Source organism: Amycolatopsis decaplanina DSM 44594 (assembly GCF_000342005.1).
Classification (GTDB): Bacteria; Actinomycetota; Actinomycetes; order Mycobacteriales; family Pseudonocardiaceae; genus Amycolatopsis; species Amycolatopsis decaplanina.
This window is the reverse complement of record NZ_AOHO01000078.1, coordinates 171,998-229,668: the sequence shown is the minus strand read 5'-3', so window position 1 is coordinate 229,668 and position 57,671 is coordinate 171,998. Positions and strand designations below refer to the sequence as shown.

The 57,671-nt window shown below is 65.6% G+C and carries 50 protein-coding genes and 1 pseudogene (2 of these 51 running past the window's edge); 28 read left to right on the top strand and 23 right to left on the bottom strand.

The genetic code is table 11. The features are described from left to right. The 13 genes from H074_RS36160 to H074_RS36100 all read left to right on the top strand — a co-directional run. On the top strand, nt 1-7,145 hold the final stretch of the coding sequence (locus H074_RS36160) for a scabin-related ADP-ribosyltransferase (protein WP_007035060.1). 23,341 nt of this gene lie to the left of the window's left edge; the window shows 7,145 of its 30,486 coding nt (coding positions 23,342-30,486); its start codon lies off the left edge, out of view; it ends in the stop codon at nt 7,143-7,145. Continuing rightward, nucleotides 7,138-7,815, top strand: a complete 678-nt coding sequence (locus tag H074_RS36155) for a type VII secretion system-associated protein (RefSeq protein ID WP_338022570.1) — start codon at nt 7,138-7,140, stop codon at nt 7,813-7,815. The genes H074_RS36160 and H074_RS36155 overlap by 8 nt, the downstream gene beginning before the upstream one ends. A 383-nt stretch (nt 7,816-8,198) precedes the next feature. Then, nucleotides 8,199-8,465, top strand: coding sequence for a hypothetical protein (locus H074_RS36150; protein ID WP_039924302.1), 267 nt, complete (start codon nt 8,199-8,201; stop codon nt 8,463-8,465). A gap of 350 nt (nt 8,466-8,815) precedes the next feature. Then, nucleotides 8,816-9,364 (top strand): hypothetical protein, encoded by a 549-nt coding sequence (locus tag H074_RS36145; protein WP_007035057.1) that lies wholly within the window; start codon nt 8,816-8,818, stop codon nt 9,362-9,364. Between the two features lie 126 nt (nt 9,365-9,490). Continuing rightward, entirely contained in the window at nt 9,491-10,108 is a 618-nt protein-coding gene (locus H074_RS36140) for a hypothetical protein (RefSeq protein WP_007035056.1), read from the top strand. Beyond that, the gene (locus tag H074_RS42200) at nt 10,108-11,226 is read left to right on the top strand and encodes a C40 family peptidase (RefSeq protein WP_007035055.1); all 1,119 of its coding nucleotides are present in this window, start codon (nt 10,108-10,110) and stop codon (nt 11,224-11,226) included. The genes H074_RS36140 and H074_RS42200 overlap by 1 nt, the downstream gene beginning before the upstream one ends. Beyond that, entirely contained in the window at nt 11,219-11,974 is a 756-nt protein-coding gene (locus tag H074_RS36130) for a hypothetical protein (protein ID WP_007035054.1), read from the top strand. Before H074_RS42200 ends, H074_RS36130 begins: the two co-directional genes overlap by 8 nt. Then, entirely contained in the window at nt 11,971-12,273 is a 303-nt protein-coding gene (locus tag H074_RS36125; protein WP_007035053.1) for a hypothetical protein, read from the top strand. Before H074_RS36130 ends, H074_RS36125 begins: the two co-directional genes overlap by 4 nt. A gap of 10 nt (nt 12,274-12,283) precedes the next feature. Continuing rightward, on the top strand, nt 12,284-13,408 hold the full coding sequence (locus H074_RS36120; RefSeq protein ID WP_007035052.1) for a hypothetical protein: 1,125 nt from the start codon (nt 12,284-12,286) through the stop codon (nt 13,406-13,408). Continuing rightward, complete coding sequence (locus tag H074_RS36115; RefSeq protein WP_007035051.1) at nt 13,408-14,880, top strand: SCO6880 family protein; 1,473 nt, start codon at nt 13,408-13,410, stop codon at nt 14,878-14,880. The genes H074_RS36120 and H074_RS36115 overlap by 1 nt, the downstream gene beginning before the upstream one ends. Further along, a complete protein-coding gene (locus H074_RS36110) occupies nt 14,877-16,310 on the top strand; it encodes a hypothetical protein (RefSeq protein ID WP_007035050.1) in 1,434 nt (477 codons plus the stop codon). The genes H074_RS36115 and H074_RS36110 overlap by 4 nt, the downstream gene beginning before the upstream one ends. A gap of 740 nt (nt 16,311-17,050) precedes the next feature. Then, nucleotides 17,051-17,734, top strand: a complete 684-nt coding sequence (locus H074_RS36105) for a helix-turn-helix domain-containing protein (protein WP_161630726.1) — start codon at nt 17,051-17,053, stop codon at nt 17,732-17,734. A 244-nt stretch (nt 17,735-17,978) separates the two neighbouring features. Further along, nucleotides 17,979-18,881 (top strand): LysR substrate-binding domain-containing protein, encoded by a 903-nt coding sequence (locus H074_RS36100; RefSeq protein WP_039924300.1) that lies wholly within the window; start codon nt 17,979-17,981, stop codon nt 18,879-18,881. Here the strand turns inward: H074_RS36100 and H074_RS36095 are convergent. Continuing rightward, entirely contained in the window at nt 18,847-19,497 is a 651-nt protein-coding gene (locus H074_RS36095) for a PQ-loop domain-containing transporter (protein WP_007035047.1), read from the bottom strand. The two genes, H074_RS36100 and H074_RS36095, sit on opposite strands and share 35 nt — an antisense overlap. 207 nt (nt 19,498-19,704) lie before the next feature. On the opposite strand from H074_RS36095, the gene H074_RS36090 reads away from it, so the two are divergent. Genes H074_RS36090 through H074_RS36080 form a run of 3 tightly spaced genes read left to right on the top strand, consistent with a single transcriptional unit; the run spans nt 19,705 to nt 23,828 of the window. Beyond that, entirely contained in the window at nt 19,705-20,460 is a 756-nt protein-coding gene (locus H074_RS36090; protein ID WP_039924298.1) for an SDR family NAD(P)-dependent oxidoreductase, read from the top strand. Between the two features lie 2 nt (nt 20,461-20,462). Beyond that, nucleotides 20,463-22,562 (top strand): transketolase, encoded by a 2,100-nt coding sequence (gene tkt / locus H074_RS36085; protein ID WP_051072082.1) that lies wholly within the window; start codon nt 20,463-20,465, stop codon nt 22,560-22,562. A gap of 24 nt (nt 22,563-22,586) precedes the next feature. Continuing rightward, complete coding sequence (locus H074_RS36080) at nt 22,587-23,828, top strand: aminotransferase class III-fold pyridoxal phosphate-dependent enzyme (RefSeq protein WP_039924236.1); 1,242 nt, start codon at nt 22,587-22,589, stop codon at nt 23,826-23,828. A gap of 231 nt (nt 23,829-24,059) precedes the next feature. Here H074_RS36080 and H074_RS36075 read toward each other — a convergent pair whose 3' ends face one another. The 14 genes from H074_RS36075 to H074_RS39805 form a co-directional block, all read right to left on the bottom strand. Next, the gene (locus H074_RS36075) at nt 24,060-25,268 is read right to left on the bottom strand and encodes a cytochrome P450 family protein (protein WP_007035043.1); all 1,209 of its coding nucleotides are present in this window, start codon (nt 25,266-25,268) and stop codon (nt 24,060-24,062) included. 20 nt (nt 25,269-25,288) lie between these two features. Further along, the gene (locus H074_RS36070; RefSeq protein WP_007035042.1) at nt 25,289-26,260 is read right to left on the bottom strand and encodes an aldo/keto reductase; all 972 of its coding nucleotides are present in this window, start codon (nt 26,258-26,260) and stop codon (nt 25,289-25,291) included. After that, nucleotides 26,257-27,057 carry an SDR family NAD(P)-dependent oxidoreductase gene (locus tag H074_RS36065; RefSeq protein WP_007035041.1) on the bottom strand — a complete coding sequence of 267 codons (801 nt, stop codon included), beginning with the start codon at nt 27,055-27,057 and terminating at the stop codon, nt 26,257-26,259. The genes H074_RS36070 and H074_RS36065 overlap by 4 nt, the downstream gene beginning before the upstream one ends. A 73-nt stretch (nt 27,058-27,130) precedes the next feature. Continuing rightward, nucleotides 27,131-28,324 carry a phthiocerol/phthiodiolone dimycocerosyl transferase family protein gene (locus tag H074_RS36060; RefSeq protein ID WP_007035040.1) on the bottom strand — a complete coding sequence of 398 codons (1,194 nt, stop codon included), beginning with the start codon at nt 28,322-28,324 and terminating at the stop codon, nt 27,131-27,133. Between the two features lie 379 nt (nt 28,325-28,703). Beyond that, nucleotides 28,704-29,318: an LOG family protein gene (locus tag H074_RS36055; RefSeq protein ID WP_007035039.1), complete on the bottom strand. Its 615-nt coding sequence runs from the start codon at nt 29,316-29,318 to the stop codon at nt 28,704-28,706. Nucleotides 29,319-30,021: 703 nt separating this feature from the next. Beyond that, a complete protein-coding gene (locus H074_RS36050) occupies nt 30,022-31,047 on the bottom strand; it encodes an alcohol dehydrogenase catalytic domain-containing protein (RefSeq protein ID WP_039924234.1) in 1,026 nt (341 codons plus the stop codon). Continuing rightward, nucleotides 31,044-31,700: an O-methyltransferase gene (locus H074_RS36045; RefSeq protein ID WP_007035037.1), complete on the bottom strand. Its 657-nt coding sequence runs from the start codon at nt 31,698-31,700 to the stop codon at nt 31,044-31,046. The genes H074_RS36050 and H074_RS36045 overlap by 4 nt, the downstream gene beginning before the upstream one ends. 8 nt (nt 31,701-31,708) lie before the next feature. Beyond that, nucleotides 31,709-33,328 carry a CocE/NonD family hydrolase gene (locus tag H074_RS36040; RefSeq protein ID WP_007035036.1) on the bottom strand — a complete coding sequence of 540 codons (1,620 nt, stop codon included), beginning with the start codon at nt 33,326-33,328 and terminating at the stop codon, nt 31,709-31,711. Continuing rightward, entirely contained in the window at nt 33,325-34,674 is a 1,350-nt protein-coding gene (locus tag H074_RS36035; protein WP_007035035.1) for a cytochrome P450, read from the bottom strand. The genes H074_RS36040 and H074_RS36035 overlap by 4 nt, the downstream gene beginning before the upstream one ends. Further along, nucleotides 34,671-35,216, bottom strand: coding sequence for a hypothetical protein (locus H074_RS36030; RefSeq protein ID WP_007035034.1), 546 nt, complete (start codon nt 35,214-35,216; stop codon nt 34,671-34,673). Before H074_RS36030 ends, H074_RS36035 begins: the two co-directional genes overlap by 4 nt. Next, the gene (locus tag H074_RS36025; protein WP_007035033.1) at nt 35,213-36,583 is read right to left on the bottom strand and encodes a class I adenylate-forming enzyme family protein; all 1,371 of its coding nucleotides are present in this window, start codon (nt 36,581-36,583) and stop codon (nt 35,213-35,215) included. The genes H074_RS36030 and H074_RS36025 overlap by 4 nt, the downstream gene beginning before the upstream one ends. 23 nt (nt 36,584-36,606) lie before the next feature. Then, nucleotides 36,607-37,473, bottom strand: coding sequence for a patatin-like phospholipase family protein (locus H074_RS36020; RefSeq protein WP_007035032.1), 867 nt, complete (start codon nt 37,471-37,473; stop codon nt 36,607-36,609). Nucleotides 37,474-38,491: 1,018 nt separating this feature from the next. Continuing rightward, the gene (locus tag H074_RS36015) at nt 38,492-38,701 is read right to left on the bottom strand and encodes an acyl carrier protein (RefSeq protein ID WP_007035031.1); all 210 of its coding nucleotides are present in this window, start codon (nt 38,699-38,701) and stop codon (nt 38,492-38,494) included. 112 nt (nt 38,702-38,813) lie between these two features. Then, complete coding sequence (locus H074_RS39805; protein WP_161630725.1) at nt 38,814-39,344, bottom strand: thiolase family protein; 531 nt, start codon at nt 39,342-39,344, stop codon at nt 38,814-38,816. Between the two features lie 130 nt (nt 39,345-39,474). On the opposite strand from H074_RS39805, the pseudogene H074_RS41340 reads away from it, so the two are divergent. Both H074_RS41340 and H074_RS36005 read left to right on the top strand, forming a co-directional pair. Next, a pseudogene (locus H074_RS41340) lies at nt 39,475-39,671 on the top strand (transposase); the annotation flags it as partial. 988 nt (nt 39,672-40,659) lie between these two features. Further along, nucleotides 40,660-41,373, top strand: coding sequence for a sigma-70 family RNA polymerase sigma factor (locus H074_RS36005; RefSeq protein WP_083920559.1), 714 nt, complete (start codon nt 40,660-40,662; stop codon nt 41,371-41,373). A gap of 199 nt (nt 41,374-41,572) precedes the next feature. On the opposite strand, the gene H074_RS36000 is transcribed toward H074_RS36005, so the two are convergent. Further along, the gene (locus tag H074_RS36000; protein WP_200865850.1) at nt 41,573-42,235 is read right to left on the bottom strand and encodes a DUF2637 domain-containing protein; all 663 of its coding nucleotides are present in this window, start codon (nt 42,233-42,235) and stop codon (nt 41,573-41,575) included. Between the two features lie 319 nt (nt 42,236-42,554). Between H074_RS36000 and H074_RS35995 the strand changes: the two genes are divergently transcribed. The 4 genes from H074_RS35995 to H074_RS41855 all read left to right on the top strand — a co-directional run bounded on the left by H074_RS35995 (nt 42,555) and on the right by H074_RS41855 (nt 45,794). Beyond that, entirely contained in the window at nt 42,555-43,946 is a 1,392-nt protein-coding gene (locus H074_RS35995) for a hypothetical protein (RefSeq protein WP_007035027.1), read from the top strand. Between the two features lie 15 nt (nt 43,947-43,961). Further along, nucleotides 43,962-44,405, top strand: coding sequence for a hypothetical protein (locus H074_RS35990; protein ID WP_007035026.1), 444 nt, complete (start codon nt 43,962-43,964; stop codon nt 44,403-44,405). Between the two features lie 457 nt (nt 44,406-44,862). After that, nucleotides 44,863-45,489 carry a prepilin peptidase gene (locus H074_RS35985; protein ID WP_007035025.1) on the top strand — a complete coding sequence of 209 codons (627 nt, stop codon included), beginning with the start codon at nt 44,863-44,865 and terminating at the stop codon, nt 45,487-45,489. Between the two features lie 164 nt (nt 45,490-45,653). Continuing rightward, the gene (locus tag H074_RS41855) at nt 45,654-45,794 is read left to right on the top strand and encodes a hypothetical protein (protein WP_235096964.1); all 141 of its coding nucleotides are present in this window, start codon (nt 45,654-45,656) and stop codon (nt 45,792-45,794) included. Nucleotides 45,795-45,804: 10 nt separating this feature from the next. Here the strand turns inward: H074_RS41855 and H074_RS38920 are convergent, their stop codons facing one another. The 6 genes from H074_RS38920 to H074_RS35945 all read right to left on the bottom strand — a co-directional run bounded on the left by H074_RS38920 (nt 45,805) and on the right by H074_RS35945 (nt 50,396). After that, entirely contained in the window at nt 45,805-46,212 is a 408-nt protein-coding gene (locus H074_RS38920; RefSeq protein ID WP_007035023.1) for a hypothetical protein, read from the bottom strand. Continuing rightward, entirely contained in the window at nt 46,209-47,264 is a 1,056-nt protein-coding gene (locus H074_RS35970; protein WP_007035022.1) for a hypothetical protein, read from the bottom strand. The genes H074_RS38920 and H074_RS35970 overlap by 4 nt, the downstream gene beginning before the upstream one ends. Before the next feature lie 723 nt (nt 47,265-47,987). Further along, nucleotides 47,988-48,704 (bottom strand): DUF3800 domain-containing protein, encoded by a 717-nt coding sequence (locus tag H074_RS35960; RefSeq protein ID WP_007035021.1) that lies wholly within the window; start codon nt 48,702-48,704, stop codon nt 47,988-47,990. A 148-nt stretch (nt 48,705-48,852) separates the two neighbouring features. After that, nucleotides 48,853-49,725: a helix-turn-helix domain-containing protein gene (locus tag H074_RS39785; RefSeq protein WP_161630724.1), complete on the bottom strand. Its 873-nt coding sequence runs from the start codon at nt 49,723-49,725 to the stop codon at nt 48,853-48,855. Continuing rightward, complete coding sequence (locus H074_RS40530; protein WP_007035019.1) at nt 49,706-49,993, bottom strand: hypothetical protein; 288 nt, start codon at nt 49,991-49,993, stop codon at nt 49,706-49,708. Before H074_RS40530 ends, H074_RS39785 begins: the two co-directional genes overlap by 20 nt. A 106-nt stretch (nt 49,994-50,099) precedes the next feature. Further along, nucleotides 50,100-50,396: a hypothetical protein gene (locus tag H074_RS35945; RefSeq protein ID WP_007035018.1), complete on the bottom strand. Its 297-nt coding sequence runs from the start codon at nt 50,394-50,396 to the stop codon at nt 50,100-50,102. A 411-nt stretch (nt 50,397-50,807) separates the two neighbouring features. Between H074_RS35945 and H074_RS35935 the strand changes: the two genes are divergently transcribed. The 3 genes from H074_RS35935 to H074_RS35925 all read left to right on the top strand — a co-directional run bounded on the left by H074_RS35935 (nt 50,808) and on the right by H074_RS35925 (nt 55,851). Continuing rightward, on the top strand, nt 50,808-52,157 hold the full coding sequence (locus H074_RS35935; protein ID WP_007035016.1) for a helix-turn-helix domain-containing protein: 1,350 nt from the start codon (nt 50,808-50,810) through the stop codon (nt 52,155-52,157). After that, the gene (locus H074_RS35930) at nt 52,154-52,972 is read left to right on the top strand and encodes a class I SAM-dependent methyltransferase (RefSeq protein WP_039924230.1); all 819 of its coding nucleotides are present in this window, start codon (nt 52,154-52,156) and stop codon (nt 52,970-52,972) included. Before H074_RS35935 ends, H074_RS35930 begins: the two co-directional genes overlap by 4 nt. A gap of 281 nt (nt 52,973-53,253) precedes the next feature. Then, complete coding sequence (locus H074_RS35925; protein ID WP_007035014.1) at nt 53,254-55,851, top strand: MFS transporter; 2,598 nt, start codon at nt 53,254-53,256, stop codon at nt 55,849-55,851. Here H074_RS35925 and H074_RS35920 read toward each other — a convergent pair. Continuing rightward, nucleotides 55,848-56,231, bottom strand: coding sequence for a winged helix-turn-helix transcriptional regulator (locus H074_RS35920; RefSeq protein ID WP_007035013.1), 384 nt, complete (start codon nt 56,229-56,231; stop codon nt 55,848-55,850). The two genes, H074_RS35925 and H074_RS35920, sit on opposite strands and share 4 nt — an antisense overlap. Nucleotides 56,232-56,521: 290 nt before the next feature. On the opposite strand from H074_RS35920, the gene H074_RS40870 reads away from it, so the two are divergent. The 3 genes from H074_RS40870 to H074_RS35910 form a co-directional block, all read left to right on the top strand. After that, the gene (locus tag H074_RS40870) at nt 56,522-56,689 is read left to right on the top strand and encodes a hypothetical protein (RefSeq protein WP_161630723.1); all 168 of its coding nucleotides are present in this window, start codon (nt 56,522-56,524) and stop codon (nt 56,687-56,689) included. Then, nucleotides 56,686-57,345: a hypothetical protein gene (locus H074_RS35915; RefSeq protein WP_152521563.1), complete on the top strand. Its 660-nt coding sequence runs from the start codon at nt 56,686-56,688 to the stop codon at nt 57,343-57,345. Before H074_RS40870 ends, H074_RS35915 begins: the two co-directional genes overlap by 4 nt. A gap of 139 nt (nt 57,346-57,484) precedes the next feature. Next, nucleotides 57,485-57,671: the 5' end (the start) of a hypothetical protein gene (locus tag H074_RS35910; protein WP_235096963.1), read on the top strand. The gene runs 248 nt beyond the window's last position; the window shows 187 of its 435 coding nt (coding positions 1-187); the start codon lies at nt 57,485-57,487; its stop codon lies beyond the right edge, outside the window.

Sequence of the window (57,671 nt, the reverse complement as noted above, 5' to 3'; positions counted from 1 at the left end):
GCGACCTGGGGGAACAGCTGCTGTCGGATCAGGCTTTCGTGCGCTTCCTGCGCGACGAGCCCGACCGGCCGATCGTGCTGGTCTCTTCGTACGGCGCGGTCCGGAAGAACTTCGGCGGGTTGGGCTTCGACCTCGCGGGTGCCCTGCGCGCGGCCGGGTACTTCCCGGACGTCTACGCGCCGACCGGAGGCGCCTGGATCGAAGCACACGGCATCACCCGGCAGACCGGTTCCACGTTCGAACTCGTCTCAGGCTGGCGCGCCGGCGATCTCTTGACCACCACGCTGAGGACTGACGACGGCTCCATCGTGGTCAAGGTGATGCGTTCCCCCGATGACGGAGACCTTCTCGAGCAACTGACGACCTGGATCCGCGAGGTGAGCCGCTACTCCCTGCATGTCTTCCTCGGCCAGCACGGTCGGAAGCAGAAGGCGCCGTGGAACCTAGACGCGCCGCCGGTACTCATCGTCGGTCGTCGGGGCCCTGGCGACAGCTACTCGGTGACCCGCAGCGACGGGGCCGCCGTCACCGTCTCGCAGAAATCGCTCGGTGAGGTGCTGAGCGACGACGAGGGGTTGCGGACGGACATGGGCGACCGCGGCTCGCCCCCGTTCCTGTTGGTCGGTGTCGGGGGCAAGCCGCTTCCGCTCGGGGACTTCGCCGCCGCGATGGCGAAGGGTGGCTACTCGCGCACCATGTACCGCCCGCTCGGTGATATTTCGTTCGCGGAGCCAGGAAAGCTCACCGTCGCCAGGAAGGGCTTCGAGACACTCGCCGCCATCCAGCCCGGGCCCGGACAGCTGCTCAGCTACCCGGTGGTGCGATCCGACGGCGTGGTGCACGGACAGATCTTCCCCGCTGAGTCCATGGACTCACCCTGGTACGCGTTGCACGGCCTGAACTACGCCAGTGAGAAGCAGAGGACGTATTTCCGGAGAATGCAAGGTCCAGGGCCGAACCCGCTCGACGAGGAGGTGGAAGCGCCTTGGGCTGGACAGGACCCGTGGCTGATCCACGGCCACGGCACCCGCAAGGGGCTGGCCTTCGCGATGACCACCGGACGGCCGCACGTGCGCGGTGACGTGCTCGTGCTGAAGGGGCGGGAAGCGGCGCGGGCTTTCTACGCCAGCGAAATCTTCGTGACGGCGGGAGTCGGGCCGGAGCGATCGATACTGCTGGGCCACTGCCAGAGCAACGCCACCTCGGACGGTGCAGCGTCGGTGGCCTACCGGATCAAGCAGTCGTGGGAGGAGGACTACCGGCCGGTGACGATGTTCGGCTCCGACACGGATGTGCTGACGGACACGACAGGGAAGAGCATGGCGGACGGCGGTCGGTTCTCCGAAATCGGCGCCGATCCCGACGCGGCGCAGCCGGTCGTCGGTTCGGGGCCGGGCGGTACTGGGCCGACTTACCGCATGAGCGGCCCCGAGCGCGGTCGCGAATCCGAGCCGGACGGGGACTCCGAGTCGGCGGACACGGTGCCCGAGGTGGGGCTTGCCGACGTTCCGGAACTGATCGGGCGGTTGTCCGGCCAGTTCGCTCAGATAAGGCGACATCTGGCGGTGTTCCCGCCGGACTTCGCACCGGAGATCCGAGCGAGGGTTGAGTGGTGGACTCAGAACCTGGCCGGAATGGAGATCTCCGAACAGGACATATCCGAGCTGATGAACCGGTTGGCCGATGCCCGGAGACTGAGAACCGAGCTGCGAGACATCAGGCTGATGGGCCTGGTCCAGATCTACGAGGCCGCCGCAGTGAAGATCGAGGACGATGCCAGCCCGTTGACCTTCTATCCCGAAGGTATTCCGGGTGGAGTGAGCAGCAGACCGGACGCGAGGTTCGGCTTCGAGGTCGAGTTCCAGCTGCTGAAGGGCGATTTCGACGAACTGGTCCAGAGCCTCGGCCGGAAATTGGAGGAAGCCGGCTATCTCGAGTGGAATGACGGCGCGCTCTTCAGTGACAAGTACGCCACCACGCTGGACAAATGGGCGTTGAAGGCGGAACCGGCCCACGATAGGGGTGCGGAGGTCGTCTCGCGGATCCTGCCTGGCGTGCCGGGCAGCTGGTCGGAGCTGCACGACGTGCTGGGGATCATCCGTTCTCACGGGGACGGCGACGCGCCGGACGCCTCCCACACCGGCGGGCACGTCAACTTCAGCTTCGAGCAGCAACTCGACCCGGTCGTGTACGGGCGGCTGGCGCAACTGAACAAGGCCTTCGAGAGCATTCTCTACCGGCTGGGGAATCACCACGGCACGGGCGCTCACCAGCGGCAATTGTGGGCGGTCGGGCCCAACCCGATGCCGCCGGACATAGACCTGATCACCACGATCGGGGAGGTCCAGGGGCTGAGCAACAACAAGCAGGACGCGCTCAGCTTCGCGACTGTCCTCGGTGAGGCCGACGACCGGTTGGAGTTCCGCTTCTGGGCGGGAAGTCTCGATCCGGCGGTGTGGCAGATCCGCGCGGAGATCTCGGCGGCGATGGTGGTGGCCGCACAGGATCCGTCGATTTACCGTCGCCTCGACGAGCTGATGACCGACCCGAGGCTGCTCGGTCAGGATCCGGATTTCGGCACCAGGGAGGAGCGACTCGGTTTTCTGCTGGACTTCCTGGAATTGCTGCCGTTGAGCCCGGCTGCGCAGCAGCTGACTGTGGGACTGTTCGCCTGGACGGCGCCGTGGGGTCCCGAGGGCGACAATGACCACCAGCTTCGCGCGCAGATGGTCGCGGGTCATGGTGGGATGGGGTGGTTGTACCCGACGCGGGGCGAGAGTGTTAGCGAGGTGAGGCACACTCTCGGCGAGTTCCCGGCCTACCTCGGCGCGCAGATCGTTGCCGCCACGATCACGCCTGGACAGGCCACGGTGGAAATGTGGCGGGGCGACCCGGTGTCGTTCGAAGGCTTCGCCAAAGCCCTTTCGGCCCGAGGTGTGCTGGACCCGGTTTCCGATTTCGTCCCGGACGAGATGGACCTCGACAGCCACCTGGTGCTGGCTGTCCAGGACGGAGCCCGGCTGGGCGCGGCGGTCGTTCAGGAGCTGGAGGTACCGGTTCTGGTGACCAACGGCCGGGCACGGATCACTGAGGACGGCCGTCTCGAAGCCGACTCCGGATGGATCCAGCTCAGTCCGGAAGAACCGACCATGGTGCACACCGGCGTCACCGATCTCCAGCAGGCGCTGGACCTCGTGCGGGCGCTCGCGGCGGAGCACCGGCCGGTTCGGACCACCGCCCAGCCGGGGAGGCACCCGGACGTGAGTCCGTCCTTCTCGCTGTCGGCCGACACCAGCACAGTCCCGGCCGAGGTGACGGCACCGATGAACGAGCCGCCCACGACCGCGGCGCCGGCGCCCGCGGACGAAGTGACCCCGGAGGACATCGAATGGTCCACGCTGAAGAACGCGCACGGCCAGGAGAACGTGATCGCGAGCATCGGTGGTGAGACAGCCAAAGAGCTGATTCAGCTGATCCACTTGAACACCGAGCACACCGAGCGGCTCCTCGGCCTGTACGTCGATGACGGGAAGGGGGGCAAGCGGATCATCGAGTCCACAGTGGACTGGCCAGGTGATGTCAGTCCGCTGCGGCTGATGCTCTGTGCGAGTGACGGCCGGTTCTGGGTACCGTTGCGCGACGGGCGTCACTCGCTGCTGCCCCCGGAGCAAATGGCGGAGTACGTGGCAGCGAGCGGGCAGTTCCAGCGACTGACCGCCGGCGCGATGCGGCCGCCGTTGGCTGTGATCACCAGGGACATCTCAGAGAGGCCGGGAGACCGTTCGGTCAACGAGGCGTTCCTGGCGAAGCTGATCGAGCTGACCGGCCCGTGGCAGTCCCGTCATTACCTCGGCGAGTACGGGGTTGACGACTTCGGTGTGATGATCTTCGACAAGCCTTTCACCGCCGGTCCGCCGCTGACGCTGGCCGACGTGCGGTACTCCACGTCCGGCCTCGCCTTCGGGTTCGGTGATCTTCCCGCTTACACCGACGAGCGGGACCCGCTGGTGGTGAGACTGCGCGGGAATGAGTCCTCGGCGCGACTGGAGCTGTCGAACGGCAAGTTCACCCATGTGGATGGCACCGAGCTGGGTCGCATGCTGTTGGCGGACAAGGTCTTCCGACGGCATCTGGAGGAGGGCCGCCCGGTGGTGCTGGACACCGACGCCCCCGACGTCCGGGTGAACTTCGGTGGGGTGGGCTTTGATTTCGCCGGCGCCTTGCGTGAAGCGAACTTCTTCAACGACGTTCAGGTGCGGGCCGCGGACGGCACGGTGACCTTGGTGTCCGTTCCGCGCGCGGGAGACTTGAAGACGGTGCCGATCATCGGCCCGAAGGGCACGCCGATCGGGGAATTCGTGCGTTTCCCCGGTGACCGGGAGACCTTGGCCCGGGTGCGTCGCTGGGCGAAGAAGAACTCCGGTCCTTTCACTGTTTTCCATTACGACGAAATGAAGTATGTGCCGTGGCAGAAGCGCCCCGTGCTGCTGTTCGCGCAGCGCGGCGAGACCGGCTATCGGGCGCTCCGCAGGGATGGCGCGGAACTGGAGCTCACCTCGAGTGTGCTGGCCCAGTCGCTGCGTGACGGACAGGGCCTGCGCGAGCTACTGGGCACCCCGAGCGGGGCGCAGCACCAGGCAGGGAAGGCAATCCCGGTCATGCTGGCGAGCCTGGGTGGCCCGGCGGTCGGCTTGGCGGAGTTTGCCGAAGGTTTCGTTCCAGCCGGTTACTCACGCTCGTTCTACGGCCCGGAGGGTCAGCTCAAGTTCGGGCAGGACGGTGTGCTCAAGCTGGCCGGTACCGGATTCAGGCGGATCGCGCCGATCGTGCCCGGCCCGCAGTACTTGGTCAGCTACGAACGAGCGAACGCGAAGCTGGGCACGCATGGCCAGTTCTTCCCGTCGCAAAAGTTCGACCGCGCCAAGCTGTCGGCGAACGCCGCCTACGAGGATCCGGTTCACCAGCACTTCTACTACTCCGCCGCCGAGACATCGGACAGTCAAGGCGTCCACCGGCAGAACTATGTCCCGTACCTGGCACCACTCAGGCCGGACACCGGTCGGCCGTGGACCAATGCGGTGCACGGCCACCCTGGCACCGGTTTCACCTTCTCGATGCACACAGGGCGCCGTGACGGCTCCGGCGACCGGGTCCGGCTCGTCGGGGAGCCGAGCGCCGCCGCTATCCACGGCAGCGCTGTGTTCCGCCGGGCACAGCCGGGCGTGGGCACCCAGCAGGTGATGCTCAGTTGCTGGGCTGCCGCGACCCCGGGGGAGAGCGGGGACAGCTCGGCGGTCCAGCTCAAGAAGGCTTGGGGTCAGGGACAGTCGCTGACGTCGCTGATGGCCGCGGACAACGTCGTCCAGTTCGATTTGAGCGGGAGGCGAATTGTCGCGAAGGGCGGGCATTTCCGTGAAGTCGGAGTTCGGGCCGAGCCGATCCCGTTGAGCGATCTGGCAGCCGGCCGGATCACGGAGGCGGCCGTGTTCGGCGACGGGGACAATCCGGACCTGCGGCGGGTGGCTCGCCAGGTAGCGAGGGCGGCCGCGTGGCGGGCGCGCAACGCCGCCGCACTTCCCGTCGTCGAGATCGTCGGTTACGGCTATGACATCGAGGAGGGGCAGGAGCGGGCGGACGGCATCCTGCGGGTGTTCCGCGACGAGTACCGCCTCGAGCAGACACGGCTGGCGGGGCTGGGCTTGCCTGCCCCGGACGTGGAGGTCCGGCTCGTAGGCGCCGCGTACGGGGATCTGATGAACGACCTGCCGGACTCCGAGGGCGTGATCATGGTCGAGCTGCCTGCTCACGAACTGGGTGAACAGGCGTTGGCCACCGGCGACCACGCGGCGATCTCCGCGGCGTTCGCCGCGCTGGTCCCTGACCACCGACAGGATGACCCGATCTCGGCGAAGACCGCGCCCACGCCGGTCATCACCATGGGACCGCCGGCTGAGCGGGCGGTCGAACTGGTGCGCCGTCTCGACCTGACCGGGTCCATGCGCGCCGTCGGTATAGAACGTGACGAACCGTCCGCGGAGCGCCGCCACAACTGGGCCGGGCGTGATCGGATGCCTGCGGTTCCGCCGTTGCCCGAACTGCTGGCGCTGCCTCGGCTGGTGCACTCTGTGTGGTTGCGCGGCGGCCTGCGCACGGCCGAGGCGACGGCGAGGTTCCGGAACAACCTCGAACACTCCGTACGGGTGGCCGCCGATCGGTGGCATGTCGTGCTTTGGACCGATGTCACCCGCGAGAAGCTTGTTCGCGCGCTGCGGCCGCTGACCTCCGTCCGCCACGACGTCGAAGACGCGGACGAACTGGCCGAGGTCGCCGACCTCTACGGCTGGGCACGGCGCGCGGGCATCGCGTTGGTGAACATCCAGCAGGGGCTCGAAGCGGCGGAGCTCGCCCGCGACACCTCGTGGTCGACCCCATCCGTGTCGGACGAGGACACCGCCGGCGAGGTCCTGTCCCGCTTCGGTGGCGTGTACCTGCCTCCGGACTACCGCGTCGACGACCTGGAACCCGCCGAGAACGTGGTGCGCACGCCCACCGGATGGGCGGGGGACGGCCAGGTCCTGGCGATACCCCAGAGGCACCCTGCTGCCCAGCTCTACCGGCGGCCTCTGCCGGGAATGGAAGTACCTCCGTTGCGCGGCTTCACGCCCGTCGTGCCGTCGACACAGGCCGGCACCGTCCCGGAGACCGACCCGCCGGGCGTGGAGACACCGGCCACCCCCGGCTCGGGTTTGCCGGCGGACCTGAGCGAGCAGGTGCTGCAGGCGCTCCTCGACGGGCTCCGCGACCACCCGGGTCATCTGGACCTGGCCGCTGTGGCCGCGCTGGTGGAGGGCTCCCCGGAAGCCGACGAGGTATGGACCACGGTGCTCGCCTTCCTCGCGGCGGATCCGGGACTGGTCACGCAGGTGCGCACCGTGACCCTGCAGTCGGTCGACGAGTCGGGAGTGCCTCGTCGCGTCGTCCTCCCGCCTCTGGCGGCCGAGCTTCTCCACCTCGCCGAGGAACCGCCCGTCTCGCCGACTCCCGGCGAATTCACCTACCGGGCGGAATTGACCCGCCCGGCGTGGTTGCCTATCAGCCGGAAAGCACACCCGACAACGAAGGAGGATCATGGTCGCCATGACTGAGACCACGGACAGCGCACAGGCGGAAGGTCCGCTGGAGAACTGGTTCCTGCTGATGGACCCCGCCTGGCGCCCGGCCTCGGAGAACGACCCGCCGCCGATCGAGGCGGTCGTCGGCCTGTGGCCGGTGGAAGAGGAAGGGAAACTCGGCAAGTTCCGCGCCAACCCGGACTACACGCCGACCGACGAGAACTCGCCGTCGGATCCGCTGGACGCGGTACTGCGCCTGGTCCTGCAGGGCCGGGCCGAGTCCGAGCACATCCAGCTGATGCTGCGTGACACGTTGTTCGACATCGCGATGAACGGCGACGGCAACCCGCTGATCACCAAGTCCCCGGACGACCTCCTCTGCGTCATCGTGGCCACCGGTGAACCGCACCGCCAGCGGCTCGCGTCGCCGGACTGGCGCCGGATCGACCTCGGCGAGCTGGTCGAACTGCTGGCTGACGAAATCGACGTGCTGTTCAACCCGGCAGGCCCGGCCGCGGTGCGCTTGAGCGGTGAATTCATCCGCGAGACGCTGGAGCTGGACGACGACCAGGTCGCCGCGCTCTACGCGAAGAGCAACCAGGACGCTTCGGGGCTGCGCGTCGTCATGTGGGAGCCCACAGCGGAAGGAGCGGATGTCCCGAAGGCACCCGAGCCGCGTCCGGACGCGCCCAAGGCCGAATAGGACACTCGACGACATATTCGTCTTTCTTGATAAGTTGCTGTGGCATTAGTCCTCTGGTTGCGGTACATGCACGCGCAAGTATCGCAACCAGAGGACTAAATGCTTCCCTGCTTGAAACGGCACCTTTCCTGGTGTGGCGGTCGCACTGAGTATTCCCCGGATAACTGATCGGGTGTGGAAATACGTCTGAATGGCGGTGGCTCATGCGCGCCCGTTGCGAAAGCATGCAACGGGCGTCGGAAACGAGGGTTTCCTCAGGCTGGCCAGTACGTAACGACAACAAAAGGCGGGGCATCGTGCGATCAGAGGGGCATGGCCATCGAACCGCGGAAAGCGTGTGGCCGGAACTGGCGGCCGGAAACGGCAAAGGGGGCGCCCCGCCCATGCCGCTGGGTGTGCTGATGCCGAGCCTGGAACTGGCGAGCTGGCTGGACCGCTACGTGGACCGGATCGTACGGGCCGACCCCAAGGGCGACGACGCGCTCGCCAGTGAGCAACGGGTGGACCTCATGGTCGGCCTCGCGAAAGCCGCGGAGGCCCTCCGTGCTTCGGCGCGGTGTGATCCCGAATCCGCCGAGTACGAGCTGCGTTCGGCACTCGAACTCATGCGGGGGATCGACTTGGATCGATTTGCGCTTTTCGCCCACTAGGGCCCGGGTAGGCCTTCTCTTAGTACCTGCGGCGCTTCTTGCGTGATGCCAGGTTTGAAGTACATGAAGGCCCCTTCCTGTACCTAGGCGCAAGGATGGGGTCCTTCATGTACTGGGGAAGGCGTGAGGGCCCCCTCCCGAATCGCCACTCACGACCCTCCTGCGGAAACGTACATATAGACATCAACCGGATGTCTGGCCGCAGAGTAGAGTCCCTTATGGACAGTCGAGAGCTGAGGGGCCTTCACGTACTGTCAGCACCCGCTCACTCGGGCAGTATTCGCCGACGGAAGTCCCGAATCGTTTCCGGTGCGCTGCGTGAAATAGCGACACGCACTATACAGGGAACCATGTCAGCCGGCGACGTCACAGCAGCGTATCCCGATCGGGTCGACTGCGTTCTCGATGCGCAGTACCCGTACTTCTATCTCAGCGAGAACACCGCGCTGATCAACCCCGGGGTCTCCACCTGGACCGGCATGGTCACCGCGTCGAGTGGAAAGCTGAAGCTGCAGGTGCCGTGGACCGCGAAGCGGGTGCGGGTCGTCACCGAGGTTCACTCCGGCAGGCCGGAAGACGTGATCGAACTCTACGACGATGTCATCGAGTTCGGATACTGGTCCGCGACCGGACTCGCCGCGGTGCTGGACTGGTCGCGGACACTGGCCAGTCCGCTGAACCTGCTGCAGGACGGAGCGGGCGACTACCGCCTTCGCTATCACGTGCGGGACTCGTCCCACGGAGTCGCGGATCTCGGAAGCGGACGAGGTGCGGTAGCGGAAGCGTTGATTCAGCTCTGGCCCGCGAAACTCGGCGGCAAGGAAGAGCTGCGGATCACCGGCGCGCTCGGAAACTTCTGGCACCCCGGGGCGCGGCTGAAGAGCGTCTGGAACAGCTGAGAAACGCCCTTCACTGCCCGAGCACACCCCTGCTGTACGCAGTTCGGACATAAATAGCGGACTTCGCTGGTCTTCGTCCGGCTCGGCTCCACAGACTGCGATTACTCGCTCAAGTGGACTCCGGAGGTGAACGTGAACCGTGCCCCGCTGTCTGCGTCCTTGCTGGTCGCCCTTGGCTGCGCGGCCTGCGGGACCACGGCTCCCTCCGACGTCCGCCCGCCCGAACCCCGGTCCTCCGCCGAGACTCCGCGGATTCCTATCGGTTCCGTCGCTCCCCGGCCGCCGCTCCAGACCGTTCCCGCCACGGTGATTCCGCTGCCAACCGTCGAAAGCCCCCGTCCGGACGACGCCGGGATCTTCGCGGATCCCGCGACGGTGAGCGCCGAATGGCTGCGGCAGTGGTGCACGCTCGACTGGCGTGAGCCGATGAACGCGAACCTCGATCGCGCGGCGCGTTACCAGACTTCGTCCTCGGCCAAGGACGACCGCCGCGAAGGCGACACCGACGACACCTACCGGAGCATGCGGGAACAACAGCTAAGCAGCGGTTGTGACGAAGTGACCGCGATGTCGAGCCCGGAAGCACCACAAAGCGCCGATGTGGCCTATCTGGTGCTTTCCGCCCGCCGCGTCAATTCCGCGGCGGGCGTGGCCTTCGAGGCCGAGCAGGTCCGTTCGGCGCGCCGGGTGCTCCGGCAGACCGACGGGCGCTGGCTGGTCGACACCAGGGTGGAGGCGGGCTGATGCGGATCAGGGCCTTGTTCGCCGTCGTGGTGCTCGCCGTGGGCGGCCTGCTGTTGGTGCTGCCGCGCCCCGAAGAGGCGGAGGCGTTGACCTGCACCGGTGCGGCTCCTCAGCCGGCGGCGCCCGCGCCGGGCGGAACCGCCACTCCGGACCTCGCACTGCCACAGCTCGAAGTCGCCAAGGCCATCGTCGCCACCGCGAAGGGCATGGCGATCACCCGGCGCGGTGTCGTGATCGCCCTGCAGATCGCGAGGCAGGAGTCCCGATTCGAAGCCGGCGTGGTCGTCGGCCGGGCGACCGGCGCCTTCCAGCAGATCGCGCCGGGACCGAACAACGCCTACGCCGGTTACGACCGGAAGAACGCGGGCATGGCGGCGAAGGGCTTCTTCACCGTCCTGCTCGCTCGCGTGCCGGGCTATAACACCGATTCCCGCTCGAACGCCGACATCGGCCAGGTCGTCCAGGCCAGTGGCGCCGGAGCGAGCAAGTACGAACCATGGCAGCCACTGGCCGAATCTCTGGCGAACGTCCTCTACGACGGCACGGCCGCGATGACCTGCCAGACCGGCCAAAGTGGACCGACGGCGGTGCGGGCCAACGGCGTCGACGTCGAACTGCCGCCGGGGGCGGGCCTCACCGGGACGGTGAAGGCGCCGACTCCGGAGACGGCGCGAGTACTCGCGGCAGCGCTCTCCTGGCTGGGCACGCCGTACGCCTGGGGCGGCGGGACCGCGGCGGGGCCGTCCCGCGGCATCCGTGACGGCGGTGTCGCCGACGCGAACGGAGATTTCGCCAAGGTCGGTTTCGACTGCAGTGGATTGATGCTCTATTCCTACGCCCAGGTCGGGGTTTCCCTACCGCGGACCTCGCGCGCACAGCACGCCGGCGGCGGGGCGGTCATCCCGTGGGGTGCGGCACTGCCGGGGGACCTGGTGTTCTACGGCGCCGTCGTGCACCACGTGGCGCTGTTTCTCGGTGTTGTCGACGGCGTCCCGTACATGGTGGAAGCGCCGCAGAGCGGTGATGTCGTCAAGGTCTCCCCGGTGCGCACCGGTGGGGACTTCCGGGCGGAAGTCGTCCGGCCCATTCCAGGAGGAGGGGCTGATCAGCATGTCTGAGCACCCGCCGGGCTACGAGGCCGAACAACCCGTCGACCTCAGCAGGCCGGTCGCCTACCAGCCGCTCCCGGCCCCGGAGCCGCCCGCGCCCGCCCGCCGCCCGGAGGGGCGTAAGGAAAAGCAGAAGAAAGCGACGGAAGAGGCCGCTCCCGAAGCCGTCTACGGGCTTGTCACGGTCGCCAACGTCCAGCCACGGACCTTCAAGAGCACTGTCGCCAGGAAGCTCTACGCCGGCCTCGAACCCCGCCATGTCAACGTGCGGCTGTGGAACGGTGTCGGCACGATCAGGCTCGACGGCCTGGTCGTCGCGGATATGCCCGCCGATCCGCACGGTACCGACTGGCGACGGCAGAGCTGGACCACCGACCAGCTGGTCCTTCCGATCCCCGACGACCTCCACGCGGCAAGGGCGGCTTGGTGGATGCTCGACAGGCTGGCGGCCGAAGGCCGTCCGGATCTGGTGAGCACGGCGATCGTCGTCGGCATCCAGACCGGCGCGCATCGGATGCTCGGCCGCAAGATCGCCAAGACCTTCGGGGAACGGACGGCGGAGGTGATCCGCGTCAAGCTGCCCGGCGGGATCGTTCCGGCCGATGACGAAGCACGGTGGGACCCCCTGGTGACCGCGGTGTCTCACGCGCTGAAACAGCTGTCCTCGCGAAGCCGCCCGGCGATGCTCCCGCCGAGGACTCCGAACCAGGTCGTTCAACTCGACAGCCGACGTCACGGGAAGGCCGCGAACCAATGATTCTCCACTTTCTCGCCCAGTCACCGAATCCCTTCGACGGTGTCGTGCCCAACTTCGGCGTCTTCGGCGTCGACTTCAACGCCGCCTGGAAGAAGCTGCTCGGTGGAGCGTGGGGTCTGGCATTCGTCGTGATCGCCTTCGGCGCGATCCGCGCGACGCTGGAACTGCAGTCAGCGAAGCGGCACGGGTACCACACGTCGGTCGCCGAACATTCGGCTTCGCTCAAGCGCTCGGTGATCGGACTCGCCGTGCTGGCGAGCCTGGGGCTGATCTTCGGCGCCATCCTGTCCGTCTTCTGAGAGGCATGAGATGCCTGGTATCGACGGCCGCGGCCACCTCGCGGAGTTCGTCCCCGACGCGTCGACCCCGCTCGACGACCTCGCGAACTCGGTGCACGCCTCCGCGTTCGATCTGGTCAAGCAGGTGCTGAACGGCTTGGGGGAGCAGGGAAACGTCAATCCCGCCGCGCCGGGTTTTCTGACTCAGTACGCAGCTGCCGCCGGTCTCGGGCTGGTGGTCATGGCGTTCGCCGCCATCTTCTCGGTCTTCCACGGACTGCGTCGCGGCGGCCGGGACGACCTGCGCGAGTCGCTGTTCAAATACCTGCCGTTGGCCGTGCTGCTGATCGTCTTCTCCCCAGCGATCGGGGTTCTGGTGTCGAGCGTCGCGAACGCGGCCACCGAGGGGATCACCGGCTGGGGCGCCACCACGATCGGCCAGACCGGCTCCCGGGTGGAGAAACTGGCCGGGATCACCGCTGACAAACTGCCGGGCGGGGCGTTCACAGGCCTGATCGTTTCGATGCTGATCGTCGCCGGCGCGCTCGGCATCTTCCTTATCCTCGCGGTGGAGAAGATCGGCCTGCCCGTCGCCGGAATCATCGCCGGAATCGGCTGGGGCATGCTGGTACATCCTGTCTGGCGGCCGAAGGCGCTGCGGGTGCCCGGCCTCTGGCTCGGCTTGATCTTCGCGAAGCCACTGCTCTTCCTGCTGCTCGCCGCCGCGTTCGGAGCTTTCGGTGCGGCCGAGGGGGACCCCGCGGGCATACCCGGCCTGATCCAGTTGTGCCTGCTGGCCGTCGCCCTCATCGTGTCGAGCGTGACGCCCTTGATGATCCTGCGCCGGCTTCCGACGACACGAACCGGAGCGGCGGCCCGGTCGAGTGCACGGCCTTCGGCTCCAGTCGGCGTTCGCGAATCGGTCGCCGTCTCCCTGGAACGGGGTCCAGCGCTTTCGACGCCGATGATCGACCGTGGTCCGGAGCGTTCGCATTCCATCGAGCAGGCGTACGAACAACGGCAGCGGGAACAGCAGAGTTCGCAGCGTGACAGGGGACAGGCTGAGCAACGGCAGAACGCGCCCGCTCTCTCGGGTCACCTTGAGGCGGAGACCCACACCGAGAAGATCTCGTCTCCGATCCGGGGGCGTGCCTGATGCGCACTTCGATTCTGGGCGGGGAAGTCGTCGGCCGCGGCCTGCTGGGCAAAGTGGACGGTCGCACCGGGGTCGCCCTCGGCGTCGTCGGCCTGCTGGCAGGCTGGCTGTGGCTGGGGATCGGCGGCGTCGCGGGCACCATCGTGGGTATCGCCGTCCTTCTCGTCGGTGTCACCGTCCTGTACCCGTGGAACGGGCAGCGGTCCGTCGCGGCGGGCTGGGTCCGCCGGTGGCGGTTCCTGGTGCGCCGACGTCGCGGGGTCACCGCCTTCACCGCCGAGCCGGGCAGCGAACAGGCGGTCCTGCCACCACCGCTCGGCCGGGTGGCGCCGCTGGACCTGGCCGGGACACCGCACGAGGACATGTTCATCCTGCGGCACTCGAATCCTGGCGAAACCCCGTATCTGTCGGTGGTGATGGAGGTCGACGGGCAGCCGCAAGGGCTGCGCACAGTCGCCGAGTTCGAGTCAGCCTCGGCCCGGTACGGCGTGATGCTGTCCCAGCTGGCCCGGGACGGCTCCTTCCTGCGCGGTCTTCAGCAGATCAACCGGATCCTGCCCCACGACCCCGCGCGCCATCGCGCGTTCGTCGCGGCCAGGATCTCCGAGCGGCCGGGTATCGAGGCGCTCGTCAAGTCCTATGAGGACCTGATCGACCTCACCGCGCACACCGCCGAACAGCACCGGAACTACCTCGTGGCCCGATTCCCGCTGAACGGCGAGTTCGCCGCCGCCGCCCGCCGGCACGGGCAGGGCGAGACGGGCTGGGCCGGACTGGTGCGCGAGGAACTGGCGAGGCTCGCCGATCTGGTGAGCCGGGCGGATCTGGTGCGGCCCCGGGTGCTGGGCGAACAGCGCACCTGCGCGGTCCTGCGGTCGATGCAGGATCCGGCGTTCCCGGTGGATCAACACGAGGGGATCCGCTGGCACAACTGCTGGCAGGACTACCGCTCCGACCGCGGGCACATGACGGTGAACGACCGCTGGCTGCATCGGGTGGCCGTGGTGCCCAGGGACGGCATCGGCGCCGTGCCACTCGGTCCGCATTGGCTCGCGCCGCTGCTGGTCGAAGTCAACCCGGCGGTGATCCGGACGCTCAGCGTGCGGATGGAGTTCGTCCCGGCGCGGATCGCCAGGGCGCGGGCCGTCCGCGACGTCACCGTCGACGGCGCGAGCAGGCACAACGCCGCGGAAAAGGGTCAGGTCGGCGACGGTACCGACGACCTGCTGCTGTCCGCGTCCCGGCGACGGCTCGACGACCTTTCACCCGGCAGCGGTCACCACGGCGTCGACTGGTCCATGGCCCTCTCGGTCACCGCCGCCGACGAGGGTGAGCTGGCCAGGGCATCCACGCGGGTCGGCAACGCCGCGGCCAACTGCGCGATCGGAAGACTGGAATGGCAGGACACGTGGCACGACGCGGCGGCGATCACCACCTATCCGTTGGCGCGGGGAATGGCGGTACCCAAATGACGGTACGGACGTCGGCGGCCATGCCCGGTGCTCCCGAAGCACGGCAGATGCCGCCGCCGGTGGCCGAGCCAGGGGCGCGGCGGAAGAAACGCCGCGACGTGCGCCGGACGCGCTGGCTGGACCGGGCGGGCTGGTACGAACCCCGTGAGGCCGGCGCGCGGTCGACGACGCGGCAGGCGGAGGCGCTGAACCTGGCCCTGTCCTCACCGCCGACGACACACCGGGGCCTGATCCTCGGCACCGACAGGCTTTCCGGGCAGTTGGTGTGCCACGACCCCTTCATCGCCTACGACGACAAGCTGGTTTCGGCGCCCAACGTCGCCGTGATCGGCGACGTCGGCAAGGGCAAGAGTTCTCTGCTCAAGACCTGGGGAACGCTCCGCCAGCTGCTGCTGTCCGGTCGCCGCGTGGTCGTACTCGACAAGAAGACCCAAGCGGGACAAGGGGAGTACACCCGGCTCGCCCGCGCAGTCGGCGCTCCGTCGATCCGGTTCGCGGTGGACGGCACCGGGAGCAGGCTGAACCTGCTCGATCCGGTCATCTCGCTGGGCGAGGCGGGCGAACTCGGCAAGCAGGCAGGGCGGCCCACCGGGCAGATGATGCTGCTTCGCGCCGTCCTCGCCGAAGCGCTCGGCCGCGAGGTGAGCGAACGTGAGGGCAAAGCGCTGCGGATCGCCCTGTTCGCCGCGACGAGGGACGCGCGGGAACGCGCCCGCGTCCCGGTGATCGGCGACATCGTCCATCACCTGATCAAACCCGCCGCCGAGGCCGCGAAGAACATCGGCATCCCCGTCGCCGAACTGCGAGAGTGGGGTTTCGACCCGGCCTTCGCACTGGAGCGGATGATCGAAGAAGACCTCGCCGGTCTGGTGGACGGGGAGACCTCGCCCGACGTGCAGCTCGACCACCCCAGCGGGTTGGTCCACTTCGACATCTCGGCCCTTCCGGTGGAGGGGCCCGCCCTCCGGATCGTCATGACGGTCATCAACACTTGGCAAACGAACATGCTCGCGCAGCGTTCGCAGCGGCTGATGCAGACGGTCAACATCGTCGAGGAAGGCTGGCACGTCGCGGAGGGCGCGCTCGGCAAGGTGTTCCAGCGCAACACGAAACTTGCCCGCGGACTGGGTCTGGCGACGATGGCGGGGTTTCACCACGTATCGGATCTCCCCGCGGAATCGGCCGCCCGCTCGTTGCTGCAGGAAGCCGAGACGGTGTTCATCTTCGGACAGTCCTTGCGTAGCGATGCCCTCGCCTGCGTCGACCTGTACGACCTGCCGGCGGGGACTGAGGACACCATCATGGGACTCGGCCGCGGAACCTTCCTGGCCAAGATCGGCTCCGAGGCGCCGCTGCTGGTCCAGCACATCCGCTCACCGGCCGAGATCCAGCTCACCGAGACCGACGACGCCATGACCGGCAGGGGATGAGGGCCGTGGCGCGAAAGCCGTGGCTGGGGTTTGTGCTTCATGCGGGTGCGCGCGTCAGGGTCGGTTCGTTCGAGGTGGTCACGAGTCTCGTGCCGCTGACCCAGCCGTAAGGCGTTGCGAAAGCCACTTTCGCAACGTTGAAGGTTGCGAAAGTGGCTTTCGCAACCCCGTTTGCCTGGCGGACAGCGCTGGGTCGAGGGGGCGTTAGTGATAATGACGGTCATTATGGAACCCGAATCGCCACTCACGACCACCGCGAGGCGGACCTTCATGCACTTCGGGCTCGGCGCGGCATCGATATCGGGGGTCGCGGGCACGTTCCGGTTGCCACGTTCATCGTCTCGTACGTGGCGCTCAGGACGCTCGCGGCCATGCTCGACCCGCGGATAGACGAATGCCGATGAACCCAGATCTTCTCGGCCGCCACGGCCTCTTGTCCGACCGCTGCCGTCGCGAGCCGTCGCGCACGCCGGCCGTTGGCCCATATTTCGATGAGGAAGGTTCGTTCATGATTCTCCGCGATGAATGGATCGCTCTCTCTGGTTGTCCTTTGTGGCCGCGTGCTACGGTCAGTATGCGTTGCGCATTGCCGCATATCGGCCGGTCAGTGTCATACGCGGAAGAACGCTGTTGTTGAATCGTGAGGACTCGCTCTCCGAACTCTGCCGGCAACCTTGACTATCGCAGGAGTAAAATTGACGACCGCTTGTTCACCTCGTGCGGAACGGACCGTTGTGGATGTGGCGAATTCATCGAATAAATCGCGCAATATCGTGGGTAAAATCACTCTGATCATTCGCTTTCTGGGGCAGAAAGAAATTCCATGCGGGCTCGCTGAGATAGCCAGGGGAGTGTGCTTGGCCAAGACAACTGCGCATCGTCTACTGCATACTCTCGAGGCTGAACGAGTGGTCCGCCGCACGACCGCGGGATACGAACTGAGCGATCGCGATTCGACGATGGGTATGGCCGGTGACGGTCACGCGGTCGTGCGCCGTCACGCACTGAAGGGCATGTTGTCCTTGTACGAGTCGACGCACATGCTGGTTCAGTTGATGGTCGTCGAGGACCGTGTAGTCCGCTGTGTCGACCAGTTCGAGCCGCCGGGTGACAGCATGCTCAGCAGGCCGATCGACTTCAGGCGACGGTGGCAGGCGCACCAAGTGGCAGCCGGGCAGGCAGTGCTTTGGAGCAGGCGGCAGGAATCGCCAACCGAGCGTGTCGCCCCCAGGATTGCCTTCGATGACGGTATGACGCACCACAAGCTGTTCACCGCCGCGGTACCCATCATGATCCGCGGAGATCGGCTGGCAGCGATCTCCTTGTCCGGGCCCCGTATGGCGGTATTCCGAGCCGACATAAGGGAAAAGATGTCGTCCATCGCCTACCGGTGTGAGCACGAGCGCGGTCGGTGGGTCAGCTGACCCGCGGTTCGGGCGGCTCGCCTGAATGTACGGCCGCCTGGATGGCCGAGACGGGACCGCAGGGCGTCTATTCGGCCGGATGGCTCAACAGTCGAGGCTTCGCCAGGGTTAAAACATGCCTTTTCTGTGCCTCTTTCAGCAAAGTTCTTGCTTCCTTCGTTCGGTCCGGAGAAATTCGTATCAGGCCCGGCTGTCGAGGGCGGATCGCGCACGACGCGGAAGAGGGGAGCCTATGAAGACCAAGGTGGAGCTGCGGCACCTGCGTTACTTCGCCGCAGTGGCGGATACGTGTCATTTCGGCAGGGCGGCCAGGCTTCTGCATATGGCCCAATCCGCGCTCTCCTCCGCGATCCGCCAGCTGGAAGACGAACTCGGCGTGTCGTTGCTGGCGCGCACCACCCGGCAGGTTCGCCTTACCCCGGCGGGCGAGTTCTTCTTGGGGGAAGCGCGACGGATACTCCAGGGGGTGGATCTGGGGATCCGCGGTGTCCGGCTGATCGGGGAAGGCCATCTGGGGCTTGTCCGGGTCGGATTCACCGGAGCGTCCACCGTCGCTCATCTTCCGGCCGTCCTACAGGCGATCAAGCGGCGGTTGCCCGAGATCAAAGTGGAGATTCATAACGACCTCTCCACTTCCCTTCAATGTGACAGGCTGCGGGACGGCACTTTGGATATAGGAATCCTGCACGCCCCGCTCACCGGCGACGGACTCGATGCCAAGGTGATCGGGAGCGAGTCGTTGATCGTGGTGGTGCCCGCGGGGCATCGGTTGGCTGGGAAGTCGGTGGTGACGATGGCCGACTTGCGTGACGAAGACTTCGTGACCTGCCGGGAGGTGGATTCGGCGGTCAGTCGCCTTGTGCTGCGCGGATGCCTGGATGCCGGATTCACACCCCGTGAGAGGCATGGGGCGTCCAGTACGGCGACGGTGCTCGCGCTCATCGCCGGCGGACTCGGGATCGGCGTCGTTCCGGCATCGGCGGGGGGTTTGCCGATGCCAGGCATCATCTGCCGGGAACTCACCGGTGTGGCATCCGTTCGGTTGGCCTTGGCCTGGCGGAAGTCACAGGTGGCTCCGATGATGTCCGCTGTTCTCGCGGCGTTGGACGAGATCACTTCGGTACCGCGCCCACTCGCGAACGGATAGGTGGGGGCGGGAGGCTTTGGTGGCGAGTGGCACGCCGCCGGCGCGCGACCAGGATCGCGAGGTACAGCAGTGCGGGTGCGGTGACCACCTGAGCCGCCCATAAAAAGGTGTTCCCCAACGAAACCCCGTAGATGAACCACAGGGAAAGCCGGGCCGCGAAAATGGCCATGAAACAGCCCGATATCTCGTTCGAGTTCGAGACGGATCGCAGCCGGAGCACCTGTGGCACCAGTGCGGTCGTCGTCGCCGTGACCGCGACCCAGCCGACTTGCGCCGTCGGGAGCTCGGTCACCTGCGAGGCCAGCGGGAGACCGAGGATCACTGTGATGCCGAGGGCCGCGTCCCGAGAAGACCGGTTGCCGAACCGGACGGTCAGGCAGACGAGGATCAGGACGGGACCGATCGCGGCGATCTGTGCATACTGGAAGGCCTGTGCCTGTCCGAACCTGAGCCCGTAGACGAGCCACAACCCGATTGCGACGCCTTGGATCACGAGAAAGGCGATGCTCAGCTGGTCCGCACTGCGAGTCGTGCGAAGAATCCGGAAAATCTGCGGGACAAGCGATCCGGCAGTACTCAGTCCGGCGACATAACCGACGAGATCGATGATCGACATGAGTCCTTTCCTGTGCATGGCATTTACTGCTCACGGTTCACAGTGCCTCCTCGGGATCACCTTGACAAGGTGATGTTCCGTCGATCAGAACGGAGAAGTTGCTCGCGTTCCGCGCAACGGAATGGGGACTTTCGTCGGCTTCCCCGCCATGCGACGCTCAAGTGAACAAAGAGTCGGTACTGCGGCGAAAATGGGGGCAAGGTGGACATGGCGAACATTCCTGCGGCGGTAGTCACCGGAGCGACCACGGCGCGTGGCATCGGCCGCGCCATTGCGTTAAGACTCGCCGAGAACGGTCATCCCGTGGCGTTGCTCGGCCGGAATCTGGTCACCGCTCGCGAGTACGCGGCCGAGATATCCGATAAATACGGAATTCCCGCCGTTGGCGTGAGCTGTGATGTGACAGACCCGAAGTCGGTCGATGAAGCCGCCGGCGAGGTGGATGAGCGATTAGGGCCGGTCGGCGTCCTGGTCAATAACGCGGGTATCACCGACCCCGGCAGGTTCGTCGATATCGATGTGGCGTCCTGGAACGCCGTCGTCGACGTCAGTGTGGCCGGCACGGTGAACATGATGCAGAGAATGGTTCCTGACATGATGCGACGAAAGGCCGGTCGCATCGTCAACATCACCTCGGTCAGTGCGCAGAATGGCGGAGGTGTGTTCGGCGGCGCCCACTACGCGGCTGCCAAGAGTTCCGTCGCAGGCCTCACTCGTGCGGTCTCGAGGGAATGCGCCCATGCGGGAGTCACCGTCAACGCCGTCGCCCCGGGACTGATCGACACCGATATTCGCGGTGAGGTCGATCCAGCGCTCATAGCCGAGGTCGTCAGCGGCATTCCTGTCGGCAGGATGGGAACGGCGGAGGAAGTAGCGGCGACCGTCGCGTTTCTGTGCGGCATCGAAGCCGCGTACATCACCGGCGCGACGATCGACATCAACGGTGGGCTCTACCTGCGCTGACGATGGCCTTCAGTCAGTCGAGAAAGGAAGTCGTGCAAGAATTCAGCTGGACCGCGGTGGAGCAACGAGCCGTCGACACGGCGCGAGTGCTTGCGATGGACGCGGTGAACCGCGCGGGAAGTGGACATCCAGGCACCGCCATGAGCCTGGCTCCGGCGGCCCACTTGTTGTTCCAATCCGTGATGCGACACGATCCTTCACAACCCGATTGGAGTGGGCGCGATCGCTTCGTGCTGTCAGCGGGCCACGCGTGTCTGAGTCAGTACATCCAGCTCTACTTGACAGGATACGGGCTGGAGCTGGCCGACATCGAGGCTTATCGGACCTGGGGGTCCGTCACGCCGGGACACCCCGAGTTCGGGCTGACCGCTGGAATCGAGACCACCAGCGGTCCGCTGGGCCAGGGCGCGGCGACGGCGGTCGGCATGGCCATGGCCGCCCGCTACGAACGCGGCCTGTTCGATCCCGGCGCGGAACCCGGTCAGTCGGTCTTCGACCACACCATCTGGGCGATGGTCTCCGATGGCGACCTACAAGAAGGCGTGTACCTCGAGGCCACTTCGCTCGCGGGCCACCAGAAGCTGGGCAATCTGGTCTTTCTCTACGACGACAACCGGATCTGCAACGACGGTTCGACGCTCGCGGCCTGGTCCGAGAACGTGGTCGCACGGCACGAGGCATGCGGCTGGCACGTGCTGGAAGTCGAGCCGGCTCCGTCCGGAGACATCGCTCCGCAGGAGCTCCTTGCCGCTTTGATCGAGGCCAAGTCCATTCTCGATCGACCGTCGCTCGTCGTTCTCAGAACGACCATCGGCTGGCCCGCTCCTACGGTAGGCGGTACTTCCGTCGCGCACGGCACACCACTGACGACCGAAGAACTGGCGGCCACCAAGCGACTGCTGGGTTTCGACCCCGAACGGTTCTTCGACGTCGATCCAGAGGTGATCGAGTACACGCGGCGAGCGCGGGAACGAGGCCAGGCCCTGAGGCAGTCGTGGGAGAAGCGGTTCGAACGGTGGCGCCGAGAGCATCCTCTGCGTGCGGAAGAGTTCGACCGTATTCAAGCGAAGTCGCTGCCTCCTCACTGGCGCTCCAAAGTGCCGATCTTCCAGCCAGGAGAGTACATCCCCACGCGTGTGGCTTCCGGGCGGGTGCTCACCGCTTTGGGCGGTGTTGTGCCCGAACTGTGGGGTGGTGCCGCGGATGTGGCCGCCTCGATGAACACGACGATCGACGAGAGCTCGCATTTCCTTCCCGAGGGCAACCCGCTTCCCGGGGGTGACAGGTACGGCCGGACGGTCAACTTCGGAGTCCGGGAACACGCGATGGGCGCGATCATGAACGGCGTGACGTTGCACGGAGGAACCAGGATCTACGGTGGCACTTACCTGGTCTTCGCCGACTATATGCAGCCTGCGCTGCGGATGGCGGCGATGATGGGGCTTCCCGTGATCCACCTCTGGTCGCATGATTCGATCGGGGTCGGCGAGAACGGCATGACCCACCAGCCGATCGAGCAACTGGCCGGACTGCGTGCCATGCCGGGGTTCAACGTCGTACGCCCCGCCGACGCCAACGAAACCGCGGTGGTGTGGGAGGAGATCCTGCGCAGGCAATCCGAGCGTCCCGCACCGCACGGCATCGCGCTGACCAGGCAAGCGACGCCGGTGCTGGAGATCAACCCTGATGCGGCACGCGGTGGTTACGTCGTGCACGAGGCCACCGACGACCCGGCGGTCATCCTCATGGCCACGGGATCAGAGGTCCAGATCGCGCTGCGGGCCCAGCAGATCCTGGAAGACGACGGGACCGCGACCCGTGTCGTCTCGATGCCCTGCGTCGAATGGTTCTGCGAACAACCCGCCACCTACCGGGAATCCGTCCTGCCGAGGACGGTTCGAGCCCGTGTCGCGATCGAGGCCGCGGCGTCACTGAGCTGGCACCGATTCGTCGGCGACGCCGGCCGAGTCGTCGGCATCGATCGTTTCGGCGAGTGCGGTCCCTACGAGTTGCTATACCGGCGCTTCGGTTTGACACCGGAAGCCGTTGTCGCCGGCGCGCGCGAAGCCATCGAAGCCGCCCGCGTCCACACCACGATCTGAACATCATCCGGAGCGGAGTAGGTAATGACGACTGACCCCCTGGAAAAGTCATTGCGTAACCGAGCGGCGGCGGTGATTCCCGGCGGTATGTACGGCCATATGACCCGTGTCTTGCTCAGTGAGGACCATCCGCAGTACGTGACGGAGGCGCACGGCTGCCGGTTCACCGGCGCGGACGGGCGGGAGTATCTCGACCTCATGTGCGGCTGGGGACCGGTGGTTCTCGGCTATGCCCACCCCGCCGTGCGCCGGGCCGCCGACGAACAGACTCGCCTTGGCGACTGTGTCAACGGCGCCGCACCGGTGATGGTGGAACTGGCCGAGCTGCTGGTGGACACGGTGCCCTCCGCGGACTGGGCGATGTTCGCGAAGAACGGCACGGACGCGACGACCACCTGCGTGACGATTGCGCGGGCGGCCACCGGACGTCGCAAGGTGCTGACCGCCCACGGCGCTTATCACGGCGCGGTGCCTTGGTGCACCCCGGGGAAGAGCGGGGTCACCGTGGAGGACCGTGCGCATGTCGACCACTTCGAGTACAACGACATCGCTTCATTGGGAGCCGCGGTGGACCGGGCGGGTGGCGACCTCGCGGCGATCGTCGTCTGTCCTTTCCGACATGACGTGCGGCGGGATCAAGAGCTGGCCGATCCGGAGTTCGCGCGTGCCGTTCGTGCCCTGTGCAACCGCACGGGCGCAGCGATGATCCTGGACGACGTCCGCTGCGGGTTCCGCCTCAGTCTCGGCGGTAGCTGGGAACCTCTCGGAGTGAGACCGGATCTGGCGGCGTGGTCGAAGGCAATGGCGAACGGCTATGCCCTCGCGGCCGTCACCGGAATCGCTGCACTCCGCGACGCGGCCTCCGACGTCTACGTGACCGGGTCCTTCTGGTATTCGGCGGTGTCGATGGCGGCTTCCGTCGCCACGTTGACCGAGCTTCGCGAGACTGATGCGCTGGTCAGAATGGACCGGGCGGGACAACGGTTGCGGGACGGGCTTGATGCTCAGGCCAAGCGGCACGGGCTCGAGGTCAACCAGACCGGACCGGTGCAAATGCCCCTGCTGACCTTCGCCGGAGATCCGGAATTCACGGTGGCAACGCGGTGGGCACGTGAGGCGGTGACACGCGGCGTATACCTGCATCCCACGCACAACTGGTTCCTGTCCGCCGCGCACACGGAAAGTGACATCGACGAAATACTCGATCGAACCGAGGATGCGTTCGCCGCTATCGCGCGGTCCGTCGGCGGCCTGTCTCCGAACTAGTATATCGAGGGCAAGTCGAATTATGGCGTGGCGGAGCCGACGGCGGGAGCGGACTCGCCAGGGATCCCTGGCGCTCCTCGGGCTGTCCGCGATGTGCACTTGACCTGCGAGTGTCCAGTTTGGGCCTATTGCATGGTTTGGTGAGGGGGCGTGAGTGGCGATCAACAACCCCACCACGCGCCACGCCCGGGCCAGGCCGGCGGTCACTGGAGGCAAGTACGTGAAGCCGATTCAGTCGAGAATCGCCGGCAAGCCGTCAAGCCGTCGCATGAAAGAGCCGGGACGCCAGATCAGGTCTTCGGGTGCCGCCGCGAGTCGGGTTCGCGGGAATCTGGTGATCAGCATGCGCAGTGCGATCTCGGTTTCCAGCCTGCCCAAGGTGGCGCCGAGACAGCGATGCGCCCCGTGCCCGAACCCCAGATGCCCGCGCGTGTCGCGCTCGATGTCGAAGGTGTTCGGGTCCGGGAACCGGGCCGGGTCGCGATTCGCCGCACCGGGTGAGACGGCGATCATCTCACCGGGCGGGATCGTCACCCCGTCCACTTCGACGGGCTTTTCACAGAACCGCGGGGGGAGCAGTTTGAACGGAGACTCGTAACGCACGATCTCTTCGACGGCCTGGCCGAACAGTTCCGGCGTGGCGATCAGCTTCTTCACCGCGTCCGGCCGGTCGAGCAGCAAAGCGAGTCCGGTGCCGATGCTGGTCGCCGGTTCCGAGCCGCCGATGAGCAGTACCACGTAGGTGGAGGCCAGTTCGTCGGCGTCCATGGCGCCGTCCGCTTCGTGGATCCGCAGCAGGCGCGTGAAGAGGTCGTCTCCCGGTTCGCGCTTCTTCACTTCGATCATGCGGAGGGCGAGTTCGTGCAGTTGGTGAGCGCCGTTTTCCGCCTCGGCGACACTGTTGCCGGTCAGCATCGACATCTGCCAGCCGGGGAACTCTCCGCGTTCGTGCTCGGGAAGTCCGAGCAGATCGGCCAGCACCGTGGTCACCAGCGGCCGGGCATAGGCGGTGACCAGGTCGACCGGTTCGCCGAGTGGCAGGCGATCCATCAGGGAGGTGGCGGTCCGTTCGATGGCGGGCCGCAGCCGGGCGACACGCGTCGTGCTGAACTCACCGCTCAACTGTGCCCGGAGCCTGCGATGGTCGGGGCCGTCGCGATCGAGCAGGCTGCGCCGCGACCTGTGCGCGAGTTTGGCGCTGTGGTCGGGGCGGAGAATGGACTGCGGGACGACTCTCTTCCGGTGCTGCACGATGTCCTTGCACGCGCCGGGATCGGCGAGGATCTTGCGGACGTCGGCGTACTGGGTGACTGCCCACATCCGGAAACCGTTGACCTGGACGGGTACCGCGGGCGCCGTGTCCCGCAATCCGTCGAACACCGCGTAGGGGCAGGCGGTGTATCGGGGCGTCGCGAGGTATTTCGGTCGGTTCTCGGTCATGACAGCCTCCTGCCGTCAGGTCAGATACTGACTTCCGGATAGCCGCGCCGAGGCTTGGAAACCTCGTCGAGCCTGAGCCGGTGCTCCTCGGGCAGGCAGAGATCCGCGCCGGCCAAAGATTCTTCGAGTTGCTCCGTGGTCCGCGCGCCGACCAGCGGGGCGACCACGCCCGGACGATCACGAACCCACGCCAGCGCCACGGAAACCGGGGTCACTCCCAGTTCGTCGGCGACGGAGGCCACGACCTCGACGATTCCGGCCGCCCGGTCATTGAGATGCCTGCCCACATACCACTTGAAGAACCGGCTCCCGGCCCGCTTCTCCGGTACACCGTGCCGGTATTTCGCGGTCAGCACACCCCTGCCCAAGGGCGCCCACGGGAGGATCCCGAGGCTCTGATGCTTCGCCGCGGGCACGACTTCACGCTCGATGCCTCGCTCGAGGAGCGAATACTCGACCTGGGCACTGGCCAGCGGCCGGCCGTTCTTGCTTGCCTGCCGGACAGCGGCGACGGCGGTTTGCCAACCCGAGTAATTGCACACACCGGCGAAGCGCGCTTTTCCGGAGGCGATCGCGGTATCGATGGCCTCGAGGGTCTCGTCGATCGGAACCTTCCTGTCCCACGCATGCACCTGCCACAGGTCGACGTGATCGGTGCCCAGCCGGGAAAGTGAAGCGTCCAGCGCGCTCAGCAGGTAGCCGCGTGAGGCGTCCGCGAAAGGCTTCCCGTCGACGATGACCGCCGCGGATTTCGTGGTCAGTACGACGGAATCACGCATCAGGCCCGCACCGAGCATCCGGCCGATGAACCGCTCGGCATGGCCATCGCCATAGACGTCGGCGGTGTCCAGGAGATTGCCGCCCGCCGCGAGATAGGTGCTCATCTGGCTCGTCGCGACGTCGAAGTCGGTCGTAGTGCCCCAGGTCGACGTACCCAGGCCGAAAGGAGAAACGATCAGGTCGCCTTCGCCGAGTCGGCGTGATTCCTTCATCGTGACGATGCCCTTCGCTCGGAAATTCGCGCATCGAGGTCGTCCTCGGCGTTGACGACGAGTCCGGTAAGGACGTCGGCGTCGCCCCTTGCCAACCGCACCAACGCTTTGACGGCGGTGTCGAGTGGGGTGAAGGCACCCGAGTCGCGGGCTTCGATCGCCCAGCGGCCGATCCGGTCGAGCCAGGGGTCGTCGGTGTTGCCCACGAACCGCATGCCCTCGCGGGTCAGCCCGGCGTCGACGATGCCGGGGTTGTAGCTGAGCACGGTGACACCGGTGGACCGCAGTTCGGCCGCCAGGTTCTCGGAAAGTTTGAGCAGGGCCGCCTTGGACACCGAATAGGCGGTGGCGTACGGCCAGCGTTTGATTCCGGCCGGGCTGACGAGATTGATGATCCTGCCGCGGCCTGCCGGGATCATCACCGCCAGCGCGGCCTGTGCGGTGACCAGCGGACCGGCGACGTTGACCTGCTGGGTGCGCCACCAGGCGTCGAAGTCGACGTCGGCGGTCGGTCCGACCGGGCCGGGATCGACGGCGTTGTTCACGAGCACGTCCAGCCGTCCGGTGATGGCCATGATCCGCGTGACGACGTCCTTCATCGCGCCGCCGTCGACGACGTCGGCGCGCATGGCCTCGACGAGGATCCCGTCAGCGGTCAGCTTTTCGGTGGTTTCTTCCAGTGTCGCGGCATCCCGCCCGGTGATGAAGACCCGCGCGCCCGCTTGTCCCAGTGCCTCGGCGAACGCACGACCCAAGCCCTTCCCGCCACCGGTGACGAGAACCGTCGAATCCCGCATGAGGTATCACTTCCGTCGGTGTCGAAACTGCTGTTCGGGCGGGTCGGAGGTGGTGGCGGGGGAGCCGTCCTGGTCATCGGCTCACAGGAGCGCGCAGTGTGGCCTCGACCGAAGCCATGACCTCACCGATTTCCCCGGAGTTGTGGAAAGCACGGTCGTAGACGATGTCGACAGTGAGGCGTCCACTCACCGTCGTCACGAACATCGCGGGGACCGGGCCGTGCAGCGTCGCGGCGAACTGGCTACCGGTGACGCGCAGCCCTTCGGGCAGCACGGGGTCCTCCACGACACCGATGTTCGAGACCATGAAGGTCATGGGCGGCGGTGGTGCGGGGGTGAGGCATCGGGCCAGCAGGACACGCTGCGGTTCATCCCGGCCGAGACCCGCGAGCAGCTCGGCGGCGACGCGTTGCCCGACGTCGAGCGGTTCGTCGTCGGCGGCGACCGGGACGGTGACCAGCGTAGGAAGGGCGCCACACAGCTGGGCGTCTGGAGCGATCTGTGGATCGAGTCGTGCACGCATATCCACCGGAATGCAGAAGGTGACCGGTCGCGGGCCGTCCTCTTCGGGCAATCGCGCCAGTACCGCTTTGGAAAGCGCTCCACACAACAATCCCGTGACCGAGATCCGGCTTGCGCGGGCGAACGCCACCACCTCGGCCGTGTGCTCGGGCTCGAACTCGAGGTGGTGCACCCCGATGCCCGACGGTGGTTCACCAGAGCCACCCGGAAGGACCGCGGGCTCGCCCGGCACACCGTGCGGCTCAGGCCATCCTGGCTCGTAGCGTCCGGAGAAGAGCTCTTCCAACCCCGCTTCGAACACCGGGCGTGGCGCCGAGGGCGGGACTTCGTCGCGGAGCAGGGCGGTGTAGATACGAAGCAGAGAGCGCAACAGCGCCTGCACCAGGCGTGCGTCGGAAACGGAATGGTCGACCGCGAGGGCCAGGACAGTCGTGTCGGTCGTCTCGTATAGGGACAACCGGCTGATCGCGCCATCTTCGAGCCGCTGAGAGATCTCGTGTTCGAACGTGTCCGCGCCGACGGCCACCTTCGGCATGCTGTCCCGCAAGGCCACCAGGAATCCGTCCGGGCTTCCGAGAATCCCGCAGCGCAACAGCGGGTACTCGCGGCCAAGCCGCTGCCACGCGCTTTCGAGCAGTACGGGATCGAACTGCCCGGTGAAGGCGGTGCGGACCACGACCGGGCCGAATCCCGCGAGGATGAAAGCGGTCTCGCTGACCGTCAGCGGCCGTTCGGTGGTAGTCATCGCTTCCTGCTTACATTCAGAGACATCGGTTGGTGGTTGGGAACGTCCCTCATCACCGGAACGGTGGTCAACGCGCAGTGTGTAAAGCCTGCCCGGTTTTCTGGGAGGGGTGACCGGTCGGACATGGCCAGATGAACCAAGGGTGCTCGCGTCGCCCGAACGTGGCGGCCACGGGCCTGCGCGTGGTCCGCACGCGTGACCCCGGGGTCGGCCGCGATTCGGCCAGCGATCGGGGGCTAATGGGGCAAACATGCCGGAGAGACACCGTCGATGTTCCACGGGTCTGTTCTCCTGGAAAGGGAACACCGGGTCAACGGCTGGTGGCGGGGTGTACTCGACCTCTGCCGCCAGCCGTCCCTCAGGTCACGGCGTCAGCAGATCAGCCGATTCCCGACAAGAGCCCGGGTTCGGCAGGCCTGGTGGCAGGTTTCCCGTAATGGTTCTGCGGCTCTAGCCCCGCCATGACCTTGTCCAGCAGAGCCGCGGGATTCACCTCGATATGAAGCCGATCCCGGCATTTCTCACGCAGGAATCCTTCGGACACCATATGGTCGGTGAATCGCAGCAGCATTCGGTAGTAGCCGTTGGTGTCCAGCAGGCCGATCGGCTTTGCGTGCATGCCCAGATCCGCCGAGTTCCACACCTCGAAGAGCTCCTCCAGTGTTCCGGCTCCCCCTGGCAGGGCGATGAATCCCTGAGAGAGCTGGAACATCCTGGCCTTGCGCGCATGCGTATCGGCGACCACCTGCAGTTGGTTGATACCGCGATGCGGGGCCGCGCCTCCGGCGGATTCCCTGGTGATCACGCCGATGACGTCGCCCCCGGCGGCGAGCGCCGCATCGGCCAGCGCGCCCATCGTCCCGTATCCCGCGCCGCCGTATACGACACCAACGCCTCGTTCGGCGAGCAGGGCGCCGACGGCCGCGGCCTGGTGCAGATATCGCGGATCGTTACCCGTCGAAGAACCACAGAAAACACTGATGCGCTTTTTCACCGGAGTACCTCCTGGTGCCCTTGTCACCGCATCGGGAGTCTCAGTCGGCGGCTGCGGGACGAGGAAACCCGAGATGTCAAGACAGTACTCTTGAGTGGCGCATACGCCGGAAAACCTGCACGATCTCGCACTTTTGGTAGACGCGCAGTCTGTTGGTGGGCAAACACTTGACAGCACGTCGGCGTATTGCTAGAGCATGCTGGTGCTGGAATCGATAACCGATGTCCGATCGTCTTTGCCTACTGGCGATGCTCGACTGCGGTCAGGCCGAGCATCGCCAGTAGGCCGGCACGTTCGTTCTCATCCCGCGCCAACCGGCAGACGGTTCGAGCCGCGCGGGCACGTATTTCCTCGCCAGGGGCCTCCATGCGCACTTCGCCATTGGTGCCCGGCAGTCGGTAGACCGGCGTCCGACGGGGTTTGCCTGACGTGGATCGGTGCGAAGCGTTCGTCATGGGGAGCCTTCGGTCGTGGCAGTACGCGGCTTCTGGTCATCAGGAGGGCGTCGCCGCATCGAGGGATCGGCCTATCCCGCACGGTACTGTAGAGGTGATTGCGCGCTCGAAACCCTTCCCTGAGGGGGAATGTGTCCGTTCGGGAATGATCGCGGCGCAAGGGGGCAGATCATTGGTGCCGCTTATGCGGATTCCTATCAGTGTTACAGGAAGTTCACGCCGATAGGACGATCACCGTACCCCCTACCTCACAAGGTGATCAGGACCTTGGTCGCCTGGCGATCCACCATCGCCTGGTAGCCGCTGTCCACACAGGCGAGTTGGACGGTGTGGTCAAAGATCGGGCTCGGGTCGAGGCGACCGGCGACGACGTCGTCGAGCAAAGCCGGGAGGTAAGCGCGGGCAGGCGCGAGGCCACCGGTGACGGTGACGTTCCGCAGGAAGCATGCCATTGAGTCAAGGACACCGTGCGGTCCACCCACCGTGCTGATGGCTCCGCCGTCAGCGCATACCGCCATCGCGGTGTCCATGGCACCTTGCTCGCCGACGGCCTCGACCACCAGGTCGGCACCGGCACCGCCAGTGGCTTCGATCACCTGAGTCCAGCCCTCGGCACCTTGGGCGCTGACGAGGTCTGTCGCGCCGAACTTGTGTCCGATCCGCAGTCTCATTTCATGGTGGCCGATCAGGAAGATCCGTTCGATGCCCGCTCGCTGTGCCGCCAGGACAGCGCACAGGCCCACCGCCCCATCGCCGACGACGGCGACTGTCGCGGGCTTGCGCCCCGCGGACGCGTGGATGGCGTGGTGGCCGGTCGCCATCACGTCCGCCAGGGTCAGCACGGCCGGAACCCGCTCGTCGTGCTCGTCCAACGGCACGGGAAGCAGGGTGCCGTCCGCGAAGGGCACACGGACGCCGTCTGCCTGACCACCGCCCGCCGCGACGCCCCACATTCCGCCGTTCTGGCACGAACTCTGCATGCCGCGAACGCACTGGACGCAGTCTCCATCGGAGAACATGAACGGTGCCACGACCGGTTGCCCGGGCCGCACCGTGCGTACGTCCCGGCCCACGGAGGCGACCACGCCGACGAACTCGTGTCCACAAGCCGGTCCCTGGACCGGCCCGGGCCGCCCCTGGTAGCCGCGTAGATCGGTTCCGCAGATCCCGGCGGCCACCACTCGCACGACGGCATCCGACGGATGTTCGATTCTGGGGTCGGGTACGTGACCGACGTCTACGTGACCCGGTGCGCGCAATATCGCGGCTCTCATCGTCCTGCCTCCTGCGGTTGTATGGGTTTCTTGCGTGCGACGGTGATTCCGTCGGTGACCGTGGGCAGGACCGGCTCGACCCGGTGGTCGGCGTGCACATATGCGTCGAACTCACCGATCGCGCGTGCGTTCCCCGTTTCCTGTGGTGACATCATCCTGTCCGCGATCAGCAGTCCGCCGGGGCGGACCCTGGGCACCAGGGCTTCCCAATACTCGACGTAGCGGGCCTTGTCGGCGTCGATGAAAGCCAGGTCGAAAATGGGGCATTCGGGAAATGCGCGGATGGTCTCGGTTGCGGGGCCGAAAATGGGCTCGATCCGGTCGGTGAAACCCGCTCGCTGCCACGCGGTTCTCGCGATCTGCGCCCATTTGCCGGTGCTGCCGCAGGTGATGACCGACCCGCCAGGACCGACGGCCTCGGCCAGCGCCATGGTCGAATAGCCGGTAAGGGCGCCCACCTCGATGATCGTCCGAGCGGATGTGAACCTGGCGAGGAAGGTCAGAAGCGCGCCCTCCTCGGCGGGTATCTGCATCTCGGCGACGTTCCCCAGCGCGAAAGTCGAGTTCGCGACGAGCCCGCCGGCCAGTTCCAGGTCTTCGAGGCGCGACACGGCGCCTGACTCGATCAGGGGTGCGGAGAGGGTACGGGTCATCGCTGCTCCTACAGCAGGCGGATGGGCAGCAGCACAGCCGAGGGACGAGTTCGATCGTGGTAGACGAATTGTTCGGCCGCGTGGACGGTGGTGGCCGTGGCGTGTGGTTCTCCGGTGCCGAGATTGCGGGCGTAGCGGGGAAAGGCGCCGCTGGATACTTGGACCCGGATGCGGTGGCCACGTTTGAAACGATATGCGGTCGGCCATAACCGCACCGTGACGCGGGATATCTCGTCGGCGCCGGACAAGCTGGTCAGACCGTCGCAAATGTTGTATGAGCGGCCGCGCGGATCGACCTCGCACAACCGGACGAACACATCGGCATAGGGCAAGCTCGAGCGAAACCAGATTTCGGCGCTGACCTCGCCGACGACTTCGACGTCCCCGCCGAGCACCTCACTCGTGTAGGTGAGTACATCCGCGCGGGACTCCAGAGCCGTGTTGTCGACACGGCCGCCGCGGGTCATCCGCACGCCACCGACGGCAGGCGTGGGATCGGCCGGGTCATAGCGATACCGGTCGGGCTCCGACTCGTCGGATACCTGGCCGGTCAGCACCCCACCGGCCTCGAGATGGAATCGCCGTTCCTGACAGCCTGACGGAGGCCACGTATCGAAGTCTCGCCATTCCTCCGCGCCCATCACGAACAGACGAACCGGAGCGCGCTTCGGTGGCGGGTCACCATGCGCGCAGGTCAGCCCGAACTCGACGGCCTCCTGGACAGCCGTGTTCGTCCTGGCGACGAAGTCACCGAAGCCGGCATGCGTCCACGGCCCGATCGTGAGCCGTGCCGGCCGTCCTGAGTCCTGCATGGTTCGGAAGTCACGGATCTGACCAGGCAAGAAGATGTCGTACCAACCACCTACAGAGCTGACGGGCACAGTCACCTGTGCGACCCGCTGTCGGTGGTCGATACCGGCCCACCGCGGATGGGACGCGTCACAGGTGAGCACGTCCTGGACATAGTCGACGCGGTGGCCGACGACGGCGACGTCCGCGCGTCCGAGCGGAAGCGTTGTGAGCGCGCTGTTGATTCGCCGTGTGCGTGCCAGCTGCCCGAGCATGGACAGCGGGCGCTCCCGGACCGCGGTCTGCACGCCCCACCCGAACGGTGTCTCCAGCGACAGACCGTCTCCACGCAGGAACTCCAGTGTCATGGCGGAGTCCGTCGCTTGCGGGATCATCGCCTTGACCTCCGGAGGCAGGCGGTCGGCCACCGCCCACTGCACGTATCCGAGATAGCTGCCACCGACCAGTACGATCGAGTCGCCGAACCACGGCTGCTTCACCACCCATTCCAGAGTTGCCTGTCCGTCTTCGCGCTCTTGGCGCATCGGATCGAAGGCCCCGCCGGAACCCGATGTGCCGCGAACACTCTGGATCAGCACCTGATAGCCGCGCTCGGCCAGTGGCCGAACCAGCAAATCGAACATGCCCGAGCGGCCGTACGGGCCTCGGATCAAGGCCGTGGGAAGGCTTTCTCCACCCGTGCGCGGCGCCCAGCGGTCCGCGAGCAACTCGACGCCGTCCGGCATCGGCACCCGGAGATCACGCTGGACGACGAGAGCACGCGTCGCAGGCGGAGGCAATCTGATCATCCGCTGGAGAATGTGGCTGCCCAGGTTCATGGCGTTCGGCCGAGGATGACCGGCATTGTCGCCACCCTGCGGGAGAAAGTGCTCGGGCGCCATGCGATGGGCTGGTCAGGATCGGCGAGGCGCAACGCCGGATATCGGCTCAGCAGAGCGTGCAGGCCGGTCGTGGCCACCATCGTTCCGAGGCGCGCGCCGACACAACGATGGCCGCCGTGGCCGAAAGCCAGATGGCTGCCGGCGTCACGGTCGATATCGAGAGCGTCAGGGCTGGCGAAATGTGCGGGGTCGTGGTTGGCCCCCGCGAGCGATACCACGATGTACGCTCGTGGTGGAATGGTTACGCCTTCGAGCTCGACCGGACCATTGGTGTGGCGTGGCAGGGTCAGCCGGAGTGGGCTCTCAAACCGGATCAGTTCATCGATCCGGCCGGCCAGTTTCGACAGATCCGACGTGACTTCCGCCAAAGCCCGGGGATGGCGCAGGAGGCACGCCAAGCCGTTCGTCACCACGCCTGTGGCCTCCTGGCCGGCGTGCATGAGCAGCGCTGCCGCCCCGTAAATCTCGAATTCACTCAGTACTCCGTCATCGTGCGCGCGCCACAGGTCCGAGAACCCGTCGTCGGCGAGCGAGTGCCGTTTCGCGCTCATCACCGACGCGACGAAACCGTAGAACTTGCCCGCGGCGACCCGTGCGGTTTGTGGATCGAGCATGTGGAAGTTGAGCAAGTCGCTCCACTGCGGATAGGTCATGGACAGGTCCGAGGGAATTCCCAGTACTTTCGCGAGCGTCGCGTTGCCGAGCGGTACGGCGTACCGGTAGTGGAGGTCGACCGGTTCGGTCTCGGGCAGTCCGTCGAGTAGGTCGGCGGCGGTCTGTTCCAGGAACGGGGCTACCGCCTCGACGCGGCGGGTGCTCATTGCTTTCACCAATGCCGGGCGTGTCCTGGCGTGGCGTTCGTCCTCCATCGCGAGCGGTAGGGTCCTTGTGTGGTGGTACTCGTCAGGAGTCGCGTCCTGCGGGTCGCGGGCCTTGTTCACCCACCAGGGTGCGTCGTAGAAGTCGTTGCTCACGTATGGGTGCACCAGCACTTTGCGTGCGTCGTCGTAGCGGGTGACCAGCCACACCGGAGCGCCGCCGAACTCGCCGATCACGGTGGGCGGCGCGCTGTCGCGGACCGCGGCCAGCGCTTCGTAGGGTTCAGATACGAACGGCATTCCACGCAACTGATGCCAGCGTGGGCAGGTGTCTGGGACGTTCGAGCGGGTCGTACCGGCGGCGATCTCGAATGTCTCGGAGAAGAGCTGCACGAAGTCAGCCATTTCGATGATGATCATCTCGCCCAGTTCGCTTGCGAAGGTGCGTGCTTCCGTGTTTGTCATGGCGTTGGCTCCCTGTCGAAGGATTCATGCAGACCATTTTGTTGCAGCACTTCCTCGAACATCTCCACCGCGCGGTCCACTGAGTTCATTTCCGCCAGGCGGCTGCTCGGGATGGTGTCCATAGGCACGTGGTGGCGTTGTTCCATCGAGTGCAGCAGCCACATCCGGGTAAAGGAGTCGATCTCTTCGGAGACTTCGTCCGGCTCGACGCCGCGGGCGGTGGCTACCAGGAGCAGGATGTCTTCGCGGGTCGGTAACGGTGGAGGTTCGGAGGACGAGCGATCGTTCAGCAGAGTCGCGAAGAGTGTCGTGATCTCTCCGATCGTCGAGGATTCCAGGCGGTCGGTATGCTCGTCCGGGAGGTGGACGTTCCAGCGATCCTCCAGCTCCAGAACCAGCTGGATGCATTCACCACGGGTGAGTTCAAGGCCGGGCGTGCCCAGCCTGGTGTCCGGGGCGAAGTGCCATGTTTGCCGATCTTCGGAGCGCAGCGTGCCGATGATCTGGGCGGCGGCCAATTCGGCCACGGTGGAAGAGTTCATCGGATAGCTCTCTCCGTGGGCATCGCGGCGGACGAAAGTCGTTCAGGATCACGGATTCTTTTGCCCGTAGGTGTCTTAGGCAGACTGGGTACCACGTGATATGCGGCGGGTCGCTGGTGCGGCGCCAGCACTTTGTCGGCCTCGCCGCTGATGCGAGGGAGTGCGTCGGGAACATCCAGGACCAGATAAGCGTGTATCGCTTTCCGGTGAATGACCACGACATCACGCACTCCTTCGATCGCGGCGAAGATGCGCTCGAGGGCCATCAGATCGACCTTGAGCCCGCCGACGGCGACTTGGGAGTCCACGCGTCCTTCCAGATGTACCTGGCCGTCCAGGTCGATCGTGGCCGCGTCTCCTGTATGGAGCCACCCGTCTTGCCAGGCACCTTGCCGCGTCGCGAGTTCCGGTACGTAGGGTGACGAGCGAAGCCTGACAAGCAGTTCACCGTGGTCGGCTCGTGCTTCCATTCCCGGTGCGAGCACGCCGGCGGAGGGGCGCAGCAGGCCGTCGAGATCAGCCGAGATCATGCCGGTCTCAGTCATGCCGTAGAGCTGGCCGACCCGGGTGCGGTAGCGATCGGCCACGAGGTCGCAAACACTGGCAGGCGCGGCTTCGCCGGACCAGACGAATCGCTCGAAGTGAGGGAGCGCCGGAGGCTCAGGGACTGTGGCGAGCATCTGGAGGTGAAAGGGAACACCGAAGACGGATGTCGGTCTCGTGGCACCCCGCAGCGTTCGAACGATCCCCAGCGCGGTCCCGTGATCGGGAACGATCAGGTTCGCGCCGGTGTAAAGGGCCGTGAGTAACCCTGCGAAAAGACCGTAGGCGTGCGCGAAGGCCGTTAAGACCACGACGTCTTCACCGTTCATGGGAGCTCCGTCGACGCTGGCGGACTTCGTGACCTCTGCCACTATGTCGTCGACGTGCCGTCCTATCCCCTTGAAATCGCCGGTCGAGCCGGAGCTGAACTGGATGAGAGCGTGTCCGGTTGTTCGTGGTCCTCCAGGCAGACGCGTGGGGAGGCAGACCGTCCGTCCGTCCGGATACGTCCCAGAGCTGAAGGTGAGACTCGCGCCGTATACTTCGACGGTTCGTTCCCAGTGGAAGTCTGGAACCCGGTGGTCCACGAGAATGAGCCGGGCGCCGCACCGCCAGGCGGCCAGCGCGATCGTGATGAACTCCGCACACGGTGGAAGCCGCATGGCGACCGATGACGCCGGGCCCACTCCGAACCCGCGCAACATCTCTTCGCGGATGCCGACTTCTTCCCGCAAAAGGGAGCGTGGCAGTGATCTTCCGAGCCGGAATTCGCCCTCGGACCGGCTCAGCAGGAGGTCGTCGACCCAGTGGGTGTCCGTTGACATCAAGGTCTCCTGTCTCGCAGGCGTTACCGGACCGCCTGGGGCCGCGGTGCCGACGGCGCGTTCCAGACCGCGGCCACCTCGGTCGCCGCAGATTTGGCCTGGGCACGCCCGGCGCGGGCCGCGTCCGGGAGGAGGGCCGGGTCGAGAGGCCGAACCGGCACCTCGTCGGCTACGACTGTCGCGATCATGGCGCCGGTACGAGACGCGAGCTCGGCCGTCTGGGCTACCACGCGGCTGCCCGCCGCGAATCCCTCCGGCATCGGCGCCAGTACGACGATTCGTTCGTAGTCGCCGGCGACGTCGGCATTCGCGGGGGACTTGATGAATCCGTCCATCCAACGTCGCCCAAGTGCTCGCGCGGGCGGGTAGATGAACGGCAGAGCACAGCTGGCTGTCACGGCGTCGAGGAGCGACAACCCGGATCCGCTGTCGAAGGCGACAAATTCGCCCGTTTCCGCGTCTACGGAAGTGACGCAGAGATTTCGATCCGGCCACTTCGCGACTGGGAGCCGGGCACCGATGAAGGCGCTTAGGCCGGTCGAGGCGTTTTCATCGGCCAAGGCGGCCTTCCCTACGCGCGCCCGGCAGAGTTGGGGACTCTGTGCGCCACCCAGCATTCCGCCCAACGCGGTGAGGGCAGCAGTGCTCAACTCCAGAGCGGGCTCTGGTGAAGCATTGCTGACCACTTGGCTGTAGAGCACTTCAAGGTCGCATCCGGTGGCGACCTGAGCGCCTACCAAGGCTCCGGAAGAGGTTCCCACGATGAGGTCCGCCTGCAGGATGTCTATGTCGGCGTCGACGAGCCCGCACAACATACCGATCAGCCAGCCGCTGCCGGTGAGACCTCCTCCGCCGAGAACGAGGGCTTTGCGTTTCTCTTTGCCCGGCATGGCAGTCCTTCCTGGGTCCGAGGGATCCGCGCTTGCCCACTTCGAGTGTGCGGACTTCGTGGTGCTCAAGAGGCCGTCGCTTTTCGCGCGGTGAGATCATCAAGATCATGACCCTCTGGCGCTGTCATACGCGGACGGGCGCATGGGCCGGACGATCTGTCAGAGTAGAAGTTGTTCTTGGGCGAACGTTGGAGGTGGTCCAATTAAATGAGTTCGGACGTTGTGGCGACTGGGATATTGATTCCAAGTCTGATTTGCATCGCTTGTGGCCGGCACGGGTGGGTGTGTGGTGAAGGGTCGGCCTGTCAGTGTGCAAGCGGAGTGTTACGCTCAAACGACGGTCTGATGTGACGGCCTAAGGTTGTGGCGTGGCAGCGGGTTCGCTCATAGGCCGCTCCTCGGCAGGTAGGCCGCACGGGATACCGGACGAAGGAAATGATTCCTTCGCCCAAAGGGGTTTTCGTTCGAACGAATTAGACTACTTGGGCATGTCGGCTAGCAAACGCCTGTTCCGTAGAATGGAACAGGCGACGCCATCGCCCCGTACCAGCGCTGAGTGCTGGCCAGGGTAGGCGACCGTCCACGCGGTGGCGCGTCTTCCGCTTCGTCGGAACGTCATGGCGACATGACTCGGCTGATGCGACGGTCTCGGTGAACCGTCATGGGTTGGGGGCCGCTTCCCTTCCGTGAGGATGATGGTCATCATGCCCAAGCGTCACCCGCCCGAGGTTCGTGAGAAGGCCGTCCGTCTGGCCGTGGATCGCCTGGATGAGTACGAGTCCGTCTGCGCTGCCTCGCACGCCATCGGCCCCGATGGTGGATGTGCACCCGGAAACACTGCATGCGTGTATCGTCAAGGCTCGTCGGCAGGACGCTCCGCCTGTCGCGGCGGTCGGTGAGCTTGCCGCGACCGAGCGCGTCGGCGTATGTCCGCGCAAGGATGGCGAGCAGGAATCGAGTGTGGCCGTCGTCACTGCGGACGATAGCCGCGCGGTTCAGTCAGACGCCGGGACGAGTTTCACCAGGTCGAGCTCGGTCCTTGCGGCGAAGACGTCGACGTCGTCAAAGTTATCCCGAACTCCTTGTTCATGGCGAGTACCAGCTCCAGCCGGTTGATGGAGTCGATGTCCAGACCGCTGTCTATCTCCGACTGGGGTGTAATGTCTTCGCCCGCTACTTTGGGCCAACGCTCCAGTATCCTGGTCAACCTGCGGAAGTTCTCATTCATGGTGACTCCTCATGATCGCTTCAGTTGACGTTCTCCACTGCAAGTTCGGGCCATCGCAGCGTCGTCGATCCCCAGGTGTGCACCGCGGACATGAAGACTTGCCTGCCCTGCATCACGACGCGGTCCCCATGATCAGCTTTGAGTAATCCGAGGTGCTCACCCTCGCTATGCAAGTCGAATGTGTGCAGAGCGCCGAGTTCCTCCGTGTGCCCGCTCGCAGGATGACCGCGCCCGCGCCGTCCGCGGGTAAGGGTGCGGTCATCGGGTCGGTGGGGTTAGTGATCGAGGAAAGCGTGTCGGCGCCGATCAACAGCACGCTGTCCGCAGCACGGGCCATGATCAGGCTCGACGCGACGGCAAGACCGTAGACGAAGCCGGTGCACCCGGCGTTGAGATCGAATGCGGGCGCGGAGAGTCCCAGCGCGGATGCGATCGCCGGCGCTGTGGCCGGAGTGATCCGGTCTGGAGTGGTGGTTGCCAGAACGACGTGGTCTACGGTGCTGACTCCGGCTGAACGCAACGCACGCCTGCCCGCGGCGACAGCCAACGTTCCCGTGGATGTACCGGGTATAGCCCTCCGCCTATTGCCGATTCTCGTCCGGGCACGGATCCATTCGTCATCGCGACCGATCAGCGCCGCCACCTCGTCATTGGACACCTCATGGGGTGGGGCGCAGCGCGTCAGCAACTACGTGCTGAACCCGTGACCGTGGGCGAGTTCGGCTGCGTAGCCGGACGGTCGTTGCCGGCGTCGTGTGTCCAGCGGGTCGCACGGTCTGCCATTCGCGGTCGCGGTCTCCGCCGCGAACACGAACGACTCCCATGCGCTCAAACCATTGGTGATGGCGATTCCGGCGATCCGCGCCGGTCAAGCTGCACGCCGACAATGCCTACGGCCAGCCCGACCTGCGACGCTGGGTCCGTGACGGCGGCATCAAGGTGCCGCATCGCTCGCAAAGGAATCGAATCCGAGGTGCGCTACAAACGCAAAGCCGAACACTTCCTTGCCTTCCTCACCTGCGGACCGATCTCGGGCAAGGGAAGCAGAAGCCCACCCGGCGGGACAGCGGCATCAGGCGCCCGGCGGGTCGACCTGCCAGTCGCAGGCGCATCCGTGTTCAGCGCGTCGTGCGGGTTGGCCTCCAGCCAGCACTCCGCGATCGCGACCCTCGGCGCCTTCTTTGCTGTCCGCGGGATGTGGACCGCTTGTCCGGTTTTTGATTCGCCATTGTTTCTGTCTGTCTATCGTGACCGCTCGATAGCGCCGATGGCGAAGAACTCGCCGGCATCCGGTCGAGGGCGATTTAGATCCGCAGGTTGATTACATCGTTTCCGATGTGACCGACCCGCAAGCCGGCGATCACATCATGGATACGGTTCTAGGGCACCATGGCCAGGACCTGTCATGCATTTCTTTCGCGAGACTCCCGGGCGGCAGCAGTTCCGTAAGTCAGTGACAGTGCTAGCTGGGCGTTACGGGCAGGAGTCTACGTCGCCAAGGCGAAGTGGGACGAGTAATTCGGATCTTGTTCGCTTAGGGTAACGAGTCGGCATTAGGGCAGAACGCTTTCGGGAAACGAGGGCAGCCTGACAAGACAGAAGGGCACCGTATAGTTGTGGCCGTTGTCACGCCCTGCCCGTCCACTCGATGCTTGCTTCTAGGTCTCCCGGTTCACGAGAGGTGTGAAGGCGCATGCCGAAAAGATCAGTGCGGGCGCCGGGGCGCCACCACGTTCGCCGCCGCTGCCGTAGGCATGCTGTGGCCAGGTAAAGCGACCAACGGGGGTGGACAGACTGGCTACGCCGATGTCGATCTGGATCTTGGCTGCATGCCGGGATCGTAACTAGTTCGTTTTTCTGAACGGAAAATTCCCGGCGTCGGGCGAAGTGCGCCAAGGCGTTCTTCGCCGGATCATGTCGACGACGCGGATCGTCGCCCGATTCACGCGGAGCTTGCCATGACCGTCATTCCCACAGCAGAGCAACTCTCGCGAGACCGCGCTGAAAGTGCCGAATCCGCGCTCCTTCTCGACCTTGTGAAGGCGGTGCAACGCGAATCGCGACAGACCCGCCAGAGTGGAGGGGGCGGTAGCGCAACCGACCAATTGCTGAGCCGAATTTACCCGAAGGTCGAAAGCTACTGTCGTCGGCGGCTCGGCGGTGTCAATCAACGGATGCTCTCCGTGGAGGACGTGACTCAGGAGGTCGTCATCGCTGTACTCGGTGCCATACCGAAATACGATGACAGGGGCTCCCCATTCATGGCATTTGTCTACATAATCGCCGAGCGGAAACTGATCGACGCCTGGCGGAAGAACTCGCGCGACCGGTGCAGACCGGTGGCGCTGGTGCCCGATGTTCCCAGTGGTGCCCTGCCGCCGGAGGAGCTCCTCATGTCTCGCGAACTGGGCTTGCACCTGTGCAAGCTGCTCGAGATGCTTCCTGACAAGCAACGTCGCGTCCTGTGGCTGCGCGTCATCGAGGGCTTGTCGGCCGCTGAGACCGCAATGCGGATCGGGTCCACGTCAAGCTCGGTTCGGGTGATGCAGCATCGTGGTCTATCCACGCTGCGAAGTCGTCTCGCTGCTCAGCGCGATCGATCCGAGTGCTCAATCGACGGTGTGCTGAGACGGGATGTCCCGCGTCAGGCGCAACCCACGCGAGTGGCGTGAGAGGTTCGCCGGCGGAATCGCAGCTCCCGGGGGCCACGATGCCCGACACGGCATGCCCTCGACCTGCATGCCTCGCACCGGATGTGCGGTTTTGGACATTCAGTGAGCGGGTCACCTGAGCGGAGCAGAATCTCCAGGGCCTCGTGCGGTTGGGTGTTCTGGTGGAGCAGCTCCTTGCTGCCAGTCGGGGTCAGGTTCGTCAGCTTGATGGTTCCAGCTCTGGTGACGACGGTGAGCCGTGGCCGGCGGCCCGCCACTGTCGGAGGACCCGACGGTCATAGTTGTTGGTGCCTGCGATGCGATCCAGTTCGGCTCCTGTTGGTGTTCGGCCGCGTGTTCGCTCGCGCTGGTAGTGCTGCCACATCCATTGCTCGGCGGTCGGCTCAACCTGCTCAACCGCGTTCTCCGAGACGGCGATGAGAGCTGCGACTCGGCTCTCGTTGTCGGTCTCGGCTGGCTCGGTGTCAGTCTCACCAGTCTCGACCACTTTCACGGTAGGTTCGGTCGTTCCGGTCAGGTTGTCGGCGCGGTGGCGTTTCAACGCGCGGTTCAGCAGCTCGACGGCTAGCAGAAGAGCGAGTGGTGGGCATGCCGCGACCGTGATCGCGAAGATGCTCGGTTCCGGAGCTGTGCCGATGTTCGCGCAAAGAGACAGGGAAATTCCGAAGAAGTAGGCAAGCCAGGCGGCCCAGCGGCCATGAGATCGACTGCCGTCACCAGGTTTCCAGAGTTCGACTGTGGCCGTGGTGAGCAACCCGTCGACGATCAGTGGCCACATCGAGGCGGTGGACTCATCGGCACCGTGCTGGAGGGCGAATGTCCGTCCGTGCCGGTAGAAGACGTGGGCGGCGCCGGTCGCCACCAAAACGGTGCAGGTACATTGCACCCAGAGTGCCCGATCACGTCGGCCTTGCCCGGCAACAGCGCTCACCTTCCCGGCCCTTCGAATACCCCGGCGACGGTATGCAGTACGCGGTGCGGGCAGGCGAAGGTCTGGGGACCGGAGGTCGATCGGCCGGCCGTGCGATGCGGGACGGGATGGTCGAGACAGGCAGTTCCGCAGAGAACACAGGCGAGACCATCGGTTTGCGGTGGCGTCAACCCGGTGACGGTGTTCTCGTTGGCTCCGTGTAGTGACGGCTGGGCGGCGGTAGACGTCACAGTGCTCCCTCCCGGACGGCGTGGGCGAGTGGGTGTGGTTCGCCCGTGAGTGCGGCCAGTGCGGTGGCAACGTCGGTGAGGCTGGCTTTGACGCCGCTGCGAAGAACGTCGGGCACATTAACCCGTACCTGCACGAAGGCATCACGACGGTCACCGTGACGATGCCCGTGCTTGCGAGCGACCATGGCGATCACCGAGTCGCCGGTCTCCTGCGCGACGCGACTCGGATCAAGCCGACCCTGGACTCCGAGACGGGCCAGGCCAGCTGGAACGGAATGGCGCGGTGGGAGAAGGTCGCCGGCAAGGAGTACGTGATCAACCTCGGAGATGGATTCCAGGCCGTCTACCGGCCTTACAGCGTCAACTCGCCGAAGACGACGGAGTTCTCCTTGCGCGGCAGGCTCGAGATCGTCGCGCCCGCCGGTGAAGGGCACGGCCCGGACGTGGTCAAACGGCTCGGGCAGCTCAACCTGGCCAACCGCCCCATGACCCAAGCCGAAGGCGAATACGGCTACCTCGTCGCGAACGTCAAAGCACAGAACCTGGCAGGCAAGACCGAGGTGCAGGCAGCCATCGCGACTGGCGATCAGCTCGAGGAGATGACGCGCCAAGAGCTCTTCCATGAGCGTGCTCACCTCGCCGTTGGTCTGGACGACGTTCAGCTCGCGCGGTTTGCCAAGGATATCCAGCTGGACGCGCACACGCAGGCACTACCGACGAGGGTGAAGGTTCTGCGCGAAGCCGTAGCGAAGGTGACTGGGCACCAGACCGGCCAGGCACTCGCCGCCACCGCGGGCTACGACCCGGTTCCCCGGCGGTCCGGCGGCTGGCTGACGTGGAACCGAATCGATGTCGGCAACTCAATGCCGAAGCTGACGACCGCGTTCAACGGCAAGGCTCTGGTCCACGCCACGTCGGCGTCGGGGCTGAAAGCGATGCTGGCGAACGGTGTGCTCGCCTCCACCGAGCGCCGGACGTTGATGGGGGTGAGCCGTGGCGTCGGCATGAGCGAAGACGAGGACAAACTCACCGGCGGTGCGAGTTCCGTCTTCCTGCGCGTGCTCAGCAAACCACCGTCGGATGATGGCCCGAAGCTGGTGTGGGACCAACCTGAGCGGCTGATGCACCGCGCGGACTACTACGGCGCGAACGCGGATACCTTTGGGGCCGTCAATCCCTCGAAGGCCGGTAAGTACGCGTCGTCCACTCGAGACCCCTTCAAGATCGCCCACTTCACGAACCCTGCCAACGAAGTCATGTTCGGTGATGGAATCGATCTGCTAGGCGCTGAAGGGCCGTCGCGAATTCTCTGCGAGAGCAAGAAGCAGCGGGACGAGATCCACACCATGTTCACGGCCAAAGGCATCACGCATATCGCCGGCAAGCCGATCGACGACGTTCTGAAGGTATGAAAGGAGAGATGACCCGTGAATCGTGAGATCGACCTCGACGAGGCCGAGCGCATCCTCGAGAACCTGGTCGCCGGCCGCGCACAGAAGCGGGCCGACGACCTGCTGCCTGGCGCCGAACTCGTCATCGACGGCGGCCAACGGGTCGCGCTGGCCAGGCACGTACGTCGGGACACGGATGAGCCCGCTCTCCTCTGGGTCCGGCCACTGAGCGCGGCCTTCCAAGACCCGGAAACGCGGCTACCTGTCTTCGATCTGGCGATCATCCGACGTCGGGCGCTCCAGGTCACCGCGGCACGGCTCGATGGCCCGCGGCTCCGGCTCGACCTTGTCGGTGGTGCGACGGCGACCGTGCAGCCGGCGCGTTCTGGCCAGCTCGTCGTCCTGCAGGACTTCGACACCTGGATGACCACGATCCCCGCTGGCGAGCGCGAGGGCCTCGAAGCGCTCGACCACGACTGAGCTTCATCGCATCAAGCGGCTCGTCACCGGGGCTTGTCTCGGGTATGAGTGCGACTTCAGAACCTCAGCTATGCGACGTCGAATGGGTCGCCGAACACCACGAGGCGCACGGCCAGCTGCTTGTTCGCGGCTCCTCCCTCGGAGAGATCATCACGAAGGCGACCGGTGCGCTCGTCGGCCACTTCCCGCCCGTGGGCCAGGCGGGTTTGCGTGTGCGGCCCGGGTGGTGGTGCGCGACCACTTGCGAGTGCCGTCGAGGGCTCGCGGTCTCGAATCATCCGGGGTGGCACTACCGCCGTGCACGTTCGAATGAAGTCGGTTCTTGGTACGGCGCCGAGATCCGGTTCGGGTCTGCGGGCAAGGTGTTCACACGGTCGAGCGACGTGAAGGCCGATTCGGCGGACCAGCCTCCGAGTCCGTGTGACGATCACCGAATGGACGAGGCGGCGACCGCTAGATGAACATCGACCTGCGCATCGTCGTCGGGTTCGTCCTCGGCGGCGGGTTGGCCGCAGTATCGGCTCCGCTGTTCCGCGCCACTCTCAAGACGGCGCCGAAGCGTCCCCACTACATCGCGATCGTGGTCGCAGCCGCCGTGGTCGGAGCGGCTGCCGCCGTTTGGCCGCCCAGCCTGGTCGCCGCAGGCGCCCTCCTTGCGATGATCGGCGTGCCGGCCGCCGCTGTCGACGTCGTCGAGCACCGGGTACCGGACCGGCTCACCGCGCCCCTGGCCGTGGGGGTGGCCATCACGCTGGTCACCGCGGCGCTGATTACCGATTCGGTGCCGTCGTTGACCATGGCGCTCGTCGGCGCCGTGGTGTGGGGCGGCGTGCTGCTGGTGTCGTTCGTCCTCACCGGCGATCCAGGCCCCGGCGACGTCAAGCTGGCGCCGAGCCTGGGGATGCTGCTTGGCTGGCTGGGGTGGAAGTGGCTCCTGACCGGAATCGTCGGTTCCTATCTGCTGGCCGCCCTGCTCGCCGGGCTCGGCCTGCTCGTGAAGCGTTGGAGCCTTCGTGACGGTCGTATGCCGCTCGCGCCGCCGATGCTGGCCGCCACCGTTCTGAGCGCGACGTTGGCCGCGTGAATCGAACGCACGGGGAGAACGCCATGTTCTGAGGGCTCAGACACCAGCGAAGGAGCCCGCCGATGTACGAACCTCCTTGGTACGACTAGGATCTCGAACAAGCCGCATCGAACGCGGCCCAGCGCTTCGACCTCGATGATGACCAGGCCCGTGGGTTGGTCGAGATGGTCGTCGACGCGCTGGAAGAAGGTGGCGATGCCGTCGGCGACGCGGCCTGGGATGTAGAGAACGAACATCCCGGCGTCCCAGGAGAGGACTTCGTCGAAGACGTCGCCGCAGACCTCGGTTACGAAGACCTGCTGTGAGCTGACCGGTTCAATATTCGGCGTCAGCCGCGCCCGGCTTCGAGAGCCAGCGTTCCCGGCCGTCGCGCGGCTGTCCGCCGATGAACCCATCCCAGCAAACCACCTCGTGGGCCACGTCCGTACCGAGAAGACGTGGATCCAAAGTGGACGAAGCGCGGTTGTACGTCAGCACCAGGTTGCTTCCTTGCGTGATGACCTCCGCCATCTGAAGGTGAAAACGTGCCCACTCCAGATAGTTCTTGTACGACCGCTCCAGCCTATTGGCCAGGCGTCGATGGAAGCGGTTCCGCTTGCGCGGAACGTCTGCGATCTCGTCGTGAAGCTCTTTGGCACGAGCGAAGAAGTTCTCGGCCGCGAGACAGTGGTGGGCTGCCGACATGACGTCGTCGGTCGGATTCGTTCGTTTGACTGCGATCATGATTTCCTGCCTTGTTGTCCAGGTGGGGGAGTGTCGATCAGGTTGACCTTCTTGCCGATCCGGACCGGCGCGTCAGCTGGGCCGCGCCAGTGGCCGGACACGACCTTCCAGCGCCGGAGCGAGTGGTTGGGTCCGTATGCCTGCCTTCGAAGGAACGGTGCGACCGGGAAGCGGACCCCCACGGTGCGTCCCGTCGGCTCGAAGGCCCGCGCCGGTCGAGGAGGTGCCTTCCGGCTGACCGAGAGCACTCGGACCGGGTCCGTGGAGTGACCGGCTCGCGCGGACCGCTTCCGCAACGTCTTCGGGAGGTGCTCGTCGGTTACTTCCGTGAAGCCGTTCGGCTGGCAGAAGATCCATCCGGCGTGGACTACGCGTAGCCAGTCGATCGTCGTCTTGGCGGCGGAGACCTTGGTGGGGTCGAGAACTTGCCCGCCGGGCTCGTCGGGGACGACGGCTTGGGTAGCTCCCCAGGGCATGTAGATCTCGTTGTCCCAGGTCAGCTCCGCATTCTGCGAGTGCGCGAGCCGGGTCGCTTCGGCCGTTGGGAAGCCCACCGCGCGGAACTTGGCGATGACCGCCGCGAAGTCGGTGGCGCTCCAGAAGGTCAGCCAGAGTCCACCGTCGGTATGGTTGATGAGGGTGGTCTCTCCCCAAGAGACGGCGACGATGGCGACTTCCTTGCCGTCCGCCCTCGCGTAGGTCGCCAGCGGTTCGGCGAAGAGCATGAAGCCGGTCAGTGCGGGCAAGTCCTGAGGTTCGATGTCCCAGCGGTCCCGAAGATTGCGGGCGGCATGGTGAACGAGGGGCGTGATGTCGCTGGTGACGTAGAACAGCCGCGCTTGATGAAGCCGCAGGTACTCGTCCGCCAGCATCAACTCGGCGCCGATGTCCGGATCACCGATCGGGCGAAGTGTTCCTCGGCCTTCGCGGACCATCGCCGAGGTGAACAGGTGAGCGACGGAGGTCGTGAGGTACTCGGCCAGGTGCTCGCGCAAGGCGGGAAGCTCGCGCGGCTCGGGCGGGCACCAGGCGGCTTCAGTGTGCTCGGCCATGGCGACGCCCCTCGAACCGCTTCCGAACAGCCAACGACCTCGTGTTGATGTGCCGCCTTGCGCCTCCCAAGAAACCTTGAGCACTGAGTGAACAAGGTTCAGGGTAAGTAAACTTTGCATACATAGTCAACAAGGTTTTTTTGAGGCGAGACATGCCGCGATGTCGCTGGTCCGGGTCGGACGCGCAGGTCCCTGTTAACTTCAGCCTGGTGAGCGGCGAAAACCATCGGGTGGAAGATGGCCGTCCGACCGGCGAAGGGCTGACCCTTCGATATCTCGGGATGGTCGAAATCGGGGAGTGGTTCGGGGTCTCGCATCGGACGGTCGCCCTGTGGCGGCGCCGCTACGCCTCTGGGCACCCGTTCCCGGAGCCTGACGTAGTCGTCGGTCGGACACCTGGTTGGTCGCCTGCGCGTGAGGCGGAGATCCGGACATGGGAGCGAGCGCGGCCAGGTCAAGGTGCAGGTGGCGGTCGCCCGCGAAAGACGACGTAGCCGGCTTCCTCTTATCTTCTTCGTGGCTCCCGGGTGAGGGGCTTGTGGTCGCCTGTCTCGGCCTGCCTTAGTTCCTCAGCCGTGTTCATGATCCGGAGGGGATGCCACTGGGTACAGCAGCATCGAGGGGCCACTGATAGGGGCGAGGCCTCCCGTGGAGGCGTGGATGGTAGCTGTTCAATGACTGGGATTCGTGGGCAATTGACGCGTGCCCATCTGGGCGCAGCGCTCAGTGGGCTGGCCAGGGCTGGCGCCACGTATGGGTATGGTCGGAGATCACGCTGGTAATTCTGGCGATTGCGGCTTTGGCATACGGATGACTGTCCCGCTTGTTCCATTGACGCTGTAGCGCATAGGCCACAAGGTCGGCCAACTGTACTCCAGGGCTCGTGTGCGAGCGCACGAAGTGCATAGAGTCGATAACGGTCCGGAGCTTTGCCCCGGGCACTTCACCTCCGCGCCAGTCCTGGAGGTCGGCGACCATCTTCACCGCTCGCAGTTGATGTTCTTTATGCTCGTCCGCGATGAGAATCTTGTTTCCTCCGGTTTTATCGATCTTTTCGAGGAGGAACTGTAGGGCTAGGAGGTATGCGTTCTCGTCGGCGTTTCCTTCGTATCGCTTGTGCAAGCGTTCCTTGTGGATGCTGGCGTAGGACACGTCGATGTCCAGGTCGTCGAGGACCGTGATCGCATCCTCGTACACGGCGATCCGCTCGGCGTACCCTAGGGAGTCCCAAGGGCCTGTACCGTTCCAGATTTCGTTTCCGTGAAGCTCGAAGGCGGCGGGCAGCCAGTCTAGGTGCTTCCACGCCACCTTGCGGAACGCCTCCGCGAGGGGCTGGACCTTATCCTCGTGGACGAGGACGGCGGCCAGCGTTAGCAACTCTTGGTTCTTGGCGCCCTTCCCGACTGAACCTGTCTCATCGATGTACACGAGGTGTGCCATGCGTCTAGTATGGCCGACCGAAGCGTATGGCAAGGGAACGACATCATCCGCACCCTTGCTAGTGACTCGCCGGCACCGGTAGGGGCTGCACAGCGGCGCGACGGCTGGACCATGGCGGCGACACCGTTAGACGAAGCTGCTCGAAACCTTAAGGACGTGCCGCCGAGCTGATCTTTTCCGTGGATTCCTTCTCGTTCGGGGCTGTCTCGCGAAGTTCGTTCAGCTTCCGCAAGTACGGCGCCAGGTCTTCGACATCTTCCAGTACCAACATCGCGGTGGCGGTGTGAACGGCGAGGACCGAGTTGCCGTCGTAGTCCTCGAAGAAGCCGAATGCAGTTTGAAGTTCATCGTCGAAGCTGTCGGACGGAATGATGTGCACGTGGCAGTGCGGCACGGTCGAGGTGATCACCAACTGAAGGAGTTGTTCATCCAGGACGCTGCGCATGGTCGGGTCGTGGAGAGCAACTTCGTCGATGTAGAAGGTGGCGTCGAAGCCCTCTGCCACGCTCTGGAGTACTTGTTGCCGTGAAAGCCGTGCCTGCAAGGCTTCCTTGATGAGCGGGTCCTTGGGGTTCCGGTTGTGTCGCAGCATCACTTCCGCGTACTGCTCGCTCTGCAGCAATGAAGGGATCCGCCGCGGTTCATAGAACGTCATGGTCTTGGCGCTCGCGTGCAGGAAGTCGAAGGTCGGGAGCAGATCGGGCATGTTCTCCGGGTGGCGTTGGAGGTCGTAGCCATTGGCCGGTGACTCAGCCAACTTCTTCAGGCGATCGAACTCGGCCGGTTCCGTCCCGGCTTTTGCCAGGTAGGTGACGATGTCCAGAGGAGACCCTTCGCGCTGTCCGCTCTCCAGCCGAGAGACCTTCGGTGCTCCCCAGCCGAATGGGCGGCAGATATCGACTTGAGCCAGGCTGGAAGCCTCTCGTGCGCGCCGCAATGCGGCGCCGAGCTCTCGGCTTTTGGCTGTTGACTCCTCGGCACGCTTGGATCGTGCCGGTGGTTCAGGTGCCGATTTGAACACGATGGATCACTTTCTCAAGTCGGGCTTGGTCACGGCCACTGAGGACTTGTGGCCAGGGTCGGTGGTGGAGTTCGGCTGGGATGAGAGCCGCCAGCGAGAGCCGCGCGGCGAGCACTTCCCTTGCCGCGACGTCAAACCGTTCGCACGGCCACTGCTGGCTGAAGCAGATTGAGCAGAGGAACGTGACGTCGGGGTCGGGCAGATGTGCGGTCAGGTCGCATACCCCGGATGCGACCTTGCCCAACGGGCTGTCGCTGTCGACGATCACGCAGTTCCACGACCGGATCGATGGTGGTTCTTCCATGATCGGGCCACCCGCCTCGGCGTCGTCACGGGAATGGGTAAGTCTCGTTCGGGCTACTCGGCAAACCGCCCTACGGCCTCCTGGGTTCCTGTGACAGCGGAAGTAGGGCTTCCAGGTACGGCCGTGGCTGGGGCGGGAGAACGATGACTTCGGTCGGCTCGTCGTCCAGCAACTCAGGCTCGGCCGAAGGCCATTCGATTTCCTCATCCTTTCGCTGCCGTCTGACCCTGGCGACGATCGCCAAAGCCGCCCAGTACGGCTGCCCTCGGAACAGGTGGATTCGGCGGCGCCTTCTGAAATGGCTGACGAAAAGCCAGATCAGGCAGACGGTGACTGCGGCAGCGCTGACAGACCAGAACATCGACATGGCGGCCTCCTGGACGGCATTCGCTCAGAAGCCTTCGCGAAGCCGGTAGGCCAGCCGGGCGGAAACGCACGGCCAGATCTGTCCGCAGCACGAGCATCGGCCGTGGAGCGGGTCGGTGTCGGGGAAAGGCGCGTGTACGGCGAGATACAGCGTCAGCAAGCTATACAACTGGACGGGTTCAGGATCCTGCGAGGGGGTGGCTCGCGATTTGGTCGGCCAGAACGGCATCCGACGCTTCGAATGGCGGCGCATCGAGTTCTTGCAGACGGTTGTCGTCATCGCTGACCTCCGGACGCGAGTGGTTTCTTGGACTTCCACCACTCTGGCGTGACCGGTATAGTTACGTAACGGGGTAACGTCGCTACGTTTGGTATTTACCCTCATTTACCCCCTGGCAGAGCCGGAGACCACATGGCCGACGAGAGTGTCACCGCCGAGACGGCGCAAGCCCGTCTCGCTGGGGAGATCAAGCGGCTCCGGGGTGCGGCCGACCTGAGTCAGTCCGGCCTGGGTGAGCGGGTGGGATACACCCGGAACTACGTTTCCATGGCCGAACGGGTCGGCGGGAATCTTCCGTCGCAGAATCTCGTCGAGTCACTCGATCAGGCCCTTGGCGCCGCAGGGCGGCTGTGCGCGCTTTGGCGCGAAGCCAAGAAGGAGCAACAGGTTCGTCGTCGCTTGGGGCGAGTTACGGTCCTGACCAGTTCACCAGAAGGGGTTGAAGATGCCGACCTCAGCCGGCAGGCAGTCGCCGAGGATGCGCGCGATGCCGCGCGGACTGCGCGCATGATCGCGTCTTCGGGAACGACGAACGAGGCCGTCGAACAGTTCGACTCCGAGATCCGCAGGATCGCCGCGGCTTACATCTCCCGGCCGCTGGTCGACGTCTTCGGCGAAATTCGGGAATTACGTCAAGAGGTCTTTCGGATGCTCGACAGCAACCGGATCCCGAACCAGCTTCGTGACCTCTATCTGCACGCGAGCAGGCTCGGCGGCTTGCAGGCGCACGTGTCGCTGGACCTCGGTGACTACCGTGCCGCCGACATCCACGCGCAGACCGCGTGGCTGTACGCCAAACTCGCCGGACATCAGGACATGCTCGGCTGGATCAAGGCGCTCCAGAGCCTGATCGCCTACTGGGATGACCGGCTCGAGGACGCTGTCGAACGGGCACGGGAAGGTGCGTTGTTTCGGCCGCGTGGAACGACTGGAGCGCGCTTGGCGAGTCTCGAAGCGCGGGCATGCGCGGCACGCGGTGACGAACAAGGAACGCTGACCGCACTCGATGTCGCGGAGACCGCGCGCGCCGACGCGACCATGGACGAGTACTCCGGCGTCTTCACCTTTCCCGCGGCGAAGCAGTCGGTGTACGCCGGAACCACGCTGCTGACCTTGAAGAGCAGTCCGGCACTGGCAAAACAGGCCATCGGAAAGTCGCAGTTCGCGCTCGACGTCTACCAGGCGGCGGCCCCCGCCGATCGTTCCGCGGGAGACATCTTCGCTGCCCGCCTCGACTTGGCTGGCGCACATATGGTCCTGGGCGATCTAGACGCCACGCAGTCGTTCCTGGTTCCCGTTCTCGCCGCGCCTCAGGTGCGCCGAACGGCCAGCATCGTCAAGAGGGCCCGCGACATCGGAGATCGATTGAGCTCCACGAAGTACCTCACAACGGCCAGCGCCAAGGGGTTGCGCAACGAGATCCGGGAGTTCTGCGCGCCGCCACCCGCGCTTCCGCCGGGATCGACGGTGGTCGCGAAGTGACGTCGCGACCTGAGGGCGTGGACACGACGAGCCGTGCCAAGCTCGCCGGAAGTGCGTACAAGGACGAAGCCGACCTCGCCGCACGGCAGTCGCTGTACGGCTGGCAGCAGCCGCGCTACGACCTGCCTGGCATCGTCCTCGAACATCTGCCGGCTTCGGCCGCGAGCGTGCTCGACCTGGGCTGCGGGAACGGGAAGTTCCTCGACCGCATCCGGCGTGAGCGTCCGCAGGCGCTCGTCATCGGAGCTGACATCTCGCCGGGGATCCTGGCGCCCTTGCCACCGCCGACCGTGGCGGCTGACGCGGCGGCGCTGCCCTTCGCGTCTGGACGGTTCGACGTCGTCCTGGCGCTGCACATGCTGTACCACGTCGCCGACCTGCCTGCGGCGCTCGAAGAGATCCGCCGGACGCTCGTTCCCGGCGGCCTCGTGTTCGTCTCGACGAACGCGCACAGCGACAAGGTTGAGCTGGACGACCTCTGGTCAGCGGCCGCCGGCGACGTCCTCGGCATCGACAACGGGCCGAGGCGGGTGGCGCTCAGCGAACGGTTCGCGCTCGAAGACGCGCATCGCCTGCTCGAGCCGTACTTCGAACAGGTCACCACGGTCGACCTTCCCGGCGTGATCACCGTCCGCGAGCCCGAACCCGTGCTCGCGCACCTCCGTTCGTACCGGGCTTGGGCTGACGAAGGCGGCGTCCCGTTCGACGCGACGATCGATCGTGCACATGAGCTGCTCGTCCAGCACATCGACCGGCACGGCGAGTTCACGATCTCCTGCCGCGGCGGCGTCATCGTCGCGCGAAAGCGGCTCTGACCAGGCAACTCACAAGTTGATCACCTTGGGTAGTCACGTACTACAAACGGGCGAAAAGTCGCTGATCGTGGTCACGTGACGACACTCCGGGCATACCGTGAGTTTCGGGAGAGGGACGAACGACCCGGCATGGTCAGTCCGGCGGGAGCGTGACCGCGCGACCGCATGCTGAGTTGTCGCCTGGGAGTGCGTGTAGGGGGAACGGATATGGCGGAGCGCCGCCGTGCCGGCTTTGCCGTGCCGTTGCGGAACCCGGAATTCCGGGCGCTTTGGGTCGCCGGGTGCTGTCGATCGGCGGCGACCAGATCGCCCGGGTCGCGTTGTCGTTGCTGGTGTTCAAGGAGACCTCGTCGGCGGCGTTGACCGCGTTGACGTACGCCTTGACCTTCATTCCATCCGTGCTCGGCGGCTTCCTGTTGTCCGGTCTCGCCGACCGCTTTCCGCGGCGAGCGATCCTGGTCGTCACCGACGTCATTCGCGCGGTCCTCGCTGCGGCGATGGCGCTGCCAGGGCTTCCGCTGCCTGTGCTGTGGGCGTGCGTCGCGGTGCTCAGCGCGGCGGCGGGACCATTCAAAGCGGCGCAGTCAGCGTTGCTGCCGCAGGTTCTCGGCCGAGAGGATTTCCCGGCCGGGCTCGCACTGCGGCAATTCACCGGTCAGGTCGCTCAGGTGGTGGCTTTCGGATCCGGCGGGCTTGTGCTGATGTTGATCGAGCCGCATCTTGGAATGCTGGTGAACGCGGGCACCTTCGTGCTGAGCGCCGTGATCATCCTCAAGGGCGTGTCGTCGAGGTCGGTCAGCCGAATCGACACCGAGAAAGAGGAGCCAGCGCAAGCGCCTGCCCGAACGTGGTTCCTGCTTTACGCCCTGGTCCTGCTGGTGGGCGTCTACGTCGTGCCCGAGGGCTTGGCGGTGCCGTATGGACACGCGCTGGGGATCTCCGCCTTCGGCATCGGTTTGCTGCTCGCTGCCGACCCGCTGGGGAGCGCCATCGGGGCCTGGCTCACAACGCGGTTCCGCTTGCCCGCTACGCCGCTGACCGCGTTGCTGTTCGCGGTGGTGGCCGGCTTGCCTCTCGCCGCCTGCGTCTTCGAACCGGGAGTGGTCACTTCGATCGTCCTTTGGGCGGCATCCGGTGCCGTCTCGACCGCCTTTCTCATCCAGGTGCAGACCGTCGTCGTCGACCTGGTGCCGGATGCCCGGCGCGGGGGAGTGATGGGTCGGATGTCAACGTGCCTGCAGTGTTCGCAGGGCATCGCGATCCTGGGCGGCGGGCTGGCCGCCCAGCAGTTCGGGCCATTCAGAGCGGTTGCCGCCGCGGGCGCCGTCGCGGTCGGCGTGGCGGCGGGGATCAGCGTGCTGTGGGCCCTGACCCGCTCCCGGCGGCGAGCCGGGAGCGAGCGTGGTTCAGCGAATGAGGACGCGCGAGATCACCAGTCCTTGTTGGTCATCGATGAACCCTCCTCCCAGCGAACGGACTGCCTGGACGGCCCGCCCGCTGAGAACACCCCGACGACGGCGTCCGCCGGAGGACCGCCTGGGGACGCAAGCGACTCAAGTATGCAGGTCAGAGCCTCCGATGTGACCAGCGAGGCCTCCGGTGATACAGAACGTATTTGGAATGTCACACGGTGGAAGCTCTGGTCGCTGCAGGGACGGGTGATCGCCTTCGTTCTTGCGGTCGAGATCGCCGCGGTCGTCTTCACGCTTCTGCTGGACGGGTTCACGCCGGTGAGCCGATCCGATCTCTTCCGGTTCGGTGTCCTGGTGGTGCTCGGACTCCTCGCGGCGGAAGTGACCCGGGCTGTCGAGCAGATGCGGCGCCGGTTCTCCGATACACCGCACGTCAACATGAGCTCGGTATGGACCCTCGCAGCGGCCTTGCTGGTCACGCCGGCTTTAGCGGCAGTGATCGCGGTCATCCTCTACGGACACATGTGGTGGCGCAGCTGGCGTCGAGTGTCCGGCATGTGCCTTTACCGGGTGGTGTTCAGCGCGAGCTCGGTGGTCGTCTCCTGTTGTTCGGCCATCGCGGTGGCCCGCTGGCTCCCCCCTGTCCAAGCCCTCGAACGCATCGACGACGGCGCACTGTTGGGTCTGGCCGTAGTGGTCGTCTGCTATTGGCTGGTGAACTCGGCATTGGTCGCCGGGGTGATCGCGTTGTCGCCTGGCAAGCGGTCAATCGGGGCACTGGTCGGCAGCTGGAGCGAGAACAGCCTCGAGTTCGCGACGTTGTGCGTCGGCGTCCTGGTCACGTTGTTGATGGTCTGGCATCCGCTCGCGCTGGTCTTCGTCATGCTGCCGCAGTATGTGCTGACGCGCAGCGTTCTCGTTCGGCAGCTCGAAGCCGCGGCGACCACGGACAGGAAGACCGGCTTGCTCAACGCCGAGACGTGGAAGACTCTCGCGGAGAACGAGGTGGCCAAAGCTCGGCATCACCATGCGCCGATCGGCGTGCTGATGATCGATGTTGACAAGTTCAAGTCCGTAAACGACACCTACGGACACATTGCCGGTGACAGGGTCCTGCGCGAGATCGCACAGGCGATCGTCGAAAACGTTCGGTCGTACGACATCGCCGCGCGATTCGGAGGAGAAGAGTTCGTCGTTCTGCTGCCGAGCGCTGATACGGCGGCCTCGGCTGGTATCGCGGACCGTGTCTGCGAGGCGGTTCGAGGGATGAGGTTCGATAGAGAATTGGGCGATTTGCGCCTTAGTGTCTCAATTGGTGTAGCTTCCTATCCGGAAGCGGGCGAAACCCTCAACGATGTGCTCGTGGCGGCGGACAACGTCCTGTTCGCGGCGAAGGACGCTGGGCGGGACAGGGTTCGTTCATTGATCCCGGCCCCTCGCCGTACGGCATCCGCCAGGGCGGATTAAACGCCTCGGCGGTCGGCTTCGTCGGCGTGGCGTTCCGCTTGGTAACCCTGAGCCCACTCGGCCAGCGGCCGGATGGCGCGGAGCAACGAACGTCCCGTCGGAGTGAGCACGTACGAAACCGTCGCGAAGTTGCCCGATTCGGCGTGCCGCTCGATGAGCCCGTCCTCGCGAGCACGCTGCAGGGTGTCGCTCAGCACTCGGTTCGAGAGCAAGCGGTCTCGGTCGGTGCGCTTCTCGACGTCGTTGATCGAGGCCAGCAATTCCTTGAAAGGCGTCTCGCCGCGAGCAAGCCCGGCCAAGACGGCGACGGTCCACCTGCCCCTCAAGAGATCCAAGGCGGTCTGGACGCTGTGCCGGTACGGAATTTCCCACCCCTCCATACCGACCAGCTAACACGATTCGCGACGGCTTGCGCGCGAGCAATTCTACTCATCCCTACACCCGGACGAGTGAACAAAAGCCCTGATGAGCCAAGGCTCACCCGATGTTGACCTTGCCCTCACCAGGCCGGAAAGCGGTATTCCTGATTTGCCAGGAACGGACTGCCTGGCGACGCAGGAGAAAGAAACGAAGGCCGGCTGGACAACCTCCCCCGTTCGAGGAACTCGCAAGCGCCTCGGGCAGCTCCAGCCGGCCTTCGCCTTCAAACAGGTTCACGGAGGGAGGCCGGATGCCAGCCGAATACGTTCTCGACTGTGGTGATCGAGCGAAGCTCCCCGCGGGCGAAGACGATGAAGAACTGTTGAGCCGGTTCATCTGGTGTGACGAGTGCCGGATCTGGCGGCGCGTCATCGAGCAGGTGGATCCCGCCGATCTGGATGCCGAGGTCGGAGGATGACCGTCACCGATTTCACCGAGCGCTTGAGGAAGGCTCGACGACGTGTGTCCGACCTGGAGCCGCCGGCGAAGAGCACATCGCGTTGGCTCAACCTCGCCACGGTGGTCGTCGCTCTGGTATTCGCTCTGGTCATCGTCCATCTCGTCGCGGTCCTCAGGGACAAGACGGTGCCCGCGCTTGTACTGGCCAGGGATGTCGGCGCAACTCAGCCGTTCACCGAAGCAGACTTGGCCGCTGTCGACCTGGTCCCTGACCACGACGTCCGCTTCATCAGAGCGGCCGACCGAGCCGCTGTCATCGGTCGCGCGCCTGCCGTCGGCCTTCAAAAGGGGACGCTCCTCGCTGCGGCCAGCCTCATACCGGAGGGCGTGCCGGGAACCGGATTTCAGGTGGTCGGCCTGCGGGTCGAAGCCGGCCACCGACCAAGCCAGCCTCTTTGGCCGCATGCGCGGGTCTGTGTGTCTCCTCTGCCGCAAGCACTGCCCTGTGACTCGCTCTCGTTGGCGAGAAACGCGTTCGTCGCCAGGGTCGCCGGAGTCGGAACACCTGACTCTGACGGGACTGTCGTGGTCGACGTGATCGTCGATTCCGAGCACATCGGTCCGGCTCTGGCTGCGGCAAGTGGGTCCGTGATCATCAGCCTCAGGGGAGCATGAAATGAAGTCCAAGTTCGTGATCGTCTTGCTCTTCGCGGCCACCACGGCCGCGTGCAGCGAAACTGGAAACACGCCCTCGGCCACGCCGGCCGCACTTCCGGCATCCCCGACATCAAGTCACGTCCCGACAGCTGAGGACGTGGCGAAGCAGAAAGCGCTCGAGGCTTACGAAGGCTACTGGCGCGTCAGCACCGCTGCGGAGAAGGCACCGCAGTCGAAGGACTGGCGCTCAGCGCTGGGCGAGTACCTCGTCGACCCGGAGCTGACGCGTCACCTCGCGGAAATCCAGAACCTGGCCTCCGTGCCATCGCATATGGAAGGTGACT

Coding starts and splice junctions, on each gene's coding strand:
- H074_RS36155 (WP_338022570.1), top strand. CDS start 7,138: ATGACTGAGACCACGGACAGCGCACAGGCGGAAGGTCCGCTGGAGAAC.
- H074_RS36150 (WP_039924302.1), top strand. CDS start 8,199: ATGCCGCTGGGTGTGCTGATGCCGAGCCTGGAACTGGCGAGCTGGCTG.
- H074_RS36145 (WP_007035057.1), top strand. CDS start 8,816: ATGTCAGCCGGCGACGTCACAGCAGCGTATCCCGATCGGGTCGACTGC.
- H074_RS42200 (WP_007035055.1), top strand. CDS start 10,108: ATGCGGATCAGGGCCTTGTTCGCCGTCGTGGTGCTCGCCGTGGGCGGC.
- H074_RS36130 (WP_007035054.1), top strand. CDS start 11,219: ATGTCTGAGCACCCGCCGGGCTACGAGGCCGAACAACCCGTCGACCTC.
- H074_RS36125 (WP_007035053.1), top strand. CDS start 11,971: ATGATTCTCCACTTTCTCGCCCAGTCACCGAATCCCTTCGACGGTGTC.
- H074_RS36120 (WP_007035052.1), top strand. CDS start 12,284: ATGCCTGGTATCGACGGCCGCGGCCACCTCGCGGAGTTCGTCCCCGAC.
- H074_RS36115 (WP_007035051.1), top strand. CDS start 13,408: ATGCGCACTTCGATTCTGGGCGGGGAAGTCGTCGGCCGCGGCCTGCTG.
- H074_RS36110 (WP_007035050.1), top strand. CDS start 14,877: ATGACGGTACGGACGTCGGCGGCCATGCCCGGTGCTCCCGAAGCACGG.
- H074_RS36095 (WP_007035047.1), bottom strand. CDS start 19,497: ATGTCGATCATCGATCTCGTCGGTTATGTCGCCGGACTGAGTACTGCC.
- H074_RS36090 (WP_039924298.1), top strand. CDS start 19,705: ATGGCGAACATTCCTGCGGCGGTAGTCACCGGAGCGACCACGGCGCGT.
- tkt (WP_051072082.1), top strand. CDS start 20,463: ATGGCCTTCAGTCAGTCGAGAAAGGAAGTCGTGCAAGAATTCAGCTGG.
- H074_RS36080 (WP_039924236.1), top strand. CDS start 22,587: ATGACGACTGACCCCCTGGAAAAGTCATTGCGTAACCGAGCGGCGGCG.
- H074_RS36075 (WP_007035043.1), bottom strand. CDS start 25,268: ATGACCGAGAACCGACCGAAATACCTCGCGACGCCCCGATACACCGCC.
- H074_RS36070 (WP_007035042.1), bottom strand. CDS start 26,260: ATGAAGGAATCACGCCGACTCGGCGAAGGCGACCTGATCGTTTCTCCT.
- H074_RS36065 (WP_007035041.1), bottom strand. CDS start 27,057: ATGCGGGATTCGACGGTTCTCGTCACCGGTGGCGGGAAGGGCTTGGGT.
- H074_RS36060 (WP_007035040.1), bottom strand. CDS start 28,324: ATGACTACCACCGAACGGCCGCTGACGGTCAGCGAGACCGCTTTCATC.
- H074_RS36050 (WP_039924234.1), bottom strand. CDS start 31,047: ATGAGAGCCGCGATATTGCGCGCACCGGGTCACGTAGACGTCGGTCAC.
- H074_RS36045 (WP_007035037.1), bottom strand. CDS start 31,700: ATGACCCGTACCCTCTCCGCACCCCTGATCGAGTCAGGCGCCGTGTCG.
- H074_RS36040 (WP_007035036.1), bottom strand. CDS start 33,328: ATGAACCTGGGCAGCCACATTCTCCAGCGGATGATCAGATTGCCTCCG.
- H074_RS36035 (WP_007035035.1), bottom strand. CDS start 34,674: ATGACAAACACGGAAGCACGCACCTTCGCAAGCGAACTGGGCGAGATG.
- H074_RS36030 (WP_007035034.1), bottom strand. CDS start 35,216: ATGAACTCTTCCACCGTGGCCGAATTGGCCGCCGCCCAGATCATCGGC.
- H074_RS36025 (WP_007035033.1), bottom strand. CDS start 36,583: ATGTCAACGGACACCCACTGGGTCGACGACCTCCTGCTGAGCCGGTCC.
- H074_RS36020 (WP_007035032.1), bottom strand. CDS start 37,473: ATGCCGGGCAAAGAGAAACGCAAAGCCCTCGTTCTCGGCGGAGGAGGT.
- H074_RS36015 (WP_007035031.1), bottom strand. CDS start 38,701: ATGAATGAGAACTTCCGCAGGTTGACCAGGATACTGGAGCGTTGGCCC.
- H074_RS36005 (WP_083920559.1), top strand. CDS start 40,660: ATGACCGTCATTCCCACAGCAGAGCAACTCTCGCGAGACCGCGCTGAA.
- H074_RS35985 (WP_007035025.1), top strand. CDS start 44,863: ATGAACATCGACCTGCGCATCGTCGTCGGGTTCGTCCTCGGCGGCGGG.
- H074_RS41855 (WP_235096964.1), top strand. CDS start 45,654: ATGGTCGTCGACGCGCTGGAAGAAGGTGGCGATGCCGTCGGCGACGCG.
- H074_RS38920 (WP_007035023.1), bottom strand. CDS start 46,212: ATGATCGCAGTCAAACGAACGAATCCGACCGACGACGTCATGTCGGCA.
- H074_RS35970 (WP_007035022.1), bottom strand. CDS start 47,264: ATGGCCGAGCACACTGAAGCCGCCTGGTGCCCGCCCGAGCCGCGCGAG.
- H074_RS35960 (WP_007035021.1), bottom strand. CDS start 48,704: ATGGCACACCTCGTGTACATCGATGAGACAGGTTCAGTCGGGAAGGGC.
- H074_RS35945 (WP_007035018.1), bottom strand. CDS start 50,396: ATGTCGATGTTCTGGTCTGTCAGCGCTGCCGCAGTCACCGTCTGCCTG.
- H074_RS35935 (WP_007035016.1), top strand. CDS start 50,808: ATGGCCGACGAGAGTGTCACCGCCGAGACGGCGCAAGCCCGTCTCGCT.
- H074_RS35920 (WP_007035013.1), bottom strand. CDS start 56,231: ATGGAGGGGTGGGAAATTCCGTACCGGCACAGCGTCCAGACCGCCTTG.
- H074_RS40870 (WP_161630723.1), top strand. CDS start 56,522: ATGCCAGCCGAATACGTTCTCGACTGTGGTGATCGAGCGAAGCTCCCC.
- H074_RS35915 (WP_152521563.1), top strand. CDS start 56,686: ATGACCGTCACCGATTTCACCGAGCGCTTGAGGAAGGCTCGACGACGT.